The organism is Enterobacter sp. E12 (genome assembly GCF_014596715.2).
Taxonomy (GTDB): domain Bacteria; phylum Pseudomonadota; class Gammaproteobacteria; order Enterobacterales; family Enterobacteriaceae; genus Enterobacter; species Enterobacter bugandensis.
The window spans coordinates 1-53,781 of record NZ_CP115602.1; the positions used below are offsets into that span (position 1 = coordinate 1).

General features: G+C 46.9%; 71 protein-coding genes (1 of these 71 only partly in view). 33 read left to right on the forward strand and 38 right to left on the reverse strand.

Annotated features, from left to right (window positions below; all coding sequences use genetic code 11):
- Positions 1 to 168: 168 nt before the first annotated feature.
- From IB212_RS23145 to IB212_RS23210, 14 genes are all read right to left on the reverse strand, one after another.
- Complete coding sequence (locus IB212_RS23145) at positions 169 to 927, reverse strand: hypothetical protein (protein ID WP_188246034.1); 759 nt, start codon at positions 925 to 927, stop codon at positions 169 to 171.
- Between the two features lie 162 nt (positions 928 to 1,089).
- Positions 1,090 to 1,938, reverse strand: coding sequence for a DUF4942 domain-containing protein (locus tag IB212_RS23150; RefSeq protein ID WP_108376733.1), 849 nt, complete (start codon positions 1,936 to 1,938; stop codon positions 1,090 to 1,092).
- Between the two features lie 189 nt (positions 1,939 to 2,127).
- On the reverse strand, positions 2,128 to 2,808 hold the full coding sequence (locus IB212_RS23155) for a hypothetical protein (RefSeq protein ID WP_108376732.1): 681 nt from the start codon (positions 2,806 to 2,808) through the stop codon (positions 2,128 to 2,130).
- A gap of 96 nt (positions 2,809 to 2,904) precedes the next feature.
- Positions 2,905 to 3,153 carry a hypothetical protein gene (locus tag IB212_RS23160; protein WP_223239720.1) on the reverse strand — a complete coding sequence of 83 codons (249 nt, stop codon included), beginning with the start codon at positions 3,151 to 3,153 and terminating at the stop codon, positions 2,905 to 2,907.
- A gap of 509 nt (positions 3,154 to 3,662) precedes the next feature.
- Positions 3,663 to 4,157: a type II toxin-antitoxin system YhaV family toxin gene (locus IB212_RS23165; protein ID WP_108376731.1), complete on the reverse strand. Its 495-nt coding sequence runs from the start codon at positions 4,155 to 4,157 to the stop codon at positions 3,663 to 3,665.
- 20 nt (positions 4,158 to 4,177) lie between these two features.
- Positions 4,178 to 4,522, reverse strand: coding sequence for a type II toxin-antitoxin system PrlF family antitoxin (locus tag IB212_RS23170; RefSeq protein WP_108376736.1), 345 nt, complete (start codon positions 4,520 to 4,522; stop codon positions 4,178 to 4,180).
- A 331-nt stretch (positions 4,523 to 4,853) separates the two neighbouring features.
- Positions 4,854 to 5,072 (reverse strand): type II toxin-antitoxin system VapB family antitoxin, encoded by a 219-nt coding sequence (vapB, locus tag IB212_RS23175; RefSeq protein WP_188246026.1) that lies wholly within the window; start codon positions 5,070 to 5,072, stop codon positions 4,854 to 4,856.
- Between the two features lie 239 nt (positions 5,073 to 5,311).
- Complete coding sequence (locus tag IB212_RS23180) at positions 5,312 to 5,542, reverse strand: hypothetical protein (RefSeq protein WP_188246027.1); 231 nt, start codon at positions 5,540 to 5,542, stop codon at positions 5,312 to 5,314.
- A complete protein-coding gene (locus IB212_RS23185) occupies positions 5,533 to 5,796 on the reverse strand; it encodes a DUF1380 family protein (protein WP_188246028.1) in 264 nt (87 codons plus the stop codon). Before IB212_RS23185 ends, IB212_RS23180 begins: the two co-directional genes overlap by 10 nt.
- 106 nt (positions 5,797 to 5,902) lie before the next feature.
- Complete coding sequence (locus tag IB212_RS23190) at positions 5,903 to 6,265, reverse strand: hypothetical protein (protein WP_223239718.1); 363 nt, start codon at positions 6,263 to 6,265, stop codon at positions 5,903 to 5,905.
- A gap of 66 nt (positions 6,266 to 6,331) precedes the next feature.
- The gene (locus IB212_RS23195; RefSeq protein WP_188246029.1) at positions 6,332 to 6,850 is read right to left on the reverse strand and encodes a hypothetical protein; all 519 of its coding nucleotides are present in this window, start codon (positions 6,848 to 6,850) and stop codon (positions 6,332 to 6,334) included.
- Positions 6,840 to 7,214, reverse strand: coding sequence for a hypothetical protein (locus IB212_RS23200; protein ID WP_249488041.1), 375 nt, complete (start codon positions 7,212 to 7,214; stop codon positions 6,840 to 6,842). Before IB212_RS23200 ends, IB212_RS23195 begins: the two co-directional genes overlap by 11 nt.
- Before the next feature lie 11 nt (positions 7,215 to 7,225).
- Positions 7,226 to 7,573, reverse strand: a complete 348-nt coding sequence (locus IB212_RS23205; protein ID WP_223239719.1) for a hypothetical protein — start codon at positions 7,571 to 7,573, stop codon at positions 7,226 to 7,228.
- Positions 7,574 to 7,601: 28 nt separating this feature from the next.
- A complete protein-coding gene (locus IB212_RS23210; protein ID WP_188246031.1) occupies positions 7,602 to 8,033 on the reverse strand; it encodes an antirestriction protein in 432 nt (143 codons plus the stop codon).
- A gap of 313 nt (positions 8,034 to 8,346) precedes the next feature.
- Here IB212_RS23210 and IB212_RS23215 point away from each other — a divergent pair, with 313 nt between their 5' ends.
- On the forward strand, positions 8,347 to 8,586 hold the full coding sequence (locus IB212_RS23215; RefSeq protein WP_409033790.1) for a hypothetical protein: 240 nt from the start codon (positions 8,347 to 8,349) through the stop codon (positions 8,584 to 8,586).
- A gap of 262 nt (positions 8,587 to 8,848) precedes the next feature.
- On the opposite strand, the gene IB212_RS23220 is transcribed toward IB212_RS23215, so the two are convergent.
- From IB212_RS23220 to IB212_RS23255, 8 genes are all read right to left on the reverse strand, one after another.
- The gene (locus tag IB212_RS23220) at positions 8,849 to 9,286 is read right to left on the reverse strand and encodes a hypothetical protein (protein ID WP_188246038.1); all 438 of its coding nucleotides are present in this window, start codon (positions 9,284 to 9,286) and stop codon (positions 8,849 to 8,851) included.
- 65 nt (positions 9,287 to 9,351) lie between these two features.
- Positions 9,352 to 9,837, reverse strand: coding sequence for a DUF1419 domain-containing protein (locus IB212_RS23225; protein WP_223239721.1), 486 nt, complete (start codon positions 9,835 to 9,837; stop codon positions 9,352 to 9,354).
- 301 nt (positions 9,838 to 10,138) lie between these two features.
- Complete coding sequence (locus IB212_RS23230; protein WP_188246196.1) at positions 10,139 to 10,441, reverse strand: hypothetical protein; 303 nt, start codon at positions 10,439 to 10,441, stop codon at positions 10,139 to 10,141.
- Between the two features lie 928 nt (positions 10,442 to 11,369).
- Positions 11,370 to 12,062 (reverse strand): N-6 DNA methylase, encoded by a 693-nt coding sequence (locus IB212_RS23235; RefSeq protein WP_188246195.1) that lies wholly within the window; start codon positions 12,060 to 12,062, stop codon positions 11,370 to 11,372.
- 98 nt (positions 12,063 to 12,160) lie between these two features.
- Positions 12,161 to 12,604 (reverse strand): hypothetical protein, encoded by a 444-nt coding sequence (locus IB212_RS23240; protein WP_044160349.1) that lies wholly within the window; start codon positions 12,602 to 12,604, stop codon positions 12,161 to 12,163.
- Between the two features lie 48 nt (positions 12,605 to 12,652).
- Complete coding sequence (locus IB212_RS23245) at positions 12,653 to 12,925, reverse strand: hypothetical protein (protein WP_013087299.1); 273 nt, start codon at positions 12,923 to 12,925, stop codon at positions 12,653 to 12,655.
- Between the two features lie 48 nt (positions 12,926 to 12,973).
- Positions 12,974 to 13,417, reverse strand: coding sequence for a RadC family protein (locus IB212_RS23250; protein ID WP_108376702.1), 444 nt, complete (start codon positions 13,415 to 13,417; stop codon positions 12,974 to 12,976).
- A 147-nt stretch (positions 13,418 to 13,564) separates the two neighbouring features.
- The gene (locus tag IB212_RS23255) at positions 13,565 to 13,933 is read right to left on the reverse strand and encodes a hypothetical protein (protein WP_188246194.1); all 369 of its coding nucleotides are present in this window, start codon (positions 13,931 to 13,933) and stop codon (positions 13,565 to 13,567) included.
- A gap of 365 nt (positions 13,934 to 14,298) precedes the next feature.
- Between IB212_RS23255 and IB212_RS23260 the strand changes: the two genes are divergently transcribed.
- The gene (locus IB212_RS23260; protein ID WP_188246193.1) at positions 14,299 to 14,532 is read left to right on the forward strand and encodes a hypothetical protein; all 234 of its coding nucleotides are present in this window, start codon (positions 14,299 to 14,301) and stop codon (positions 14,530 to 14,532) included.
- Positions 14,533 to 14,875: 343 nt separating this feature from the next.
- On the opposite strand, the gene IB212_RS23265 is transcribed toward IB212_RS23260, so the two are convergent.
- The 4 genes from IB212_RS23265 to IB212_RS23280 form a co-directional block, all read right to left on the reverse strand.
- Positions 14,876 to 15,181, reverse strand: coding sequence for a hypothetical protein (locus tag IB212_RS23265; RefSeq protein ID WP_108376700.1), 306 nt, complete (start codon positions 15,179 to 15,181; stop codon positions 14,876 to 14,878).
- A gap of 44 nt (positions 15,182 to 15,225) precedes the next feature.
- Positions 15,226 to 16,323, reverse strand: a complete 1,098-nt coding sequence (locus IB212_RS23270) for a DNA sulfur modification protein DndB (RefSeq protein WP_188246192.1) — start codon at positions 16,321 to 16,323, stop codon at positions 15,226 to 15,228.
- A gap of 144 nt (positions 16,324 to 16,467) precedes the next feature.
- Positions 16,468 to 16,677 carry a hypothetical protein gene (locus IB212_RS23275; RefSeq protein WP_044160343.1) on the reverse strand — a complete coding sequence of 70 codons (210 nt, stop codon included), beginning with the start codon at positions 16,675 to 16,677 and terminating at the stop codon, positions 16,468 to 16,470.
- Between the two features lie 23 nt (positions 16,678 to 16,700).
- Positions 16,701 to 17,099, reverse strand: coding sequence for a hypothetical protein (locus IB212_RS23280; protein ID WP_188246191.1), 399 nt, complete (start codon positions 17,097 to 17,099; stop codon positions 16,701 to 16,703).
- Between the two features lie 131 nt (positions 17,100 to 17,230).
- On the opposite strand from IB212_RS23280, the gene IB212_RS23285 reads away from it, so the two are divergent.
- Both IB212_RS23285 and IB212_RS23290 read left to right on the forward strand, forming a co-directional pair.
- The gene (locus tag IB212_RS23285; RefSeq protein ID WP_013087308.1) at positions 17,231 to 17,530 is read left to right on the forward strand and encodes a hypothetical protein; all 300 of its coding nucleotides are present in this window, start codon (positions 17,231 to 17,233) and stop codon (positions 17,528 to 17,530) included.
- Entirely contained in the window at positions 17,523 to 17,939 is a 417-nt protein-coding gene (locus IB212_RS23290; protein WP_188246190.1) for a type II toxin-antitoxin system HigA family antitoxin, read from the forward strand. Before IB212_RS23285 ends, IB212_RS23290 begins: the two co-directional genes overlap by 8 nt.
- Positions 17,940 to 18,100: 161 nt before the next feature.
- Here the strand turns inward: IB212_RS23290 and IB212_RS23295 are convergent, their stop codons facing one another.
- The gene (locus IB212_RS23295; RefSeq protein ID WP_188246189.1) at positions 18,101 to 18,304 is read right to left on the reverse strand and encodes a hypothetical protein; all 204 of its coding nucleotides are present in this window, start codon (positions 18,302 to 18,304) and stop codon (positions 18,101 to 18,103) included.
- A gap of 4 nt (positions 18,305 to 18,308) precedes the next feature.
- Positions 18,309 to 18,587, reverse strand: a complete 279-nt coding sequence (locus IB212_RS23300; protein ID WP_188246188.1) for a hypothetical protein — start codon at positions 18,585 to 18,587, stop codon at positions 18,309 to 18,311.
- Positions 18,588 to 18,821: 234 nt separating this feature from the next.
- On the opposite strand from IB212_RS23300, the gene IB212_RS23305 reads away from it, so the two are divergent.
- A complete protein-coding gene (locus IB212_RS23305) occupies positions 18,822 to 19,262 on the forward strand; it encodes a hypothetical protein (RefSeq protein ID WP_188246187.1) in 441 nt (146 codons plus the stop codon).
- Between the two features lie 14 nt (positions 19,263 to 19,276).
- On the opposite strand, the gene IB212_RS23310 is transcribed toward IB212_RS23305, so the two are convergent.
- Positions 19,277 to 19,792: a hypothetical protein gene (locus tag IB212_RS23310; RefSeq protein ID WP_113073192.1), complete on the reverse strand. Its 516-nt coding sequence runs from the start codon at positions 19,790 to 19,792 to the stop codon at positions 19,277 to 19,279.
- Positions 19,793 to 19,839: 47 nt separating this feature from the next.
- On the opposite strand from IB212_RS23310, the gene IB212_RS23315 reads away from it, so the two are divergent.
- Complete coding sequence (locus IB212_RS23315; protein ID WP_013087315.1) at positions 19,840 to 20,124, forward strand: hypothetical protein; 285 nt, start codon at positions 19,840 to 19,842, stop codon at positions 20,122 to 20,124.
- Between the two features lie 9 nt (positions 20,125 to 20,133).
- Here the strand turns inward: IB212_RS23315 and IB212_RS23320 are convergent, their stop codons facing one another.
- The 3 genes from IB212_RS23320 to IB212_RS23330 are packed head-to-tail and all read right to left on the reverse strand — an operon-like array spanning position 20,134 to position 23,098.
- A complete protein-coding gene (locus tag IB212_RS23320; protein WP_188246186.1) occupies positions 20,134 to 20,847 on the reverse strand; it encodes a hypothetical protein in 714 nt (237 codons plus the stop codon).
- A gap of 2 nt (positions 20,848 to 20,849) precedes the next feature.
- Complete coding sequence (locus IB212_RS23325) at positions 20,850 to 22,229, reverse strand: ParB/RepB/Spo0J family partition protein (protein WP_223239765.1); 1,380 nt, start codon at positions 22,227 to 22,229, stop codon at positions 20,850 to 20,852.
- An 8-nt stretch (positions 22,230 to 22,237) separates the two neighbouring features.
- A complete protein-coding gene (locus tag IB212_RS23330; protein ID WP_188246184.1) occupies positions 22,238 to 23,098 on the reverse strand; it encodes a ParA family protein in 861 nt (286 codons plus the stop codon).
- 338 nt (positions 23,099 to 23,436) lie between these two features.
- Between IB212_RS23330 and IB212_RS23335 the strand changes: the two genes are divergently transcribed.
- Together IB212_RS23335 and IB212_RS23340 are read left to right on the forward strand one after the other, a co-directional pair.
- A complete protein-coding gene (locus tag IB212_RS23335; protein WP_188246183.1) occupies positions 23,437 to 23,778 on the forward strand; it encodes a hypothetical protein in 342 nt (113 codons plus the stop codon).
- A 141-nt stretch (positions 23,779 to 23,919) separates the two neighbouring features.
- Positions 23,920 to 24,723 carry a DUF4225 domain-containing protein gene (locus IB212_RS23340; RefSeq protein WP_013087321.1) on the forward strand — a complete coding sequence of 268 codons (804 nt, stop codon included), beginning with the start codon at positions 23,920 to 23,922 and terminating at the stop codon, positions 24,721 to 24,723.
- On the opposite strand, the gene IB212_RS23345 is transcribed toward IB212_RS23340, so the two are convergent.
- The 3 genes from IB212_RS23345 to IB212_RS23355 all read right to left on the reverse strand — a co-directional run bounded on the left by IB212_RS23345 (position 24,698) and on the right by IB212_RS23355 (position 27,352).
- Positions 24,698 to 25,021, reverse strand: coding sequence for a hypothetical protein (locus tag IB212_RS23345; RefSeq protein ID WP_108376716.1), 324 nt, complete (start codon positions 25,019 to 25,021; stop codon positions 24,698 to 24,700). The genes IB212_RS23340 and IB212_RS23345 overlap by 26 nt on opposite strands.
- A gap of 791 nt (positions 25,022 to 25,812) precedes the next feature.
- Positions 25,813 to 26,862: a hypothetical protein gene (locus tag IB212_RS23350; RefSeq protein ID WP_223239764.1), complete on the reverse strand. Its 1,050-nt coding sequence runs from the start codon at positions 26,860 to 26,862 to the stop codon at positions 25,813 to 25,815.
- A gap of 208 nt (positions 26,863 to 27,070) precedes the next feature.
- Positions 27,071 to 27,352 carry a hypothetical protein gene (locus tag IB212_RS23355; RefSeq protein ID WP_013087326.1) on the reverse strand — a complete coding sequence of 94 codons (282 nt, stop codon included), beginning with the start codon at positions 27,350 to 27,352 and terminating at the stop codon, positions 27,071 to 27,073.
- Positions 27,353 to 27,468: 116 nt separating this feature from the next.
- On the opposite strand from IB212_RS23355, the gene IB212_RS23360 reads away from it, so the two are divergent.
- From IB212_RS23360 to IB212_RS23480, 25 genes are all read left to right on the forward strand, one after another.
- Positions 27,469 to 27,909: a hypothetical protein gene (locus IB212_RS23360; RefSeq protein ID WP_079971975.1), complete on the forward strand. Its 441-nt coding sequence runs from the start codon at positions 27,469 to 27,471 to the stop codon at positions 27,907 to 27,909.
- 76 nt (positions 27,910 to 27,985) lie between these two features.
- Complete coding sequence (locus IB212_RS23365) at positions 27,986 to 28,309, forward strand: hypothetical protein (RefSeq protein ID WP_079971974.1); 324 nt, start codon at positions 27,986 to 27,988, stop codon at positions 28,307 to 28,309.
- A gap of 359 nt (positions 28,310 to 28,668) precedes the next feature.
- Complete coding sequence (locus IB212_RS23370; protein WP_079971973.1) at positions 28,669 to 29,034, forward strand: hypothetical protein; 366 nt, start codon at positions 28,669 to 28,671, stop codon at positions 29,032 to 29,034.
- Positions 29,034 to 29,900 (forward strand): DsbC family protein, encoded by an 867-nt coding sequence (locus IB212_RS23375; protein ID WP_079971972.1) that lies wholly within the window; start codon positions 29,034 to 29,036, stop codon positions 29,898 to 29,900. Before IB212_RS23370 ends, IB212_RS23375 begins: the two co-directional genes overlap by 1 nt.
- 13 nt (positions 29,901 to 29,913) lie before the next feature.
- Entirely contained in the window at positions 29,914 to 30,318 is a 405-nt protein-coding gene (locus IB212_RS23380; protein ID WP_079971971.1) for a conjugative transfer protein TraE, read from the forward strand.
- A 12-nt stretch (positions 30,319 to 30,330) separates the two neighbouring features.
- Positions 30,331 to 30,612 (forward strand): type IV conjugative transfer system protein TraL, encoded by a 282-nt coding sequence (locus tag IB212_RS23385; protein ID WP_079971970.1) that lies wholly within the window; start codon positions 30,331 to 30,333, stop codon positions 30,610 to 30,612.
- Between the two features lie 3 nt (positions 30,613 to 30,615).
- A complete protein-coding gene (locus IB212_RS23390) occupies positions 30,616 to 31,248 on the forward strand; it encodes a TraE/TraK family type IV conjugative transfer system protein (RefSeq protein WP_079971969.1) in 633 nt (210 codons plus the stop codon).
- A gap of 3 nt (positions 31,249 to 31,251) precedes the next feature.
- Positions 31,252 to 32,043, forward strand: coding sequence for a type-F conjugative transfer system secretin TraK (locus tag IB212_RS23395; RefSeq protein WP_188246182.1), 792 nt, complete (start codon positions 31,252 to 31,254; stop codon positions 32,041 to 32,043).
- Entirely contained in the window at positions 32,043 to 33,293 is a 1,251-nt protein-coding gene (locus IB212_RS23400; protein WP_188246181.1) for a TraB/VirB10 family protein, read from the forward strand. Before IB212_RS23395 ends, IB212_RS23400 begins: the two co-directional genes overlap by 1 nt.
- The gene (locus IB212_RS23405; protein WP_079971966.1) at positions 33,293 to 33,811 is read left to right on the forward strand and encodes a TraV family lipoprotein; all 519 of its coding nucleotides are present in this window, start codon (positions 33,293 to 33,295) and stop codon (positions 33,809 to 33,811) included. The genes IB212_RS23400 and IB212_RS23405 overlap by 1 nt, the downstream gene beginning before the upstream one ends.
- Positions 33,812 to 36,352, forward strand: coding sequence for a TraC family protein (locus IB212_RS23410; RefSeq protein WP_079971965.1), 2,541 nt, complete (start codon positions 33,812 to 33,814; stop codon positions 36,350 to 36,352).
- Positions 36,352 to 38,382 (forward strand): hypothetical protein, encoded by a 2,031-nt coding sequence (locus IB212_RS23415; protein ID WP_063840920.1) that lies wholly within the window; start codon positions 36,352 to 36,354, stop codon positions 38,380 to 38,382. Before IB212_RS23410 ends, IB212_RS23415 begins: the two co-directional genes overlap by 1 nt.
- A gap of 9 nt (positions 38,383 to 38,391) precedes the next feature.
- Positions 38,392 to 40,287, forward strand: a complete 1,896-nt coding sequence (gene traN, locus IB212_RS23420; RefSeq protein ID WP_188246180.1) for a conjugal transfer protein TraN — start codon at positions 38,392 to 38,394, stop codon at positions 40,285 to 40,287.
- Positions 40,288 to 40,457: 170 nt separating this feature from the next.
- On the forward strand, positions 40,458 to 42,044 hold the full coding sequence (locus tag IB212_RS23425) for a TraU family protein (RefSeq protein WP_223239763.1): 1,587 nt from the start codon (positions 40,458 to 40,460) through the stop codon (positions 42,042 to 42,044).
- 35 nt (positions 42,045 to 42,079) lie between these two features.
- Positions 42,080 to 42,475: a hypothetical protein gene (locus IB212_RS23430; RefSeq protein ID WP_188246178.1), complete on the forward strand. Its 396-nt coding sequence runs from the start codon at positions 42,080 to 42,082 to the stop codon at positions 42,473 to 42,475.
- Positions 42,475 to 43,224, forward strand: a complete 750-nt coding sequence (locus tag IB212_RS23435) for a type-F conjugative transfer system pilin assembly protein TrbC (protein ID WP_079971961.1) — start codon at positions 42,475 to 42,477, stop codon at positions 43,222 to 43,224. The genes IB212_RS23430 and IB212_RS23435 overlap by 1 nt, the downstream gene beginning before the upstream one ends.
- Positions 43,221 to 43,721, forward strand: a complete 501-nt coding sequence (locus IB212_RS23440) for a S26 family signal peptidase (RefSeq protein ID WP_188246177.1) — start codon at positions 43,221 to 43,223, stop codon at positions 43,719 to 43,721. Before IB212_RS23435 ends, IB212_RS23440 begins: the two co-directional genes overlap by 4 nt.
- 42 nt (positions 43,722 to 43,763) lie before the next feature.
- The gene (traF, locus tag IB212_RS23445; protein ID WP_063840915.1) at positions 43,764 to 44,591 is read left to right on the forward strand and encodes a conjugal transfer protein TraF; all 828 of its coding nucleotides are present in this window, start codon (positions 43,764 to 43,766) and stop codon (positions 44,589 to 44,591) included.
- A complete protein-coding gene (gene traF / locus IB212_RS23450) occupies positions 44,588 to 45,067 on the forward strand; it encodes a conjugal transfer protein TraF (RefSeq protein WP_188246176.1) in 480 nt (159 codons plus the stop codon). The genes traF (IB212_RS23445) and traF (IB212_RS23450) overlap by 4 nt, the downstream gene beginning before the upstream one ends.
- 15 nt (positions 45,068 to 45,082) lie before the next feature.
- Positions 45,083 to 46,471, forward strand: coding sequence for a conjugal transfer protein TraH (locus tag IB212_RS23455; RefSeq protein WP_188246175.1), 1,389 nt, complete (start codon positions 45,083 to 45,085; stop codon positions 46,469 to 46,471).
- Positions 46,471 to 50,421: a conjugal transfer protein TraG N-terminal domain-containing protein gene (locus tag IB212_RS23460; protein WP_188246174.1), complete on the forward strand. Its 3,951-nt coding sequence runs from the start codon at positions 46,471 to 46,473 to the stop codon at positions 50,419 to 50,421. Before IB212_RS23455 ends, IB212_RS23460 begins: the two co-directional genes overlap by 1 nt.
- 124 nt (positions 50,422 to 50,545) lie before the next feature.
- Positions 50,546 to 50,797, forward strand: coding sequence for a hypothetical protein (locus IB212_RS23465; RefSeq protein ID WP_108376678.1), 252 nt, complete (start codon positions 50,546 to 50,548; stop codon positions 50,795 to 50,797).
- 81 nt (positions 50,798 to 50,878) lie between these two features.
- A complete protein-coding gene (locus IB212_RS23470) occupies positions 50,879 to 51,214 on the forward strand; it encodes a hypothetical protein (protein ID WP_108376677.1) in 336 nt (111 codons plus the stop codon).
- Between the two features lie 3 nt (positions 51,215 to 51,217).
- Complete coding sequence (locus tag IB212_RS23475) at positions 51,218 to 51,727, forward strand: DUF2726 domain-containing protein (protein ID WP_108376676.1); 510 nt, start codon at positions 51,218 to 51,220, stop codon at positions 51,725 to 51,727.
- 44 nt (positions 51,728 to 51,771) lie between these two features.
- A complete protein-coding gene (locus IB212_RS23480; protein WP_108376675.1) occupies positions 51,772 to 52,170 on the forward strand; it encodes a hypothetical protein in 399 nt (132 codons plus the stop codon).
- A gap of 230 nt (positions 52,171 to 52,400) precedes the next feature.
- Here IB212_RS23480 and IB212_RS23485 read toward each other — a convergent pair whose 3' ends face one another.
- From IB212_RS23485 to dnaB, 3 genes are all read right to left on the reverse strand, one after another.
- Positions 52,401 to 52,664 carry a hypothetical protein gene (locus IB212_RS23485; RefSeq protein ID WP_079971955.1) on the reverse strand — a complete coding sequence of 88 codons (264 nt, stop codon included), beginning with the start codon at positions 52,662 to 52,664 and terminating at the stop codon, positions 52,401 to 52,403.
- Between the two features lie 260 nt (positions 52,665 to 52,924).
- Positions 52,925 to 53,128, reverse strand: coding sequence for an Hha/YmoA family nucleoid-associated regulatory protein (locus tag IB212_RS23490; RefSeq protein ID WP_113073212.1), 204 nt, complete (start codon positions 53,126 to 53,128; stop codon positions 52,925 to 52,927).
- Between the two features lie 12 nt (positions 53,129 to 53,140).
- Positions 53,141 to 53,781, reverse strand: the final stretch of a protein-coding gene (gene dnaB, locus IB212_RS23495; RefSeq protein WP_188246173.1) for a replicative DNA helicase. It continues 724 nt past the right edge of the window; the window shows 641 of its 1,365 coding nt (coding positions 725–1,365); its start codon lies off the right edge, out of view; its stop codon occupies positions 53,141 to 53,143.

Below are 53,781 nucleotides of genomic sequence, written 5' to 3' on the forward strand. Positions count from 1 at the left end.
CCATGAATTATCGGGGTCTGAATAGTGCTTCGCAAAATCCCTGAAGCCAGTCTTTAATTTTCTGTATTACTGGGTAGGGTTCGCCGTAGTGGTCTGCGGCTTCCATCCCGAATGAAACGCTCATCGCAGCCCGGTTTAATGCACGTTCTAGCATGTTTCCCCCATCGTTCAGCAAACCGAAGGGCGGGTAAAATAGGCGTGTGTACTGTCGTTTTTATCCTGCTCAAAGGTGGCTTTTAGCGTAAACGCATGACCGGCTTTCGCATCCTGGTCGGCCAGAACTTTTGGCATTGTTCCATAAGCCGTGGCTCCGTTCTCAAGCGTGATAATCATTTTCGGAATCAGGCGAATACTGTGACCAAAACCAGACTCGACCATTTTCACGCCTTTTATCGTTGCTTTTACAGTGACCTTTCCGGCGGGTGCTACACCCTTATATTGCTTTTCGTGCTCACGCTGTTCCGCCTGAATTGCTTCGACCGTCTTCGCAATAGCGCCGATAAGCGGTTTATGTCCTGTGACCGTAAAATAACAATATTCATGGCCGCTTTCATGCCAGCGGCGTCCGGTTTTAACGCGCAGACCAAACGACTCCATCAGTTTAACTGTTTCCTGATAGTCAGCCGTTAAGCCTTTAAAGCGGGTATTAGGATCATAGGATTTGGCCGGATAGCTTGCCGTTGAATACCAATCATCATATTCAGGCATTACGATAAACTGGCCCTTGCCATACAGCTCGCCGGTTTCAAAGTGTTCGTAACCGTCACACGGGGCATGCAGGCGACCGTTACGATCTTCGTTAGGTTCAATCCCGTTGTTAAGGTCTGAAAAAGCTTTCAGAATCCGCGCCTGCTGCTTTTGACGGATTTCAATCAGTTCAGCAATTTTCGTGTTGAGAGCATCAGTAAGGCGGGAAATCAGATTCATGAGCGTATTCCATCCCGAATAACGGCGGGTGTCCGTTTTGGCGTAATGCCCTGTTTAATAGAATTATTATAGCCTATTGCGTATTTAATTTCACCTTAAATTCACAATATGTAAATAATAATTTGAGGGTAAAACGCCGCCTGATACTGGCGGCGTCCGGGGTTATACGCGCGACGGGAGCACCGTACCATATTGACGGCTGATTATGTCATTAAGCTTATCAACCAGATCCATACGTTTGAAAATGATGTGACCGGTTCGGGCTTTGAAATATTTTACCGTGAAGTATTCATGTTCGAAGTTTTCACCGTTCCACATATTTTCGCGGGTGAAATCATAAAATTGTGCGCCTGCTGCTATGCGGTGATCGGGAACGTTACGACCATCGAGAATGCTCATCATTTTTTCCAGATCATTGAGTTTATTCCGGCCCTCATCCGTCACGTAATAACAGTTTTTGCTGTACGATGAACCAACCATACTATTAACAATGATTTTTTTGCCGATTTTGCACGGGCAGTTAGTTTTGTAATCCCAGGATAATTTTTTAAATACATCCGTCACTCCCTGCTCAAAAATCTGCCCTTTGTCCTGGTTTAATGCGCGGAAGGAAGAAAGAATATTATCAAGCGTTGCTTCCGGCATGTTTTCCGTATCGAGCTGCTTTTCCCAATCGTCAATCTGCTTATGACTCATGAGGGTTTTCATGCCGGTTTCATTCATCAGGCGTGACCAGATCCCCGCATCAAGCAGACGTTTCATGCGCTTGATTGTTGCGTCATCGCTTGAACCGCCCAGGCCATTTCGGACTACTTCAATATAGCCATACATTTTGTCATCTGTGGTGTCCTTCATTAGCTGCTGTGCTTCGCGAAGCTTTGCCAGACCATCCGAAAAGGTGGTCATCGCATAAGCCGCGCGTGTCAGAATGTTTTCGATGGAAATCGAGGGGATAACCTCGCTTGATGAGGCAAATTCGCAGACAATTTCTGGATTAATGGCGGTAGTCATACTGTTACTCCATCCCGGATTACGGCGGGTGTCCGTTTGGGCGTAATACCCTGTTTCTGCCGATAATTATACCTTAACCCACTGCCATTTCACACAGATAATTTACATAATGTGAATTATTTTAATAGTTGCTCTGCGCTTCATCATACGCCCATCGAAGCGTATGCCCGGCCAGGCCGGGCAGGTCGATTAGAATGGCAATGAGTTGCAGGTCAGGCTGGACTTTGCCAGCGCAATAGACAGACGCAGACTTATCGCCTGCTGGGTCATAGCGGAAGAATTTTCCAGTTCTTCACAAATAGCTTGCCGGTTATAACTGGAGGTCACAAAACGGGTCAGGAGTTTCTCATACTGGAGATCGAGCCTCCGGGCTGAATCATAGTTGTCTCCGCGTCTTTCTTCTGACGCTTGATCCGCGATGGCTTTCAATTCTTCGATGGCAGCTGTTTTACGTGGCTCCGAGATAATACAGGTTTCCCATTGTAAAGCGGCTTTCTTCCAGTTATGACTGGCGCTCATTACCCGTTTTCCATGACGGTCGAGTATTTCGAGATACTGGAAATTGAATGACTGAGGGCCACCGTCCTCACTGTCAAAAAACTCACATGAGTAATCAATGTTGGGGTTACGGTATTGCCAGGCATTATTTTTATAAAGATGGTCGGCAAGCAATACGGCAGACGTAATATCTGTAATACCAGTTATTTCTACAAAGCCATCGAGGTAGTAATAATCTAAACGGCTATCAATTTCCTTATATGCCATGCGGCCATAAGCAACGATTTTCAGTAGATTACGGGCGATATCTTCCCGAACAGAAACGCCGGGTTCATAAAGTGAAGGAAGAAATTTTACGGCAGAAGTGTTCATATCGGTGATCCTCCCGGATAACGGCGGGTGTCCGTTTGGGCGTAATGCCCGTGACATAATACAAATCAAGGCCGACTTAACGGCCTTTTCTATGGATTAGATACAAAGAACCTGGTTAGAGGATGAATGCACTTTTACCACTTCACCAGGCGTATAAAAACCAGCATGAAGAACATCACAGTTTTCAGGCCAGTCAAAGTCAATTTCGATGACTTCCTGGCCGCAGTATTCACCCTTTTCCACCTGGGTAACTGTGAAGAATTTACCATCCAGTAAAATCTGTAAACCCACATAAATATTGCGAGCCAGCATGTTACGGGTGTTGAGTGAATTTTGTGTGGACATAAAATACTCCTTCCCGAATAGCGGCGGGTGTCCGTGTGGGCGTAATGCCCTGTTTCTGTTAGTTATTATAGTAAATCCGGCCCGGTTCATCCAGTAATATTTACATATTGTGAATTTATTTTCTTACCACATCCCCGCGCAGCAGCTGCACCGTCCAGGAAAAAATCGGGGGTCCCTTCAGGGTTCCGATTTTTATCCTTGACGGCTCTCCCCCGATACCCTGCCGGATGGGGGAGGGTTCCCGCAGGGAGCCATCCCCCATGTAAGACCGCCGTTGACCTTCAGCAAGCCCCGCAGACATACACCGGCGCTCATGGCCGCACCACTTCCCTGGAGTTCGCCAGCGGCGAACGGTGGAAGCGCGGTGGCCGTCAGGCCACCTGAAGCGATGCCGTTGACCTGGGCGAGGGATGGAAGCCCGAAGGGGAGAGACGCGCAGCGGCTCGATGCGCAGCACGACAGCCCGGTTCTCCGGCTGCGCCGGAGAACGACCCCGCAAGGGTTATAAATTAGGGTTGCCTAGTGAGAAAACCCGGAATAGTGTTTGTGGCCGTGGCTTTTTTTGCCGCGTTGAGAAGTGTATTCCAGTCATCCGGTGGAGTACCTGCTTTCAGCATTTCCGCAAACACTTTATATGCATCCGTTTTAGAGCCGTAAGCGCGCAGCGTATCGAAATCATTAACCCAACCGATAATGATGGTTTTGTGCTCCTGACTGCAACGGTAAAACAAGCGGAACTGCTGCAAAAATTTTACCCGGAACCAGTGTTTGTACTCGTCACCTAAAGTGTCGCCCTGGCGGTACTGAGGATTGAGCGGATCTGAAGCAATCCATTCCTCAATCACTCGCTCAATCGCAAGCAGGAGCTTAGTTTCTTTTTTCTTATGGTATTCGTTGGGTTTTGCTGCTTTTAACTCAGCGACCTTCTGCGCAAGCTCCGCAATCTGGTCTAAAAAGCATTTGTGAAAGCAGATTTTCCAACCATTTAATTCTAAGTATTCCATTTGCCACCGCCCTTTAATTTTTAGTCATCGGTAAGCGGCGCGTCTAAATCAACTTCAACTCCAGCAGTCAAAGCTTTGATGCTTTCCCAGAATAGAGCCGGAACAGGGGCAATATTCTGAGGGTTTTTCTTCATGTCGTTTTCCAGAAAAGCCAGGAACTGTGGGATAACCGGATCGTCCTGTTCTTCTTCCTTCTTAGACATGATGACTTTACCGCCCGCAAGCAAGGTATAGTGAATGGACTCACCTGGCTTGAGATGCAATGCATCGCGTATTGCTGCCGGAATCGTTGTCTGGCTGCGCTCGGTGAGTCGAGACTCAGCGCGCAGGGACACGTCCGCATTATGAAAAATTTGAGTAGCCATTGATCGAACCTCTCTCATTCCCTTCTCCTCCATCACAAGGGGCGGAGCCTAACCCGCCGGGAATAGTTCATTGCATTTACCCAGGCTCGATACTTCAGAGCTATCGGGTTGCTAAGCCGCTGGGTCTTACGAGTTATGTAGTGCGTGCTCCTATGAGCAAAGCCATTATAATGCAAATGCATTGCACAATGCAAATGCATTACACAATGCACTTGCATTATCTTGCCCTGCAAATTAGCTCGTTATCAGGCTGAGGTTCGGAGTGACAGCGGGGAATGGATCGTTTTGCAGTGACCAGAAGGGGATAGAATGTGGCCGAGAATAGACGAATTTAGTCTTTGTCTTCTATCACAGGATTACGGTCAACCAGAAAATCAGGGTCTGCTTTTTCAACGTCTTTCAAACTTCCCCAGCTAGGGCGCACTGGCCTGAGAGTAATGGTATCTCCCTCTCTGGAGATTAGTAATTCGCTCACGCCTTCAAAATCCATATCACGCGGTATCCTTATCGCTCGGTTATTGCCGTTGGTAAACACAGATACTTTTCTCATAATTAACTCCAACTTTTGCAGACTAATAGTAACGCCCAATTATTTGATGATACTACAACCGGATTAACATGTCTGGTATGCACTTGCATGAGGCCGTCCGTCCGAAGGATGATTTTGCGCATGCGCAAAATCACGCAAAGCGCAGGCCGTCCCCGACAGGGGCATGCCATACAGCAGACCGGGTAAAGCCCGGTCTTCATTGCCCTGTGCAAAGAAAACCCCGCAGCGCGGGGTTATCATCAAACTTCAGTCGAGCCTATCCAGTGAGCATTCAGGTACGCTTCCGCGCCCATATTCACGCCCTGTGGCTGTACCGCCGTCAGGGTGTCGTGAGTCCATCCCTTAACAGGCGCAGCCTGCGTATGCAGAGTTTCGCCATCGAGCGAGCGGATCACAAGTGGATAGTGTTTCAGCGGCGTCAGGATATCGCGTTCGCCTGCTTTGAGATCCGTAATGTAGGTCAGGGGCATATAAAGTTTTCCGGCTCGGCGTTTTTCAGGGCGCAAATGTAGCCGTAGGCTGATAGTTCATTTTCGCCATATTCATGATTTTCATTGTGCGCCAGATCGTACAGAACGGAATCTGCTTCCTCATCCGTAAGCGTGAAACCGTGGCGTTCTGCCACGTCGCGTACTTCGCTGCGCGTCCAGACTATAACTGAAATCACGGTGTCAGGGTAAACCTGTTGCAGGTATGCCAGAACTTCTTCAGGTGTGCCAACCATTGTTGTTGCTCCTTCCCGGATGACGGCGGGTGTCCGTTTGGGTGTGATACCCGGTTATGGTGAACGGTGCTGCATAGTGCCGGGCATTAGCCCGGCAGGTGGTACATTATTTTCTGACGGCGCTTTTCAGCAGGCGGCGATTATAGGTGACGGAATACACGCTTTCCGTTTCGTTGTGGCGCAGAGGATCTACGCGGGTGACGTTATGGCACATATTGTTTGCCAGCATGATTTTTTCGACCTGTGCAAACAGGCTGACGTTTTCATCAAATGGAAAATTAAGCGTGCCTTTATGCCCTGACAGTTTTGGAATACCGGAAAAATGAAGGGCTTTGACGCCATTTCTGGAAAAAACGGATACAGCTACACAACTACGAGCTTCAACCATGACTGCTACTCCATCCCGGATTACGGCGGGTGTCCGTATGGGCGTAATGCCCTGTTTCTGGTAATAATTATAATCGGACACATAAAAAAACACCAGAATAAATTCACAATATGTAAATATATATTCTGGCGTTTATTTGCTTCTGAATCAGTCGGCGCTTTCAATCCAGGCTAACCGGCGGCGTTCTGCATCGTCCAGTTGAGCGGTATCGATGCGCCCAAGTACGTAGTCTGGAATATCATCCTGCGTCAGGTTTCCCCGTTCATCCACTTCATAGGATTGTCTGTGTTTACGATCATAAACCGTGCGCCCCTCGGAGTGCCAGAATTCCTCACCCTTCGTGGTTATGAGTCGGTTTTCCTCGCGCTGGTTCCAGATCGCGGCCATGAAAATTCCTTTGGTGATGGTCTGGCAGTGTGGGCAGGCAAAGTAGAAGTGTAGTTTCATTTCATAACGCGTTGCGTATGAGCTTTTGCAGTTCTGACATTCTGACAGAATAAGGCAACCTGCCGGATGCAATGAAGGGGTATAACCAACAGCCTGCATTGCGTAAGTAAATCCGGTGATAGTTTCATCAATCACTTGCTTATCAGCAACCGCAAGCCGTTGCCGTACTTGCTCAAGTACAGGCGCGGGAAATATCAGGGGAAAAAATTTAGTAAACATTGTCACTCTCCTTGTGGTCAGGGGCGTCAATTAGGCGCTCTCCGGTGTTGTACTGATCTACAAGCGCCTGCATCGAGTCGCGGGTGTACCCGTAAGCGCTGAGCGAGTGGTCAGTGGCGGTGATCGCCATAGCTCCGTTTTCGATCTGCACGAATGCCCTGATAGTGCCGAATATAGCTATCTTGCCTGGTGGCAGTTGTTCGACCTTGCCGGGTTCAGTGAGAGCTGAGCGCGGTTTGGAACTGGCTTTCCTAGTACGCAGCTGGCCTTTTACCGTGTGCTTGCTGGCAGGTAAAAACTGACCACCTTTGTATTGCTGCCCGTTAATCCCGATCTGACCGCCTTTCTTTGCTTTACCGTTCACAGATGGCTCCATTAACCCAGCAAATGAAACAGATTGTCCATAGGAGCCGCCGCCGCTACAGGCCAGCGTTCAGCATTAATAAACACGATGTAAAAATCTGGTACATCAGGGATAAGCACGGTTTCTTCTTCCGTCTGAGCGATCGCAAGTGAAAAACGGTTATCGTTGTTTGTCATTTTTCCATTCATGCAAACATAGGCATATAAATCTTCGACTTGCTCATCAGTCAAAGGGGTGGCCGCAGGATCTGGAAGGACAACAGACTGAGGGAAAATATTCATAATAACTACTCCGTCCCGGATAACGGCGGGTGTCCGTTTAGGCGTGATGCCCGGTTTTTGTTTCAGATTTGGGGGCATAATCACCCCCATTATTGGAGCGCAGCCGTCAATCAATTGCCCTGAAAATACTGTGAGATTCATCAGTCGTGGCGGCGTAATCTTTTAACGTATCCATCGCTTCCCGAAAATGATCGCAAAGGCCAGAGTCCTGACGTTTCCATGCGGCATCGAAACAGGTTTGAAGTACATAGAGCGTCACGATAATACCGGCAGCTTCAGCAGTAACATTTCCTGAAAAGTAGTTAGGCATTTCGAAATGATAAAATTCATGCGCATCAGGGCACATAAAACCGCTATTACTCCCCACTTTAAAATAGCTCCAGTATCCGGTTTCATATTTGTCACAGAAGCGCTTCATAAAGGACACAGCGGCTAAATTTGCGTATTCGCAATACTCCCTGAATAAGAGGGTATGAAATACCAGTCGGCCTAATTCGGTAGTCTCTTGCTTGATTAATACTACTGGTGCTTCGCTCATAACTAACTCCATCCCGGATTACGGCGGGTGTCCGTGTGGGCGTAATGCCCTGTTTCTGTTAGTTATTATAGTAAATCCGTTCCGGTTCATCCAGTAATATTTACATATTGTGAATTTATTTTTTTGCCACGTCCCCGCGCAGCAGCTGCACCGTCCAGGAAAAAATCGGGGGTCCCTTCAGGGTTCCGATTTTTATCCTTGACGGCTCTCCCCCGATACCCTGCCGGATGGGGGAGGGTTCCCGCAGGGAGCCATCCCCCATGTAAGACCGCCGTTGACCTTCAGCAAGCCCCGCAGACATACACCGGCGCTCATGGCCGCACCACTTCCCTGGAGTTCGCCAGCGGCGAACGGTGGAAGCGCGGTGGCCGTCAGGCCACCTGAAGCGATGCCGTTGACCTGGGCGAGGGATGGAAGCCCGAAGGGGAGAGACGCGCAGCGGCTCTATGCGCAGCACGACAGCCCGGTTCTCCGGCTGCGCCGGGGAACGCCCCTGCAAAAAATCATACCCGTTACATGTAACGAAAAAGAAAATTCACAGCAGCAGGAGTAATACGATTAACAGCGGGACTGCCACCACTGAAGCGAAGCGGCAAAGCGATCAGCGGTGAGTGATGACGGCGGTTGCCGCAGGCAACCGGCGCGGGTGTTGACGTTCGCATGAGGCCGTCCGTCCGAAGGATGATTTTGCGCATGCGCAAAATCACGCAAAGCGCAGGCCGTACCCGTGAGGGGCATGCCATACAGCAGACCGGGTGAAGCCCGGTCTTCATTTGCCGGGTAAAAATAAACCCGCTCTCGCGGGTTCTGTGGGGCTATTTTAGCAGCATTACAAAATACTCAGGGGGAAAAGTTTTGATAGCATAGTCTAATAAATACGCTCTTTTTTCTTTTAAAACAGCTATCTGGTTTGACGCATTTAATTTGTTTTCCTCAGACAAGGCGCTTAAATCACTTTTGATACACTGGCTGTAGCAGTGCAGCGTTAGCAGCACACCGAGAGCGTCAGGCGTAACATCAAGAAGTTGTTGATCCATCGGAGTGATCATCGAGATTCTTTCAATGTGCAGCGGTAAAAAGTATTCGTGACCATCTTCAATTTCCTTTATCGCAAATCCTTTATAGCGATATGCAAATACATATTCTTCCATATAGTTGTATACGGTCAAAGGAATGTGCGGAGCAAATATTCCGAAAAGAGAAACCGTAGCTTGTGTTAATTCTTCTGTATTATTCAGCATTTTAGTATTCATTGTTTTCCATCCTGTATTCGGCAGGTGTCCGTTAAAAGAATCGGGGCAGGTTGCCCCGTTTAAAATTAGCGATTGAGGAATAACATTACTTTTTCAACAATCTGACAATGCGTAAGCGTGTCTTCATCACGAAAAGTAAAATAACGATACTTGTCATCACCTACTTGGATTTTTGCATATATATCAGTGATATTGTTAGTAAATCGCTCACTGAGCATAAATGTTGTATTCCCACTGGAGGACACCCAGCGAAGAGGCGGCAAAACTTCCAGCATATCTGTATAGCGATTAATCGATATTTCGCTAACAGGTTTTTTGGCAGCTTCATAAATCTTTGTCGACATTTCCTCGCCGGTTAAGATAACGATATTCGGGTATTCACTCTGGAAATCGGAAAAATATTTTTTGCTGTATAAACCAAAGTAATCATCACTTGTCGGTGGGGTGTTACTGTCTGGATCGAGGCAAACAATATCCATCGGAGAATATCGTCCTGGCACGTAGAAATAAAGATTGGTAATACGTGGTGGGTTTTGGGTTGTGGTGGTCATATCAGTAACTCCATCCCGAATTACGGCGGGTGTCCGTTTGGGCTTAATCCCCTGTTTCTGTTAGCTATTATAGTAAATCCGGCCCGATTCGTCCAGCAATATTTACATATTGTGAATATATTTTTTTACCACATCCCCGCGCAGCTGCTGCACCGTCCAGGAAAAAATCGGGGGTCCCTTCAGGGTTCCGATTTTTATCCTTGACGGCTCTCCCCCCGATACCCTGCCGGATGGGGGAGGGTTCCCGCAGGGAGCCATCCCCCATGTAAGAACGGTTTTGCCTTATATTTAAATCCATAACTTAATCTTTTTTTACTAGTCCTTTTATTTCAAAGCACTTGCGTATCAGCCCCCATACAAGTAAAGCAATACCAATATAAAGATAAAAAGAGATTAATGAATTTTGGGTTTCTAACCCTAACCCTTCAAATACACCAGTCGCACCCTTTTCCTCGAATAGGGTGTTTGCAATCCCGTAAATGGAAAGAAAGGTTGCTGCCGCGATGAACAAAAGTTTACTTGTCGCTTTTTTAAACAGGCGTATTCCGTCACCCAGATTTAATAGCAAAATGATAACAACTAATCCTATAAACATAAGTTCCATAATCTTCTCCACTCGATTCTATAACGAACGATTTTATCTCCAAAACTTCGCTTGTCATTCAATTTCAGGTTTGGGCGAGGGATGGATGCCCGAAAGGGGCGAGACGCGCAGCGGCTCGATGCGCAGCACGACAGCCCGGTTCTCCGGCAACGCCGGGGAGCGCCCCAGAACTCATCTGAAATACCTCGCCTTAAAGAGACTAATAAATTTAATCAAGATGTATAATATTGAGCATACGCAAAGCGCCACTGGCAATGCGTACATAATGAACTTGAGAAGCCCTTCATTTAATATATTAAAATTACCCAGAACTTTGTCATAAGGTGAAGTGACTGTTCGACTATCTTTACTGAACTCACTAAAAAAATTTAGAGCACCTTTTGCTAACGGCAAAATAATAATCCCTGTGCATGTCGCCTTAAATGGATTTTTTATAAATTCATTGTTTAGTTTAAGAAAATAACAAATCAGATATGATAGTATTATCATGGTTATGGCTACAAATCCGGCCTTTATTCCATAAGGAGATAACTCATTAAGGCCATCGAGATAAGCATTGCCGAACGTACCCGCGCTCATAGCTAGCCCCGGCAACATTATCACGAAAAAGAATATAGCAATACTAATCAGAACTATTTCCCAAATAATTTGGCGCTTCTTATTCATTTTGACCTCGCATTACAGGTTATTACTACCTCACAACACCGACTTACTTTTAGACCAATAAGTCTCTCAGTTCTGTCTGAATTGATTTTTTCGCAACCTGCCTGGCTTTATGTTTACTTGTGCGTATTGCAGAATCATACGCGTTATTCTTTCTATAGCCACGACCTCGGCATAATGAACAAGTACAACCCTCACGGGTGTAGAACAAGCCAAATGGTTTCATATGTGATCCTTAACTCTATGGTATGTATTCTCGATATATTTAGATGCCAACACCGGCCATCGTTTCATAGATGCGCCGATATTTCAGGCGCTCATTAAATCCGTTCAGCCAGTACGCCAGCGTATAGCGAGTCTTTCGGAAATCCATATGCAGCGTGTCTCCAGTGCTCACTTCGGCGGCGATACCCAGAAGTGATAGCTGGATAAAGGCCATATCAGCCGCAAACACGTCCTTATCTGCGCAGGATACAAACAGAGCCGCTGATGGGTTAAATCCTGCATCTGACAGGCCATTCGCTATTTTGATTATCAACCCCCCTGATCCAACAGCCGGTTCCTGGACAATTATGAATCCGTGTTTCCGTATTTCGCAGGCATAGTCTTGTTTCAGTATTTCAAACTTCAGACTTGCAAGCGATCCGGGCGTGAAATACTGCCCCATCGCAGAATTGCCCAGCTCCAGGCTCATTACGCATTCTCCCAGGAAATCACGGGGATTGTCCTGTAGGATCTGCGGTAACATCCTGATTAACGTTTCCAGCATTTCTTTTTCTACTGGCGAATACTCACCCGTGAGTTTTTCAGCGTTTTCCCGGTCCTCAGTGCGCCCTGCTAAAGCCGGATCGATGCGGTCAGCAGTAATTCTGCATAAAACTGATAGCACCTCTCTTGGTGAACGGACCGCAGCCAGTTTTCTGACGATCCGTATAAATTCCGTGTCCAGCGATGTCACATTGTCTCCCTGTTCTGGTTTTAATGAGCAGGGCGGTCGGGAACCGACCGCTATCCTTTTTGCGCATGCGCAAATCTACCTGTTCCTGACTATCTAAATTAAACGCCAGAATTTACCGTCATCGTGGCCTCTATGAAATCACGGACGCGTGAAATGATTTGCTCGTGAGTCAATGAATCAACGTCTCTGAACGTGGCGAACATCGGCTTATCGTAGATGATTACTGATGCAAAACAGGTGACGATATCGGCTGCATTAAACTCGCGGCATTTGAACGTGCATCCCTGATTCGAATGGCACTCATCCATAATTTTCGAGCGGTAGAACAAATCAAATGTACTTTCGCTGATCACTTCAACGGGCATTCTTGCCGCATCACGGATCGCCGCAAAACAGTCATCCATGTGCAACAATACGATCTGTGGGTATTGATGCTTTAGCTGTTCAAGCGTTTCCCCTGAATGCGTTCCACGGCTTTGATTGCCATCCACCTGTGCAGGCTCTAACACGGAATATGAGCCTGGAATATAGAAGTAATACATGCTTGTTCCTTTCCCGCTGGCGGGTGTCCTGTTCGCAAAAATGAGCTATTAAGCCCGGTCGATACGGCCATAACCGGCGCTCTCGCAGATGTAGCGCCATGCCATGTAACTGATGTGTTCTTTACCTTCTTTCCAGCCAGCAACAATGGATTCGGTATTACCGGTGATCACAGCTAACTGGCCCCATTTAATGCCTGCCCGGTTCAGGACTTCCGAGATTTCATCGACGGTCGGCGGTGTCCAGTTAGCTGCATTGCGCAGGGTTTCCGGTCGAATCTCCACTTCCGTGGTGTTGCTGTAGCGTGGTTTCGGCTGTGACATAGTGATGACTCCTGTTATCCGGCCACCGTCAGGTGGCCGGATTCGTGGTTAAATGTGGCCGCGTTCGGCCATCGAAATGACGTCATTTCCGGCGACAATAAAGTGATCAAGGGTGCTGATTTCAAAAAGCTCCAGCGCGGTCTTTAGCCGTGCAGTCATGTTGATATCTGCGCGGCTTGGTTCCGGTGTGCCTGACGGATGGTTATGCGCGAAAATGACCGCCTGTGCATTCAGCATTAACGCTAATCTGGCGACTTCACGGGGGCTGATTACGCAGGAATTAATTGTCCCTGAATGAATGAGTTCAAAGGAAATTAACTGGTGCTGATTGTTCAGATACAGCGCCCCAAAAAACTCTCTTTCCTTATTCTGGAGGTGCAGGCGCAAATACTGCTTAACGGCATCGGGGCTGGTGAATGAGAAAGACGTGGTTTTAAGACGCGATTCCAGGATGGCCATCGCCAGGTTAATTATTGAGTCTTCATGATTCATTGCTGTTTTACCTCTCCCGGATTACGGCGGGTGTCCGTTTTGGCTGAATGCCTTTTGCGTAACGCCATTATAATATAAATTTATATCATAACAAAGTAAGATTCACATAATGTAAATAAAAAATAGCCCTGTTAAGGGCTATGTAAATTACCCGGTAACAACCGAATTTTTGGACTGTTCGGCATACCAGGCGATGCGAAATTGCATGGGCCTGTAAGCCACGGAAAGGGGAGGGGACATGCGGTGATAGTACGACAGGCAGTAGTCAATTTTATTGGCATAAGAGCTGACCTTTGCACAAAAGGCGCTTTTGGCTGTTATGTCTGTGTTGGCGATTAATTCATTGAGGATTTTGTCCAGGCTCTCGCAGGCTTTCAGCAGAACGTTACGTGCGGGGATCTCCGCTTTAACGTTGAAGTCAAAAATCGGTAAATCATGTGTCTTCACAAGCGCGGCCATTTTTTCGCGTAGCGCTATAATTTCAGGATCGGTGCAAACATAAGGCTGGATGGTCATCGAACTTTCCTTCCCGGATTACGGCGGGTGTCCGTGTGGGCGTAATGCCCTGTTTCTGTTAGTTATTATAGTAAATCCGGCCCGGTTCATCCAGCAATATTTACATATTGTGAATTTATTTTTTTGCCACGTCCCCGCGCAGCTGCTGCACCGTCCAGGAAAAAATCGGGGGTCCCTTCAGGGTTCCGATTTTTATCCTTGACGGCTCTCCCCCCGATACCCTGCCGGATGGGGGAGGGTTCCCGCAGGGAGCCATCCCCCATGTAAGACCGCCGTTGACCTTCTGCAAGACCCGCAGACATACACCGGCACTCATGGCCGCACCACTTCCCTGGAGTTCGCCAGGGGCGAACGGGGAAAGCGCAATGGCCGTCAGGCTACCTGAAGCGATGTCTTTTACTTCGGGAGAGGGATGGGCGCCCGGCAAGAGTGAGAAGCAAAGTGGCTCGATGCGAAGCACGACAGCCCGATTTTGCGACAGCGTCGGAAACGCTCGCGGCATCACCGATTTCATCCGTTGTGACCGGTATTCACTTAAAGCACTGGATATCGCCAGCATCATTGCGCAACATTATGTTTTCAGCGCTGCCATTATTTGATTTTACGAATACTGCGAAATTAGCTGGGCTGCGCGTATCCTGACAATGCCACACATCCACCCGCATGGAATCAGTTGCATTATCCGTACTATCTCCACCTAAATAGTAACCAATTGCATAAATTACTGACGTAAAAATTAATGCAAGGATTACAGTATTTCTAACCCAATCTGTCATCTACGTACCCATAATTTATTCAAAACATTGTGATACTGAGAGCACACGGGGTATCCCCCTGTATGAGAGGTAGCAATATACTGGCATCCCTGGTAAAGCCTTCTATGTCTTCAAAAGTCATTTTCATGTTATTACGTCCAATTCCTTTGGTGATGCGCAGCCATTCTCAGGCAAGCTTACCAATCCAGAACTGGTCATCCAGGAACAAACGCCCCTGACGGCTGTTAGCATACTCACCTTCGCGCAACGCAGTCAGATCAGCGTAATGCCATTTCTTTTCAGATTGCACCACTACGCGTTTATCAGGGAATACACGGCAGGCTTGCTGGATCACCTCATAGGAACCGTCATTTAGCTCCTGAACCCTAAAAATAAACTGCTTCGTATTTTTGAGCACGATATCTTCAAATAGTGTTTTCATACGCTTACATCCGTTTATGGTTTTAAGCAGGGATTTTAAAGCGATAATCATGGCGAGTCTCCTTTTTCGACCAGCATTTCTGCTGGCCGCTTTCATCAGAAATTATAGTTAACAGAACGGATGGCTTTAACCAGGTACTCAGCGGCTGCTCGCTGGCCCTTTGTTGTGGCGATAATTTTCCCTGTCTCGCGGCTAACACAACTATCAGCCCAGTTTGCGTACACGAAATAACTCTCCCGTGCGGCCAGGTTTTTCTTATCGCCCATACATTCCAGTCGTTCTGTCAGATCACTGACGGTCATTTCCTCAAGAAGCTGCTTAACAGCGAAACCAAATGCGTTCACCATCACTGAAGTAAAGGTCAGCCACTCCTGGTTATATTCCCCGTAAGTAAACCCGCAAGTATCATTAAGGCCGGTGAACTTCACCCACGCATCCCAGACGGAACTGATTTCCTGCTCAGTACGTTTACGAGGGACACCATCAGCTACGTAGGTACTGAAGCGCTCTGTTGCGTCATGCAACGATTTGAACGACACCCACTTGTTTCCATTTCGCGTAGAAACGGTATTACGCTCAAAGTCTACTTTTTCAGCCAGCACAGGGTTATTCATGATGGCACGTTTAACTATCTGGCCGATTACGTTCGTCTGGTCATACGCGATGTTAATCGCTGCGCTGGGTTTGGACGCATTACCATTGATATCTGCGAAAAATTGCTGGCGTGTTTCAACCGGAAGGTTTTCCGTCAGCATTACCGTCACGCTGTGATGGCGAATATCGGGCAGAATATCGAGAACTTCACGAATGCCAGCCTGACGGTGTTGGCCGTCAAAGAGGCGAATACGGGCATCCATAGGGATAGTTACATAACCAACAAACGACTCGTTCATAAGATTCAGCGTAAGCTCACCATCACAATTCCCGATGAGCGGAGGGATGATGTAATCGGTTCCCGACTTAACTGCACTTACAACATAGTCTGCAAACGCCGTCGCACGTCGACGGTTAAGTTCACGCTGCGACCGATCCAGCGTATGCCCTTCATTGTCGAGAGTCAGGAAGCGACTCAACGCACCGAAAGAAACCTGCACGATAATAATGCGTTGATTACCCTGAAAACCGACTACACACGGATAGTCAAAGCCAATGGTTTTAGATGTTGATGAAGGAACAGCAAGTGCTTCGCTCATTATATTTTCCTTCCCGGATTACGGCGGGTGTCCGTTTGGGCGTTGTGCCCTGTTTCTGAGTCTTATTATACGCTTGTTGGCAAAACTTACAATAAAAATTTACATAATGTGAATTTTTTATATTTTGCGCATGCGCAAATCATGTCAGTAGTTCAGCCACTGAAATACCGCAGTAGCTGGATAAGCATTTACCAGAGTCAGACCGGCTTCACGGAAAAAATGCATCCACTGCTGAGGGGTCAGGTGGCCGTGCTGTTTCAAGATCCCGATGACCTGATTTCGGGACAAAATAATAGGCCCTCCATCCGGGCCTCCGTTTTCACACTCGTCATACACATCACTGTATTCGTACATGCTAATTACCTTAAAAGCGGGATTTATCGGAAGCTATTTGCAAACATCGTATCCCCCATCCAGCTATCGAGCTTGCCGAATGCAGGCTGGCAATCAGGGTAACTGGTCAGGCAGTCGATAATAGCTTGTTCTGGACTGTCAGCTTCAGCATCACAAAGCGCGCCCAGGTGCTCAAAATAATGGGTAACACGAACTGGATAGCCAGTGGGTTTCGGATTCGGCGCAACGACAAAAATACGCCGGTCGCATGCTAGTTCGATCCCGTTCTGCTTGTGATATAAGTTGAGCAAGGGCAGTATTTGCTGAGCATTCCAGTCGTCAAGCAAAGAAAGATTGTCCCATCCAAATTTCGGGTATGACTTGATGAAGTCATCGAACGAACCGATGAGCGCATCACTAAAAAAATCACGTAAATCATCCATACAGCCCCCTCATTTGATACGTGATTGTATCATAAATACCGAAAGAGACATTAAAATATTTACATAATGTGAATATAATTGTGTATACTCACTAAAGCACTGTTGTACCTGTGAAACAGATGGAGGAAGGTATGAGGATTCTGCGAAGGCAGGTATTCAAGGCGGCCATTGAACAATATCCGGAACAAAAAGCAGACATTGCTGCTCTGCTTAGTTTTTTGGGTCGGATCAACATCATGACACCCCAGGAATTACAGGATTTATTTCCTGAAGCTTCCCTGGAGGAAAATGGACTAACTCAGATAGGTTTTGCCGGGAGCTTTGCTGGCGGTAATTTAATATTCAAAGGTAGGTTTAACTATCCGGGCCAGTTCGTACTGACCGAAGAGATCCAGCCTGCACAAGTTAATGAGAATAAGACTGATGGATAAAAATAAAATCAATGAGGCCGTGGAGGTACTGTCAACTGAGCTACCCTGGCTTGATATAATAGAAGATGACGCTTCCTATCAGGATGCACTGGCCGCGCTCTCCGAGCTGAGCGCCGACAACTCAACACCGGCATGTTTGCTTAAACTCATGTCAAGTTGCATAGCTGAGTACGAAGCATACCGATATCCAGACGTATTGACAGGTCCTGATGGAAAGATGAGTCATGGAACAGATGCGTTGATGACACTTATGCGTCACCGCAAAATCAAAGGGAAAGATATGGCAGACATACTGGAATTAAGCCCTGCGCTAATGTCATCTATCCTATCAGGGAAGCGCGCACTAACGATCGCTCACATTTGTAAGTTGGCAGATTTCTTCGGCGTGAGTCGCTCTGTATTTATCTGATAACCCGGCAGCAGTACAAAATTTATTTTGTGGTGCTGCCGGGTTGGACAAACCGAAGGTGCGTCAGTTCATTTATAGAAAATCGAAAAAAAACACTACAACAGTAGTGTTTTTTTTAACTTAGAAATCGTGTTAGCAATTTATGCCTGGCGTAAAAGGAATTATTTTTTAGTTATCCGATCCTTTACTTGCGGTTTATCTTTTCGAGCTGGTTTGATGAATACTGTTCCTGGATAGTATGCCTTGATGACTGCCTTGTTCTCAATAAAAATATCTCTCAAACCTTTACCTTCACCATCCAATAAAACATACCCTAATTTCCTTCCCTGCCCGTTATAGCAATCATATTTCGTTTTCATGCTCATAATATCACATCCATTTCGAAGATATGGTGCTCAGCAGGTGTGCTTTGCGTAACATGCGCTGCCGACTTTCAAACAGCTCCTTGCTGATCACTCCTTTATCTTTAAGGTAATCATATAACTCCGAAGGATATTTAGAGTCGATATTAGCTCGCTCACGAATTAATGAAACACGTTTATAGAATTCCGAATAGGCTAACGCATCCTTTACAGAATCAAATGTTAATGAAACTATTTCATGTGGGAATGAAATTTCGACACGCTTGTATTTAGCAACCACTTTCATGATTATCTCCGGTTATGGGCGCAATGCCCTTTACAGATATTACAATAGCACCGGAACGTAATCGCATCAAGAAAAATTTACATATTGTGAATTTTTTTCTTGCGCATGCGCAAACCACATCTCTTATGGTGGAATATGAGAGATAGTCATTTAGTCAATCTCATAATCTTTTTTCCCTAATTGCCGATAGTATTCTTCTGGTATCCTGAATTGACACTTTATAGGGAGATAAAAATGGCGTTCTACGTTAATGACACTTCTGAATGCATGACTGTTCTTGTATGCAGAACAATGCGTGAAGCTGAGATATATGCAGGTTGGGCAAATGAATACCTGGGAGTATCCTCAATCAGACCTTCTACAACTGACTATAACGATCATATAACAGGGGATCGTCTTCTAGGCTATTTTGGATTTACGATTGATTCATTAGTAGATAGGGTTTTTACTTTAATGCCTGTCAGAACACGAGTAGAAAGTAATAAATTATTAATTAAAACCATGCTAAAAAACCCAACACTATCCAAAGCCTCATGCTGCCTTCAGGTGAATAAATATCCTACACACTACAGTCGTTTGAGTAACACCCTTAGCGAACATTGCGCATGGGTAGGTTTACTTTCTGGAGGACGAAACCCTATGAAACTGTTACGAGGTATCAGGGGGGATTTATAGCCCCCCATTTTGACTCAACGTAATTCAAGGATAGTTTGATATGATGGTAAATTTGTCGATACCCTAATATGGAAATCACCCTGTTTATACGAAGTCACATAAGTTCCTGAGCCAGTCTTTACTGCTATATCGTTTAACAGCGCCTGGTCATCGGAAGTTTCGCTCATATCACCGTATGTGTGTCGAGCAAGCAACGCGGCCAACTGAAAACCGTCTTCATCCAACGCCTGTATAACATCGGTGCTGATTTCAGGACGTTTCTTCAGCTCGATCAGTGTGCTGTTATCAATGCTCCCAAGCGCTGACTCCAACTCTGATTGCGGAACTCTCTCAGATAAATCATCTATGATTCGAAATGCATCCTCTTCACTGAGATTAAAGGCATTGCTACAAGCTAATTTTAGTATATATACAAATGCTTTAGGGGAGCTGTCGAGAATAGTCAGTAACTCTTCGGTAATGAAGTTATACCTCTCGACTGTTTTTTGGGGTTTGCTATAATTAATAACGCGAGTTGTGTCATTCAACATAATCAGCCTCAGAGATAATTAGGCTGTCATCCTTGCCGGGTATACGTATGAGCAAACTGTCTTATTCTGAAAAAAAGCAACTGCAAGAAAGTTTGAAGTATATTCCTTTACCTATAATGTGCTTCACGGATGACAATCTTTGGATTGGTTCTAAACTTAAACTGCTGCCTGAACGTTATCGGCACGATATTGCAAACCTTTATACCGTAATCTTCTTCCGTAAACTACATGACAGAACAATCCCTGTTCTTAAGCGTAAAGGTGAGGCCAGGAAAGCCGCAAATGCATTCCTACTTAATATCGTTGATTCTGTTGAAAATGGCAATAAATGATATTGGTATTTAATGCCATTCTGTAATAGTGATATTACCACTTGAACGGTAATCGATTAATTTATGGTCAGCAAGCTCTTGTATTGTAAGCAATAATTCTGCATATAGTTTCTTGGCGTTATCATTTACAGTAACAACTTCCATCACATCTTCATCGTTGAAACACTCCGATGAATTCACCTTCCTCGTAACTCTCGATACGGTTTCAGCCGAGTTATCAATGTTCGCGAATACCTCGGCAATGCTCAGGCTGCGTCGTTGATTACCCCTGAATGCCAGAATTACTTTCATTGCCATCTGTGGAGAAGTAGCAAACGCTAATTTTCTTCGAATATCACCCCGCTTTTCATACTGAGCCTTATACACCTGTGCTTTTCGAATCCACTCCTGCCACTTACCGGTATAGCTAACGGTGTCACCGCCCCTTTCAACTACAGCATAAGACCAGAAGGCCCATTCCTGATCTGTGAAAGGTACTTTCCCAAACTGCTCCAGTATCGTCATAGCGCTTACTACTGACCATAACGGGGCCTCGATACTCTTACCCCATTCGGCTACAGTATTGTTAGCAGGCGCAGCTGCGCTATCTCTTATCCCCATCTTAACAGCTGCGGTTGTTAGAACGTCTACCGCCTGTGTGCGGGTAAATCCCTTTACCCGCGTCATGTAGTTCATGTATACCGCTATCGGATAGCTACGGTCTTTGATCAACAATGAATACATGCTCACTCCCGATAGGATACGCTTTTGATGACGTACTCTCCTTCCTTCACAGCACGAATTTCCGAACCAATTTGAACATACACAAAGCCGTTTGTGTGAACGTTGCTCTCATCAGCTCCGATATGGTCTTTCGGAACTTTTAAAAGCAGCAGGCCTTCTTCGCCATTCACTTCAACAAAGATAACGGCTGTTAACTGGCCTGTTTTTGCTTTTCGGGAACCGCTGTCTTTATTTTTTTCTGAATTATCGTTTTGTGGGTTTACTTTCTTCAGCGTATTTAGATACCCAACAATATCCTGATATTCTTCAACGCTAAGGGAATCCTTTTCAGCTAATACGACCTCAGCCCAATCTTTAATCTGTTTTTTACCAAAGTCGATTGCTTCATCTTCTGTAGCCCAAACAACAGAATCTTTAAAGTCAACTTCTGCATTAATACCATGTTCGAATACTGTTTCCAGCGCGGCAAGGAATCCGTTATCAACAGTCTTAATTAATATGTTGACGCGTCCCGTCTGGAAAAGGTAGTCAACAAATGGTATTGCTACCACTGAATCATCCACTTCCGACTGCGATAATATAGTAGTAGCGCTTGGCTCAGTTTTGGATTTCGGCTTTGTATCGTGCCCGGCAGTCTCCTGCTGAGTACCTGTTTCTGTTTCCTTTATCTTACCTGTTTTCTTCGCCTTACGAATCGTTGCTCTGTCCAAATCAGGCAGTTCAATGAGGCTTTTAAATAACTCAGGTTTGTCTTTCTGAATTTCGGCAAGGGTAGCTAAAGCTTCAATATCGTCGATGTTTCCTGACTGATATACCTCACTCATTTCCGGCGTCATATCCCGTAATTTGAGAAGCCGAGATACATACGATGCACCACCTTTGAACCCAAGACGTTTAGCGATTTCGGCTTGCGTTACTGGTTTACCACTTTGTTTGGCTTTATCCAGGTAATTGCCGATAAAGTTGGCGCGATCAAGTAATGTCATGTTGTCGCGTTTGATGTTATTCATAGCGCGATCAAAATAGTTTTCCAGCTCATCTTTATTGTTCAGGCTATTATCGACAATAGCTTTGAGCTTAAATGCAGGGTTTTCTTTCTCTGCTATTAATCCCGCACGCAGACGTGTTGCACCGTGTTGGACACGATACTTTCCTTCTTTATTCGAAGGATAAAGTTGAATTGGTTCTTTCTGCCCGATTTCTGGGTCAAGAAAATCAGCCACATAAGATTCAATAAGGTTTTCATCGAAATCAGTACGTGGGTTGTCTTCTTCAAAGCAATCTGAAGGTTTTACCAGAATAATGGTTCCAGAGACATTATCCTTACGTGCAGAAGCTGCCTGTGAAAGTTTGCTAAGGCCCCCGGCCAGTTTGTTAGTCATTGGAGTTTTCATTTTTTCACCGCCAGTTCTAAAATTGTTTTGATTGCAGATCTCATTTCTTTTGCAGCCAGTCTTGCGTTCCCATTATTGATTTTCCATATTGGAACCAAGTTATCCGTCGCAAATTTTATTGGAGTTCTGACATTCACCTCATTAGTCAGCAGGATTTCGTTCGTTCTCAATTCAGACAGCAATGCCTTTTCACCATCACTTCGGGAATTATATTTATTAGGGACAACAATAAATGCTGGGACTTTATAAGGGCTATCTGTTTCCCCATCAGTTAACGTTTCCACTAATTGTTCTATTACTGAAATGGCAGTTACCAGCCCGTTAATAGAGACGTTGCTTAACTCGGTAATCATTGCCGCAGTATCAGCACAAAGGAAAGCCGCCTGCTGCAAGTTCCCTTTGCCTGGTGGCGTATCAATGATTATCAGATCAAACTGTTCGCGCAGAGACTCAAGATGTGAATGAGGATAAAGCACTATTCCTGATTCAAAAGGTGTCGAGTTAACTTCATCCAAACGGCTATCGCGCGGCAGGAACCAGCACCCCGGAAGCAGCTCAAGCTCCATGATTGGCTTCGTGATCCCTTCATCTTTGAACATTTCACAAGAGAACGCATAATCTGGCAATTCAGGATGCGTTGAGCCGGTAACTGTAAGTGTTAGATGCTCATCCATATCGATGAGTAAGGGTTTCAGCCCTGCTTCTACCGCAGCAGCTGCAATGTGGAATGCCCAGGTACTTTTACCGACACCACCTTTGCCATTACCTGTGCAAAGTACAGGACATAATGACTTAATGGCCTTAATTACTGCCTGAGAAAGGAGTGGTTTCTTTAAATTTGAAGGTTTCTTTGTCATCTGACAAATCTCCGGTTATGGATTTTCTATCCCAAATCACTAACTTCATGACTCTATTAACATAACAGTTAAGCGTTACTGACTCAATGCTCCTGCGTCGTTTGCGCATGCGCAAATCAGTTTTGGCTTAAGTCTCGCCTCAACTTGATACAATATTATATCAAGCCAGTGTAACAGTAAAGCGTTACTTTGCATTATTGACGTTAATTTTCTTCTTTTTTGCCTGCAAATTTGCGCATGCGCAAATGGAGTTTTGAAGGCACATTCTGGCGCTTTTATATGGATTTTTATGATACAAATATCTATCATGTAACACATAAACGTTACAGGAGATTAAAGTGACTACACTATATGTTCGCAAGCAAGGTAGACCTAAAGGCTCAAAGCCCCCTGCCACGACAGCGTCTCGTGTGAAAAAATATCGCCAGAATCTCAGAGATACCGGTGGATGTACAGTCACCGTAAATCTGGATTCAAAGGAGATCGAACAAATTGAAATTTATAGAAAAACCTCATTGTTACCCTCTTCAGTAAGCCGCAGTGAGGTTATTAAAAGTATGGCGTGTATTCTGGGCGGCGGAGTCTACTTTATACGTGGCCATGAGATTAGAGCTTCGGTAAACATTACAGAGATCCCAGAGTACCCTGCGTGGATGAAAAATTACCTTATGATTCCCTAAGAGCATTTGTAGAGCATACCTGAATGTACTGACCAGGCGTTCCCCCACTCCTGGTCTTTAAAACATGTTGCATCGAGCTTTGTGTATCTGCCATAAACTTAAGTACAATTGCGTTTAAGGATCATACATAAGGATGTTTTGATGGATATCGCGCTTTTTCCTGGTCAGAACAGGCGACAGTGGGCTGACACGATGATAAATCTCGAAGCTCGTAAACTTGTTAATACCGCAAACACCGTTGCGGCCATGCATATCAGTGACTCACTGACGCGCCTGAAGTTTGTTGATGAGATCAGGCAAGTCATCATGCAGCAATTTGAAGCCGCCAGACGCGCCACCTCTGATGAGGACTGTATTGCCTGCCTGAAGAAACTGAGATTAGAAAACAGCTCCTTGCTCGAACAGTCACGCATGCTCAAAACCGGCTACGCCAGGATTTATGCTGAAGTTCGATATGTCACTGACCAGAATAAAATCGTTGGTTATTTCATCTCAGGTATCAAAGTCGTCCTTGCTGGCGTTCAGGCCGTTTTTGGTGGCGTAATGATCGCCTCCATGACCCCTGTAGGTATGCTTGCAGGAGCTGTTCTCGTCGGTGACGCTCTAAACACGGTTTCCAGGGAGGCGGCCCGGCAATTACTGAATGAACCTGCATCGCAAGGGATACTCGCTGATGGAGCGATGTCAATTGCAGAGTTCATGGGATTTAGTCGCGATGTTGGTCTTGGCGTATTCAACGCCACTACTCTAGCGGCAAGTGTCTATAGTGTCTTCGGGTTAACAGGTAAAGCTGAGGCCTGGCGGTTATTCCGTTATCTTCCGGGCGACTATTACCGTAAAGTACAAACGATGTCTCCAGGCAAGCTAAGCATGAAAGTTTTGGGATGGGGAGTCAGTGCAAAGGTTGTACTGGAGCTGCTCACCCACGACGATCAAAATCGTTAACGTGCGTTCTCAATAGCCTCCAGGATTTATAACCAACTTTAACAGGCATCACCAGAAGAAACACAATCAGCAGGAAAGCTACGGCTATTGCGCAGGAGATTGCCTGTGACGGGCTGCCTAAAATAACGCTCAATATGGTTATAACGGCCATGCCTATGCAAACCCAAATGAACATCCTGAAATAGCCGGAAAGATCAAACAGAACCCTGTCCAGTGAATCACCGGTTTCAAGGTGACGTTTAATTCTCGCGACTTCCTTTTTCGTAAAACCTGACGCGTGTAGATCATGTTCTTTCACTGGCGTCCACCTTCCTTCTGTTTAACCTGTGGACACAGGATACACTATTTTGCACATGATGGATGGGTGCGCGGTTTTATGCGCGTAAGCGCATGTAAGTCGGCAGCACAGAGTATCAATTGACCCGAAACCCTAATCCGACGAAGCCCGGCGAAGCCGGTTCGTGATTGATAGGTAACACCAATCCCATCCCCCCGCCCTGCTAAGCCTTAACCCACTTAATGAACGCACTATCGTTCATAGCCCCCACGGTGGTGCGCAGTTAGCGCCGAGCGCTTGCGCGAGGGTACGCCGGACCTTTAGGTCCGGGGCGTGGTACTGCGAGTGCGAAGCCGTAGGCGAGCTACGGGGGCGTTTCCACTGGCCCTGCTCAGCCTAAATATTTGCACGCCCGCAAACTCACGTTTGCCTGGCGTTTACGCCAGGTGCTACTTCTTAGTTTTCCTAATGTATGAGAGCCGATATCGAGGGAGTGGTTTTATGCCCTGAGCGTAGCGAGGGGAGGTACATTCGGCATTCCGAAGGATGCCAATGTAATCCCTTTTTTAAAAGGGCTTGTTATGTTCAGAAACTACGTTCGAAATTAGCAGTATTGTTCGAAGTTAACTGTATATAACTCACTCGATGACTCTATGGTGCGGCACTGGAGGGGGTTTTAAGCAAAAAACGGGGAGGAACGAACGAAAAACATGGAGAGCAACAGCGTAAAAATCGAACAAACTTGTCAATCAGAGAAGCACAGATACCGCCAGAGGCGGTTTTAAGCGTTTCAAATTATTGCGCATAAAGCTCTACTCAACTCCAGCCCTTTCCAGTAAGAGCCGGTAGAACTGTTCTTCATCGATGTGTCGTAACGTTGGCTGTTCTTTAGAAAGCTCGGCTTCCAGCCGGGTCGTAATGATCGGCATTGAGCGGCCACTATTCAGGTATTGAAGCCATTTAGCTTTAGCGGCTGCATGCAACTTGACGGGTTGCTTGGCATCAATTGCCTCCTGCAAGCTGGAGACGGCCTTCTCTTTCTCTTTGATTAACTCAGGGCTGGTGATCTGCCATTTAATCCGCTTCAGAAGTTTTTTGAGTGAATGGCGCTTTTCAATACTCAGGTCAAGGCGATCCAGGCGAAGCAGGTGACGCTCATTGCGCTGTTTTAATGTCTCACTCAGACCATTTTTACGCGTCCAGGCCTGAAAACGAGTAAGCATTTTCTTCAGGTGTTCAAGCGTAATGCCTTTGCTTGTGAAAAAATCTACAGTTAAAAAGATACGTAGTGCCTTGTACTGCCTGCTATCTTTGTCGAATTCTCTGACAACAATTGCATGGCCCATTTCTTCCGTAACGCGTAAAGCGTGATAAGCAACATCACAGGCAGTTCTGCCGTTCTCATATCGATGCAACACGCCCATCTGACGTGCAATTTCTTCAAACGGCACGCAGATCTCGAAAGGATATTCACTGCTGGGGTTGTAATCACAGTTGGCCGCCAGAGAAAAATGTAGGGCCGTAAGCGCTTCCCTGCTCTCAGATCTCACACCCAAGCGACGTGGCTTAGGTTTAAAGTTGGGATCAAATTGACGAGAGAACGGTGTATAGCCCTTTTGTCTGAGGGCAATAAGTGCCGGATTGCGGTTCCAATCATGGTTGCAGATGCATGCGAAAAGCTGCGCACCAATACCTTTTGGCTGCTTTTTGATTTCGAAAGTTGGAGTGTATCTGCGATGAATTTTAGATAGCCCCTTTCGTAACGTGTTGAATTCCCCACGCCTAGAAGGTCTATACCGGATCGCTTCTGGTATCAACTCATGATACAAGTTTGTATCAGGTTGATTTTCATTAACTTTCATTCAAACTGCCCACAATCCACTTGTGAATTGAAAGCAGCGCCAGGGCTTTATTTTAGCCAATAGTTTGCTATACTAACCATGAAGCCATTGAGTAGTCTCGTCGCCAAACTAGCTACTTTTATGGTGTTGAGTGGTTCATATAGCGGTTGGTGTCTGGCACTGCCGCCTTCTTTAAAGCCCCGGTTATCGCAAGATGCCGGGGTTTTTACTATACTGTTTTTGTCACCTTAACTTCATCTTTCAGCAAATTGTCGTAACCCGGAAAACGAGCATCAAGAAAACGGATCACTGAACCTTTAGTGCTGAAGTCTCGTACTTTGCGCTTTTCTTTTTGGGTATGCGTAGTGACCAGCTGCGCAGTGTCACCGCAGCGCGTCATAAAATGCAGATGGTAGGGACGCGTAGAACCGTTGTCGAATGCGATCTGAATGCCGGAAAGAAAGTTCTCTTTCGCCAGCTTCACTGCCGTATCCAGTTTCCAGTTATACATAGAGCCTCCTCTTACACTTTTACAACTCTTTTCAGCATACTATATTAACTACTAATAGGGTAGCAGCTGGATTAAAAAATGGTAAGATTTGGATCTAAATCCGGGGGTTGAAGATCATGAGCGGTAAACGAGAAGGTGTAAAAGGCTACAAGCAAATCCATCTGAAAAAGTTCAGCAAGACGATTTCGCACAACCTGCGCTTGCTGGCGCTCTCTCGCGACCTGCCTCAGTACGAGCTGCATGACAAGATCATCACTGACTTCATTGAAGACGCCGAAATGATCCAGCGGCCACCGGTGATAGATCAAAGCGCCGAAAACGTAAGCAGCACGGATACACAGGAACTTACCGCAGCATTATCTGCCAGACTCGTTATTCAGCAACCGCCGTTGGTTGATCAGTGTGGTTACAACGTTTTCATTGGACCGGAAGCCCAGGAACGTGCCGCAGCTCTGTCGGCTAAACTCAAGATACCTGAATCTGAAATTTTTTACTCAGCTTTATTCGCGTTTGCCGACCGGTATAAGTTGAGTCAGCCACTGGATAAGGTCGGTTAGAATCAGGCTTGTCCTATTGCAGTAATTGTACTGACATTCTACAAGTCACCACAACAACTATAAATGGGTTAGAAACATGTCGCATCCTAATGACTGGACTTTTAAACGCTTCAAGATTGAAGATGATCTCATGCAGACGATAGACAATCTGGCTGAGACTCGTGGGGAACAAAAAGCGGATATTATCGCTGAAACAGTTGAGTGGCTGGTTAAAAACCGTACCGAAGGGACAGTTTCTCCACGGTATTTTTCCAGCCCTGACAATGCCCCCTACAAGGGTGTATGGCTGAAGCCGGATACAATACGCACTATCGAAATGCTCTCCAATGCGGATAATCAAAACCCAAACAGGGTCATCTATACAGCGATTTGTCGCTTCATCGATAAAGACAAAAGTTAAATCCTTTACCTCCCCTTCCCCCCTTAAGTTACCGCAAACCGGCGACATGCCAGGAAATTCTTTCCTGGCATGGTGTCGGTTGGACAAGCCGAAGGCGCGTCAGTCTCAGTTTCAAATACAATCAGGCATACAGTTTGTACCCTTGTCCACTACTTTGATTTGCAAAGCCTGACTTAATCAAACCTCGATTACGACTCCCAATAATTAATTTAAGACACTGATACATAAGCAAGTATTTCGTCTGGTAAATCGATTTTTTTATGATATTAATTTTTATCATGCAATATGTTGATTGATTCCAGATAACGTTTATAATCGCCGTATGATACAAATTCATATCACAGCACGGATAACAGGCGATGAAACTTAATCGAATTACAGCGTCACTGATCACCGTGATGACCTCGCAAATGCTGGCACAGCCAGCATTTGCTGATCGGATTATTCAGCGACCTTCTGGCGCTTTTTACATCGTCAGCGATCAGGAGGCCTCACAAGTATTTGACCGTAACAACTTCGGCTTTTTTGCTTTGCCACCTTCCGTCAATTACCCAACGTATAAAAGCTCAGGTAAGGGAGCCTCAAAAAAACGAGCAACGAGAACCAAGTCTGTTAAACCGGCTGTGCAATGCCATCCGGTTGAATGTCCAGTTGTGCCAGTGAAACCTGTCACGACAGTCGAATCCGCAGAATCAATCTTCCTACGTCTGGAGAATAAGAAATAATGAATTTTAAAAAAGCTGTAGTTGCCATCGCGATCGTGCTGGGTATGACCTCTCAAATTGCGCATGCGCAAAACGCGTCAGATAAACCGGTTGCCGATTCTTCCAGCATGAAAGCTGCACAAGACCAGCTGGCAGCATCCTTTAACGGCATGAGCATTACAGGTTTTGGCGAGTCGCCTGTTAAGGGTATTTATGAAGTCAAAACCGGCAGCAATATTCTTTATTTCCATCCTGGCGAAGATGGCAAGAAAGGCGTTCTAATTTTCGGGGAAATGTATGATTCATCCGGTGTGAATCTGACCGAACAAAGCAAAATGAATGGCCTGACCGATACTCTGAAAGGCCTGCCTCTTGACTCAGCAATTACGATTGGCCCGAAAGATGCGCCTGTATATTACGAGTTCACTGACCCTGACTGCCCGTATTGCCATGCTTATGACGAGTGGATCAAAACCTACTCCAAAGATCACCCTGTTCAACGTAAGTTGATTTTCATGGTAAACCCAGGTCATCCCCTGGCGCGTGCCAAAATTGAGCACGTAATTTGTTCCGAAGATAAAGATGCGGCGGTTCGATATGTTTATTCATCCGAACTACCGCACAACCCTGACGGTGCAGATGCCATGCAAATGGCTAAGCAAAAAGCTCTGAAAACTTGTAAGGAGGCAGATGCAGTAATAGAGCAACACGCAAAAATACTTCAGGCAGTAGGTGTTAATGGAACACCATCGTTCCTGTTTAATGTCGATACCAAACCTAATTTGATTGTCGGTTTTAACCAGCAAAAAATTGCTGCGGCTATTACCGAACTCGAAAAGCCAGCCGTAACAAAGCTGGAAAAACCTTCCGCTAAACCTGCTAAATAACCGGAGTTTACCTATGCAAACTATTTGCAAAAACAACTTTTCCGCTCTTTCTATTAATTTTAATAAATCGCCATCATTCGTAGACTCTCATATGCAGAAACTGCGTAAGGCGATGGAGTCACGCCAGGCAAAATTAATTACAGCCTTCTTTATGGCGCTGGCGTTACTTGCCGTTAGCCAGGGGGTGTTTGCATTTACAACCCCTTCCACCGGTTCATTTGGTTATAACGTTTATGACATCGCAATTAACAAAATTGCGAGCGGCCCTATCGGGTTCGTGGGTGGTGCATGGCTGATTGCAATGGGTTCCACAAAAATGAATGAGGGATGGACCCGCGCCTTGCCATTCATCCTGGCGGGTTCCTGCCTGATCAAACTCGATGAGATCACCCAGTCTCTCGGTGCGACAATTTTCTAAAGGAAATTAACGATGGAATACGGATTTAATGAAGGCCGATTTTTCCGCTACCCCCATCAACCTATTCAGATATTTTGGTTTGATAGGGATGAATGGATGATACTCATCGCTTGTTATCTTGCAAGTATGCAGTTGGGTGGTTTTACCTGGGCGGTATTATTTCCCGTATCCATCGTTATTATCAAAATTAAGCGTACTAAAGGCCGGGGGTTCTTCCGTCATACACTCTATAAACTCGGTTTAGTCGAAATATATGGCTACCCAAATTCATCGGCGAAGAAGCTGGAGGAATAAAAGATGTTCAAAAAGCCGAATAAACTCCCGGCAAAAAAGGTTGTCACTGAGGCACTAAATGACCATCAAAAACAAAAGTCGGAAACGAAATTCTTTCGCGCTGCGCTTATCGCAGCAGTCGTTTTAAACGGTTTAACTTATCAGAAGGTAGATAAGTTAGAAAAAAATCAGACTACGATTATTGTACCTTACGGCGCGAAGTCCAGTGACCTGTTAATTACAGGGGAGAGCGCATCTGCCGAGTACATGCGGATGTTGTTGCGACTTGTCATCGCTGATTACGGTTCTATATCGAAAGCCACAATTGACAGTAAATTCTCTTCCTTGCTTGGCCTGGTATATCCAGACCGCAATGAAGCGGTCCGCGTGAAACTTAATGAACGCTCAAAGTATTTTAAGCAGTTTAATACGGTTTCTCAGCTCATGGAATTGCTGCCTGAACAGGCAATCACCATTACAGAGAATCCAGAGGATATCAAATACACCACTGCCGCGAAGAAAAAGTATCGTATTCAGTTCAGTGTTGAAACGCGAAAAATTATTGGCGAGGAAGCAAAACCAGCAGAAACCCAAAAAATGTATATTGACTACACGGTTTCAGAAGGTCGTTTCTGGATTCTTGACATTCAAGGTTAAAATATGAAAAAAGCATTTTTAGTTTTCCTGACAGTAATGTCAGCACAGACCATTGCTGCCGATAAGAAAACATTCCCTCAAAATACTCAGCGTGTTTTACCTGAAGTTTCTACCCAGGTTGTTCTGTCTAACCGCGATGTTAACCGTCTGGTCTGTGAATCTGGCGAGGCAACTAAGCCTGTATACAGTAAAGAAAAGCCTGTTGAAGTCGGTGTTGGTTCTGACCGCCGCTCATTTTGGGTTAAGTTTAAGTATTTATCACAAGACGGTGTAAACCATTATTACTCTGAGCCGACAGAACTCTACTTAACGTGTGGTACTTCTACCTTTGAATTAATCGCACTGCCTAAGTATGAAAACCCTCATAAGGTTTTACTTGGTTCTGATACTAAAGATCGTATTAAAGATAATCAGGCCTTATTTGGGTCCTTGCCGCTGGAAGAAGCTGCTATTGCGCTAACAACCAAAATAATTTCAGATGGCTCTGGCGGTAAAGGTTTACCTGAAAGTTTTGAAGTTGTTCCAGATCGCGGAAGCTGGATGCAGAATATATATGACAGCCGTGGCCGTCATATACCAATTGAAATTCGCAAAGAGCGGGATGTTCTTGTTGATGGCACAGGTTTACGCGGGTCGCAGTATACCATTCGCGCATTAAACAACGTCACTCTGACTGAAACAATGTTCCTTAATTCAAACTTTGGAACAAATATTTTTGCCATTACTGCTGAAAGTCTTTCCCTCAGCAGAGGCCAGCTTTCGTCACTTGTCATAGTTCACAGGGAGACAATGTAATGGTTGATAATAAATTCCCGCTTATCGAAAAAGCGCGTGCCTGGTTCCATCGCCAGCCTTCTGCTCAGCAAAAGAATATTAAAAAGTACGGCACTATTGGTACTTTCGTCATCATTGCCCTGGGTATTTATTACCTGACGGGTCAGGATAAAAAGAAACCTGTCGAACCGCCTAAACAGACCGATGTTGCTGAGGCTAAAACCAGCTCTTACGTCCAGGACGATATTGTTTCCACACTCGGTGGTCAGATCAAAGACCTCAAATCAGGCATTGATACGCAGGTTAAAGACGCGGTGGCCGATGCTATGGCAAAAGGCCAGTTTAGTCTCACCCCTCCTCCTGCTGCTGCTGTTAATACAAACACTCCAGCGGGAAGTTCACAAACTGCTCTGAGTGAAAACGCTCAATCACCGGCTTCCGGTAATGCAGCCGATGGTACTGGCATGCTGAGCTATCCCACACCTGCCGCTTACACTGATCCATCCTCACAGGGGGGTAAGCAGGATTCAGGAAATGGAGAAGAACCGTCTGTTGTATGGGTCGGCGGTATATCTGACGGTAACGGCGATATTGGTATGGCAGCTCCGCAGGAGGATAACTCTGCAAAAAAGAACGAGATCCAGTTGCCGGTTGGATTTATGAAAGCAAAGCTCCTGGTTGGCGTTAACGCCCTTACAGGTCAGTATGGCTCTGATAATCCCCAGACATTGATGTTCAGGGTTCAGGCTCCGGCACAGCTACCTAACTTCATCAAAATGAACCTTCGCGGGTGCTTCGTGATTGCCAATGCGTCAGGCAATCTCAGCTCTGAACGTATCATTGTGCTTCCTGTCTCTATGCACTGTATGACAATGGACGGCGGTTACATCGTCGAAGGTGATGTTACCGGGTTTGTTTCTGATCGCGACGGTAAACGTGATATGTCTGCGCGTGTTGTCTCTCGTGCGGGCCGTCTTCTCGCCGGTACGGTGCTGGCAAAATCTGTTGAGGCATTTGCTAACGTCATTGGCAACCAGAGCATTCAGCAGAACGTCTCCCCGCTTGGAAGTATTAACACCATCAAGCCTGATGAAGCCTCTAAAAATGCAGCTGCAACCGGCGTGGCCGGAGGTTTTACTGAGGTATCAAAATACCTGTTAAACCTCGCTCAGCAAACCTCTCCAGCTCTTGAAACCGGCCCAGGCAAAGATGTGACTCTTTTTGTTCAGAAAACCGCTTCACTCGAAATCAAACAAGTAAGGATCAAATAATGAAACTCGCCAAAATCTCTCTGTTGCTGTTGGGTTCCTCGATTCTTTCAGGCTGCTCTCTTCTGCCTTACCACAATGATTTCGCATGTAAGCTCGAAGATGGTTACGGTAAGTGCATTTCGTCAGATGATGCTTATACAGAGGCAACAACCGGCGTGGATATGGGGCATGCAATAACTGAAGATGGCGTTGCTGATGACCCAAAGGGATCTGCCGCTAAAACAGCGGCCACGAATCAGGCTGCGGCAACAAAAGCAGATCCGTCATACCAGCTATATCGTGACCGTGTTTACAAACAAATGGCTCAGCTGGTTGAAGCTCCGCAGACACCGGTTGTTCGTCAGCCTACAGTGGTTCGAACGCTCATCCTTTCCTACTCACCAGGTCTGGATGACCAGACGGCCTACATGCCGCGTTACGTCTTCACCATGCTGAATGGACCGAAATTCGTCCTGACTGATTACAAGCTTTCTACAGATGATTCAGCGCCATCATTCCTGATGGGGGGGAAAGGCTAAATGCTTAACACTCTGAAAACGCTTGCTGAGCGCCACCTGTTCCTGCGCAATGAAGTCACAAAATCCGATATTCTGAACATGGCAGTTCGCGATCAGCCTAGCGAATATTTACCCTATCTCGCATTCAAGAAACGCCTGCCCGGAGAGGATGTTGATACCAACGTCTTCCTGAATTTTGACAATACACTTGGCTGGATTTGGGAACTCAAACCACTGGCATTTATGGGAAATGACAAGCTCGATAAGCTGCATGGTATCGTGCGCTCTCAATTCCCGAAAGGTACTGTATGCCAGTGGATTTTATATCCCGACCATAATCTGAACAGCCATATTGAAGAATACTGCAATATTCGCAACGAGAACGATCCCGTTACAGCTATGAACATGGCGCAGATGGATAAATTTCTGCGTGAAGGTGCTGACGGTGTCGCTAAATTGTTCAACATCCCGCTACGTAATTTCCGCCTGTTCTTCACTATCAAACATGAGCAGCGGATCTCTGAAGAACTTCTGGTAGCAATCCATGAATCTTTCGGCATTGCGGGGATGGAACCCCGCCGCTGGGAAGCCTCTGACCTGATTAAATGGGCTGGTGAGTTCTTAAGCGGAGAACCTAATAACGGATTGTATGACCCGGAACGGCAGCTGCGTAAGCAGATGAATGCCACAAATATCGACCTCAGCGATCCAGGCTCTGTAATTTATGCCGGACACCGCTACGGTGTATGTCTGTATCCCAATGTTGTCCCACAGGGCAAAAATAACCCACTCAATACTAATGAACTGTTTGGCGGTTACATGGGTGTTGAGGACGACATGCGACAAATCAAATCGCCTTTCCTCTATACCCTGACAATCGTGTATGACGACCTGCGCAAGAATATAACCGATAAGGCAACACAAACGATGTTCCAGCGCGTTGGCGCGGGACTGGCGCACTCGTTACGTCAACGTATGGACGAATATCACATCATGCAAAGCATGATGGCCAAAGACAGCAAATTCCATTACATGATCCCGCAGCTTTGGGTGTTTGGTAAAACGGAAAAGGAAGCGTTTGAGGCCGCAGCGCAGGCTAAAAACTTATGGGAGGGCTTTGACTTCCAGATAATGTATGAGCAGTCGATTAAGAACGTCATGTTCTATACTGCCCTGCCCTTCGGCTTTTATAACATTGAAGGCAATATTGACAATATCGACCGCCATTTCTATCTCGATAATGAAAATATTGCACGATTCCTGCCAGTTCAGACGGATTTTCGTGGTGGTGGCCGTCCGGTGCAGTCCCTGATTGGCCGTAAGGGTCAGCTAATCTCACTCGACATGTATGATAAGCGAGCGAACGCTCACAACTTCGTTGTGATCGCAGAAACGGGCGGGGGTAAATCGTTCTTCCTGAACAGCATGATCGATGATTACGCCAGTATTGGTGCCAAAACGCGAATCATGGATTTGGGTAAAAGCTATGAAAAACTGACGCGCATACGCAAAGGCCGCTACATAGATTTCAACCTCGAAAATCCCATCTGCATCAACCCCCTCGATTTTGTAGCCAATGATGATGAAGACCTGGCCCAGAATATTTCAGCGGCACAGATAGTCTTTAGTTCTGCCGCATACGCGTTCACCGGCCAATATGTGAATGAACTGGAAGCCAACCTGATAGATCAGGCCTGTCGCCATGCTTACAGTTCAGGTGATGGTATCAGGGGAACGGATGCCGTCACTGATTTCCTGACATCCGGCAAATTTCTGGAGTCGGAATACAGCGATAAGCACAAAAAAAGTATTGAAGAGATTCAAGGTGTCGCATTCCAGCTCGCCTATCTACTGAAAGCTTTTAAATCTGATCGCGCCTTTGGCAAGTTCTTCTGCGGTCCAACGACCTTCAACATCAAAGATGATGATTTCGTCTGTACTGACCTGGAGAAGCTGCGCTCTGTTAAGCAGTTATTCTTCCCAATGGTCATGAACCTCATGAACGCGATTACGATGGATTTGTACCTCTCCGACCGCTCGCGTCCGAGCATTATCCTGGTCGAGGAAGTCGCCTCGATGTTGCAGAAAACCGGCATGGTATCGATGGATGGTCTGACTCAGATGATAAACGAAGGCTATCGTCGCGCTCGTAAATACCGCGGCGCGATGGGGATCGTCCTTCAGTCACCGCTGGATTATGAAGTGCTTCCAGGTCTAGGCCCGGTTGTTAAGGCTAACGCCCAATGGCGTTACTATCTGGAATCACGCATGTACGACGAAGCGGTTAAAAAAGGCCTTCTTCCTAACATCACGGAAGGCTTCCCGCTTAAGCTACTGAGCAGTGTTCGTAATGCCCGACCACGATACGGTGAAGTTTTTATCGACTGTCCGTTGGGTATGGGAGTGGCTCGTCTTTGTGTGGATCAGTGGCGCTATTGGGTTAACACGTCAGACGGTGCAGATGTTGCTGCATTCGACCGGCTTATGGCTGAGGGCAAAGAACCTGTTGAGGCTCTTAAAATACTCTCCGGGGTGAACCCGGATGTAATGAGGGCCGGTTGATGAAGAATGTGAATCTTCTGGCTTTGGGAGCATTTATGCTCCCTGTTTCATTTGCGCATGCGCAAATTCAGGCAACCCCGGATACAGCCAAAATTACTGCAAGTAAAGATATCGCAGGTTCAATTTCATCAACAGTCAAAGGGAAAACCAGTAACGCCTCGCGTTTAAATGAATCCCAGATCCGTCCGGTTTCTGGTGAAAACAATATGAAAACGTATGACGGCAAAACTGCATTTGACGGTAAAGCCGTTTGCAAAGGCTCATCAGAGTTCATGCGCATGCTTGTTCAGCCCACAACGAACGGTAATCTAAAACTGCTGAATATCATGCAGGATACCGATATGAACGGCTCCCTGGACATCACAACGTCACCAGGGTGGGATATTTCCGTGGTTTGCAGTAACGGCTTTCAGACGTGCTCCGATGCGAATAATGCTGCTACATGCACATCATGGGCCTGGGTTGCTGATCCCAAAAGCTATCAACTTGGCCGCAAAAATGTGGCTATGACGGATCTGGGTGGTTGTTACTGCATAAATAACAGCTGTGGCAGTAATCTCGCCTGGAATAACCTGGGCCAAATTCTTAACGATCTGGGTGGCGGCGCGTCACAGGCTCTGTCACGGGCAAACCCCTGGTTCACATTGAGCCAGATTAAGGTTGACGGCGTATCGGCATCTTTTGTTGGCGGTGACACAGCTTCATGTTCGATTGGTGATTCAGAAGGTTTCTTTGGTACTGCTGATGGTAAAAAAATCCTTAATTACAAGGATAATTATAACGCCATGAAAACGGATGCTGAATCCAATAAAAATACAAGCAGTGCTTATAAGTCTATAACCACTGGTTCATTAAATCCTAATGAGCAATATGATTTAAAATCCTGCTCAGTCACAAGAAATGTTCCTCTCGACGAAGTTAAGCTGAATGAAATAATTGCTTTTGATGGCGGTGAAGGAACTGTTCAACAATGCGGTACAGACTGCCTGCAACTGGTTATGGGTAAGATCGGAAATAACTATTGGGATGGCTACTGCAAATACTATGAAGTTGAAAGTAAATTCTTCGTTAAAAAACCGGACCGTATTAAAAGCGCCACATTGGTTGAAGTTCAGTACGATGACTGGATGCAAATGTGGGTCAGCGATAAAGTTGTCTGGAATGGCCCACATGGTAACTGGACTGATATGGGGCCTGTACCGGGTGCATGCCAGCAAAATACCAGCTGGAAACAAAACCCAAACCTCGATTTCAAACAGTATTTAAATAAAGAAGGACCGGTTACATTCAAGCTCCGCGTTGAGGTCTATGACGGTGGTGAAGGATACGCGCGAGTGAATCTGAAAGCTGACCTGTCCTGTAAAGAAGGTAAAGATTATATCTCAAATACATGTACTGCCTACGAACAGGACAAAGAATGTCAGCTTGTAGAGGAGGCGGTTGATGGTGTTAAGACATTCACAGGAGGCATTAATACCGGTTTGATTCCTCTGGCGCAAACACAGGTTTTACAGGGTAATTTCTGTTCTGTGCCGGTGAAGCGTGACTGGTTCAAGAAGAACCGCACCTATCGTTGCAACAAAAAAACCAGTTTTAATTTTGATAACATCATCGAACGAAAAGCCTATATTGACAAGACGGTAACACCTGGCGACTACAAAGACAAAATGTTCAATAACGGCAAGGTATCTTACGGTGCAGGTGAATTATTCTGGCCTGACATGCCGAAAGTGGGGGATTGTATAAATATGTGCAAAACCCGTAAGCCGAAACAAACTCCAGACATGGCTGTATCCGGGCAGGTTGATAAAAACAATAAATCGGGCGTGATCAAGTATGACAATTTCTATTATGAGTGTGATGCAACGAACAAATGCCCTGCGGAACCTGGCGAGGAAGTTATCAAAGCTTGCCAGTGTCTTAATGAGTTCGCAGAAGCTTCAGCGATCATGCAGGTTATTCGTCAGGCTGGTCAGGACATGATCTGTAGTTCCGGCAATCCCAAGAAGCCAGATGGTTCAAGCAAATAAGGATAAATAATGGAAATGCTGAGGAAGTTCATTAGTTCCATTCTAATCTTGTGCCAGCTCGTTATGTTGATTGGTATTTTGCCAGCAAAAGCGGCAAATCCTATTGCAACAAATTTCGTATGCGGCCAGGATTTAAATAATAATGGTTATCTGGGCGACGAAGGCGAATATCAGGCCTGTCAGACTGCCACGATAAATCATTCCACGGCGGCGAATTCGTATTGCTTGCCGGGATACACAATGCAGGCTAACGGGGCCTGCATGAAATATGAATACGCCCCCCTGGGTAGCCAGTGTCCAAATGGCTATTTCATCCAGAATGGCCGCTGCGTGAAAGAAAGTCTGTTACAGGCCCAGGGCTACTGCCCAAGCGGATATGTAATGGTGGGTAATGGTTGTCAGTCCTATTCTTACACTGCACCGACGCAAACCTGTCCCGCAGGCTCCTTCATTCAGAATGGCCGCTGCATCACACAGCAGCAGCTACAGCCGACACTCAGCTGCCCTAACGTTGGCGGCAACCAATGGGACTACGATGGGGCCGGGAAATGCGTGATGCCGGGCGCCATAATGGAAGATACGAACCAGGGCCGATGCTTTAACGTACCAGCCGGTTATCAAATTGCAGAATGCCGGATCATCATGCAGGGGCCAGCCAGATTTTGGAAAACTGTCGTATACGCGCAATACCTCTGCTCTGCCGGTTCTATGGTCAACGGCTCATGTGTCGTTAACGCAGATGCCGGGGCTGTGCAGCTGACCTGTCCATCCGGGACTGTGCTCGAAGGTGGTCAGTGCAAGCGCACCAACACCACAAACCTGAATTATCTGTGCAGCACGGGTACGCTGGTCAATGGCAACCAGTGTAAAGTCGTGTCCGATGCCGGACCTGTGCAGGCCGTTTGTCAGTCAGGCTACGTTATACAAAACGGTCAGTGTGTAAAATCCACGTCATCATCCACTCAGTATTCCTGCTCACAGGGAACGCTCAGTGGCACTAACTGTGTCTGGAACACGTCGGAGAACTACTGCCCTATCGGTGTAAATCAGTCCTGCCTGAATAATAACGGTGGCGCGTCATGCTCCCCTAATAAATGCATTGATATCGGCGTTAACAAGCCGGTGGATGAAGGTAACATAGACGGTTCAATGCTGGTCAATGACGGTAAGAAGTCTGACGATGGCGTATGTATGGATCAGCTGTTTATCTTCAGTGGCCGTGCGCAGGATTGCAAGCTCGCTGGGGTAGATACGGCCTTTAAGAACTGCTGCAAAAGCGAAGGGAAAGTATTCACTGACTCCGTAGGCGCATTGGGTAATATATCCACGGCGGCCAGTACCATATCCAAAGTGTACGGCGCTGCGCAGGAGGCCTATACCTACTATACCGTCGCGATGCAGGCGACCGGTGATGCAGCTGTCGCATCGTCTATGGCAGCCCAGGGCTTTGGTGATGCCATGCTGGTTGCCTTTGACCCGACAAGTCTGGCAATCTCCGTTGCCATTTACTTCGCTATGCAATACCTCATGAAAGCCTGCGATCAGACGTCGATGGAAACCGCTATGCAGGCCGGTTCCGGTTACTGTCATGAAGTCGGGACATACTGCAAAAAGAAAATCCCTCTGCTGGGATGTGTCCAGAAGGCAACCTCATACTGCTGTTTTAACTCCAAGCTGGCGAGAATTATTCATGAACAGGGCAGACCGCAGCTGAAGAACTTCAGTGGCTGGGGCGATTCGGGTTCACCGCAGTGCAGGGGCTTCACTCCAGACGAGTTTGCCGCCATCAACTTTGCGGAGATTGACCTCAGCGAATACGTTGAAGATATGGTGAAAAAAGCAACCGATGAAATCCAGAAGGATGTTAATCAAATCACCCAGGATTTTTACGAAAAAACAAATTAATAATAAATCAATGCTCTCACGGATGAGAGCAATAAAAATAATCTTATCAATAAGATATGAGATCCTACAGAATCAATTTAAACTAATTAAAAAATCAGCATGCCATCTAATTGATTATAGTTTATGATACAAATACGTATCATGAACGAAGATCTATTATGCAAAAAATAATGACGCTGCTGATTAGTGCCACTCTGTCCTTTGCCGCCAGTGCAGCCACTGTCGGCAATACTATAGGCCAGATCTATGACATTGCCGAACCCGATGCCCTCAGTGAAATTGAGAGTCGCGTCCGTAATGTTGACTGGTCTAAGGAAATGAATAAAAACCGCGAATCGTGGCATGCGTTTCGCGGCGTTCCTTTGCCTGTCGCCAAAGAAACAAGAACCCGCACCTACGTTCCCTTTTATACCTCGCTCATCGATGTTCCCGATAAAGAGGGCCGTATCCTGTATCCGAAAGGGTATACGTTTAATCCATTGCAGCATGTTCATCTGCCCCAGCGCATTGTTGTGATATCCCCAGGCCAGGAGGAATGGCTGAAATCGCACGTCCAGGATACCGATATGGTGTTGTATACCCACGGCGATGTCATAACCAAAGGGGAGTCGCTGGGTCGCCCGGCATTTATACTTGATCCCACGCTGCAACAGCGCCTTGATGTGAAAGTCACTCCCAGTATTGTTCAGCAGGAAGGCGCACACCTGGTAATTAACGAATTTGCCTGGAATCCCGAAAAGAAAACATCCACAGCGCTTCTGAAATCGATGTCGAATGACATGCTCAGTGCTACTTCTGATGTGCTTAGCACTGCCTTCAACGCATTAATTCCCGCAGCTCGCGCGGAGTGCAAAACTTCCTTCCTGAACCCGGTGACGGATATCGGCTGGTCCTGTATTTTTCCGATGCGTATAGCCGGTGTGCAAATCGTAGGCGGCGAAGAAAATGCCAGCCACAGCGACAGTCCTGTTTGTGTCTGCAAAGGGGGCGCAGTACCAACTATCGGCCTGAAAACCTCGTTTTGGGAGCCGAAACGTATCATTGATACAGTTTCTGATCCCTACTGCATGATGCCTCTCGGTACGACACTGACTACGCCAAAGCCAGGTACTCTGGCCGGGGGGCTAAATGAAAACAGCACCTCTAAAAGAGCATTCCAGCAAGCCCATTATTATATCTTCCCGGCGTGGAAGATCCTCAACATGTTCTACGACATTCCCTGCCTCGATGATGAAGGGTATGACGTGGCGATGATGACTGAGATCCTTCCTCAGTGGAACAATGACATTTTAAGTCTGATCATTAACCCGGAAGCCCTTCTTTTTGCCAATCCTATTTCCACGATCACCTGTTCCGCAGACGCAGCAGCGGCTTCGTTTGGGATGCCGCTTAATGCCCTTTTCTGGTGTATGGGTTCATGGGGAAATGCCTATCCTCTCTCAGGCTCCATTACCTCCACAGACTACGTAGAGGCTAACGCCGGTATCGCAGCCCGAACGATTTATATGATGGGTCGCCTCGGCCTGCTCTGGAATACATCAGACGATGGATGCTACCGGGAACTGGCCCCTATCTGGCGCAAAGATCGCTTCAAATTGCAGATGATGCGCCCTGCTCGCAGTACAACATGCCTCCCTATTGGCCGTGAGGGCTTGCTCTGGACCGGCGGGAAACATGACCCACGAAAAGACAACTTCATGTGGATGATGTTCGAGAAAAAAGACTGCTGCGTCCGTTATTCGGGTTCAGTGATGTAAGCGCATTTGCGCATGCACAAATTTAAGGAAAACAAATGCGAAGCCTAATTCTGAACAAAAACATTTCCGTATCAGCAATTTTCTTTTTTTTACTGTGTTTTAAAGGGGGAGATATGGCTGCGTGGGTAACAGATAAGACAAACCTTATTACCTGGCTGGAAGCAAATAAGCTGAACAATACCTTCAGCGGGGCGGATTTTTCAGTGCTTCCAGCCATAGCGGTCATCACCGGTATGTATGCGGTTAGTCACCTGATCATATTTGTCATTGAAATAGCATATGCAACATACGCTGCATTTTCTTCAGTCCCTGAAACGACCGAACTTGCCGGAAGCAAAATTCCCCAAACCGCAGCTCAGGCACCAGAACATAAAAAGCAGGATGACTCACCTGCGCAGTCCGAACGCCATGATAACCCGGAGAAACTCTGATGAAGAACAGCACCATTTTTCTCCTGGCCTCCCTTGCAACGTTCGGTGTGTGTGCAACCGGTAGTGAACCCCTGTCAGTAAAAATATCACCAGAAATGATGGCCGCAGCCCGGAATGCGAATGCACAGGCTGTACAGACACTCAATGACGATGAACAGGGAGTGGCGCGTCAGTTTGCGTCGTCAATTGCCGAATTTTCAAAGAGTGATGCCTTCAAGAAAAAGCAGGAGGCGGTGAAGTCGCAGGTATTTGCCTCTGCTGGTATGCAGGCTGATGAGAAGAAAGAAGACGGGCCAAAACTCGCCGGTAATCAGCTCGTCATGTTTGTTTCCAGCAGTATGCCGCTTGTCACTCTGCGTAAGTATGCGCACGACCTCTCCAAAGTAGGAGGGGTGATGGTCATGCGAGGCACAGTAGGCGGGATCAGTAAAATGGTCGATACCATTACGCTGACCCGTAATGTACTTAACGCAGATCCCTCCTGCGAAGGGGCAAAATGCAAGATGTGGGGTACGGAAATGCTCATCGACCCCATGCTGTTCCGCATTTACGGCATCAATAAAGTACCAGCTCTTATCTACCAGCCTGACATGCAGATTCAGAGTTACTGCGATGGTCTGGAAAAGGTCAATAAGGCATCAGCTGTCGTGTATGGTGATGCATCCGTTCGCGCACTGCTGGAGCGAATGAACATGATTTCGCCGGATGAAAAGGTTAAGCGCCTGATCACAACACTGGAGAAAGCATGATGATTCTGAAGCGTCTGGCAACGCGCATGCAGCTATCCGATGAATCGCGCGCATATCTCAACACCACCACAATAGCCCTCTCCCTGGTGCTCGCATACAGTCTGTTTACCCATATTCTGATCCCGGCCACGCACAGCGTATTTCCGTACGTGCTTTTTCGTACCGGTCATAAGGCCACAGAGCAGGACCAGTATGTGCGCTTCTATCTGAAAGACCGTTATTTGCCCCGTGGCGAAGCGAACCTGGTGAAGCGTTTGGGCTGTATAGCCGGTCAGTACCTTCAGCGCGAAGGCAACCAGTTTTACTGTGACGGTGTAGAAATTGCGCGAGCGATGGCCCATGACCACAAAGGGAATGCCCTTCCGGTATTCAACTTCACCGGCATTATCCCCGAAGGAAAAGCCTTTGCCGTGGGGGACACCATTAACAGCTATGACAGCCGCTATTGGGGTTTTATTGATATCGCGACGACAGAAAAACTCATTCCCGTTTTTTAAGTCATTTGCGCATGCGCAAATTGCTCTTTCATTGAGGCATATATGTTCAAAGAAATGATACTGGTCGGTGCAACATTGTTTTCATTTCCGGTATTGGCTACCAGTGATGCTGCTGCACCTGTTAAAAATCCCAGACACGGTTTATTCTGGTATGAGACTCCCAAAAAAGAGGAAGAAAAGAAAGCTGAAAATAAATATCCACGCCCTGTAATTCCTTCAGCCGATGAACTATTTAAGATGCATCCAAAGGATGTTCAGGATTTACTGGATAAAACCAGGGATTACGCACTGTTTAAATTATCTCCTGACGTTGTTCTTGATTACTACAAGGTTCAGGATGCTGCACGCAGAAAGTCAGCTGCATTTACCAGCCTGACGGGTTATGTGATGCTGGAAAACCCCCAACTGAATGCAGCTTCAGATTATCCGATCACGAATCCAGGCAACGCTGAGAAACAGCGCGAACGTCAGGAGCTTAAAAGTAAAAGTCTGATTAAAAATCGTGATGAATATGCACTGCTTTTCTTTAGCGAGCCTAATTGTGGTTTCTGCGTACAGCAATCACGTATCCTGGAAAACTTTCAGCGTGAAACCAGCTGGTATATCAAAGAAATTGATATTACTCGCCAGCCTGCGGCCAGGAAAAAATTCAACGTTGATCGTGCCCCCGTTACCATTTTGATCAAACGCAACTCCGATACGGACAAGTGGATGCCTGTCTCTGTCGGCGTCGATTCGTTAGATAACCTCAGAACCAGTATTTACAACATGACTCGCGTACTCAACGGCGAACTTGACCCGCGCCAGTTCTTTACCAATGAGAAACAGCAGGGCGGATTCTTTGATCCATTAAAAGGAGCCAATAAATGAAACCATTGCTTCAGTTTACGTTTCTTATCTTTTGCCTTATCAGTCATGCACACGCTGAAACGCCTTCACCGCAGGCTCAGGCACAAGCTGAAAATGCGATGGTGACAGATTTATTGTTCAAAAACAGGAAGAATTTTGCCCTTCTTTATTTTGTGCAACCAGGCTGTGTTTATTGCCAGCATCAGCTTCCCGTCATGGAGGAATTTCAGAAGGAAACAAACTGGTATGTGAAAACCATCGACATCATTCAGAACCCGGAGGTGCGTTCGAAATTCAATATCAATGGCACTCCGGTGATTGTCCTGATTAAGAAGAATGCTGGCGCAAATAACTGGCAAGCCGTCTCTATCGGATACTCTCCTTTAAATACCTTACGTGAAGATGTTTTTAAACTGGTTCGCCTGTTTAACGGCCAGGCCCCTCAAAGTAAATATTTCGTTCGTACCCAGCGAAACGAATCAACCCCCATTCGTTAACAGGGAAGCATTATTATGAAACTCACAAATTTATTACTTCTCGCAGTCAGCGTGTTATCTCCCCTCCATTCTTTCGCCGCCGGTAACTGGGCTGATAAATGGTTTGATAACGCTGTCTATGACTCACCCAGCAGTTTCGATAGTCAAAAACGAGGCTATTACACGATGGGGGGATTCACGGCGCGAACCACTACCAGTACCGATTACCCTATCACCATTTCCCCCCCTCGCCTGTCGGTAGGATGTGGGGGTATTGACGGATTCCTGGGGGGCTTTTCCTTCCTCGATCCTGATTTTTTGGTAGAGAAAGCACAGCGAGCTATGCAGGCCGCTCCGTATGTCGCCTTTGATATGGCCCTCAAAACCATGTGTAAGGAATGCGCAGACACGCTCGGTAAAATTGAGCAAATAACCAACTTCCTGAACGGTATTCAGCTGAACGAGTGTGCGATGGCCAAGCCTATTGCTACCGCGATGGTTGAGCGAGATCCCTCAGCGCTGAGTGGACTCTGGACTGAAATTACCGGCACGAAGAATTTAGAGGAGGCAACGGATCGTATGTGGTCTGACACCACTTCAAAGATTAAAGCCGCCGATGACAAACCAATTGCAGACCTGAAATCGATGATTTCAGGATGCCCGGCTGACTTCCGGGATCTGATGCAGCATGGGTCAATCGTAGAACGTGCAGCCAAGAAAGTGGGGATGGGCGACTATGCCGATACCATTCGCGGGTACATGGGCGATGTGTGGATCGAGTCTAAAACCAACGACAAAATCCCGGTCGCTAAGTCCATCACCAGCTGCCCTCAGAATAAGAAGTTTTCCCTGGATGATATGCTTAACGGGCGTTCCTACGTTAAAACCATCGACCAGCAATGTGTTCCTTCCGGCTCAAGACCTGTCCGTACCGTTGTGTATCAGAAGATGGAGAACATCGTTTCCCGTATCAAAAATAATCAGCCGCTGACCTCAGAAAACCAGGCGTTCATTAACCAGACTAATATTCCAGTTTACAAGATTCTCCAAATGGCTGTCGTTACAGGCCAGGATACTGTGACGCTAAACGTATTGAGCGAACTGGTAGGCCTTTACTATACGTACTTCATCTTTACCGACCTGTACCGTAATACGGAAAATACCTTTGATAAAGTCAATGAAATGGTATCCACACCACTCTCCGATCCGTCTGCCGGTTCCAAGCCCTGTCGTATGGATTTGTTTAAGCCTGCTATCGCCAAATTCGATGACCTGATCACGCAGGCGCGTGATGCCAGTACAAAAGTTGAAGCAGCCTATAACAGCCGCCTACAGTCCTATACGCTGAACCAGGGCTTCATCAAGTCGTTTGAAACACAGGAGCGCCAGTATCAAAGCGATCGTGCCGCAGGAGGCTTACGCTGATGAAAAGACACCTTTTCTTGCTCGCCGGATTGATGGCCGTAAGCCCGTTCGCGCTGGCGATGGATGCTGAATACGTGGTCATGGGTGGCTTCTCAACCATTGTGAATGCATTTACGCGCGTCAAACTCATTTTCAATGACAACCAGTACGCCTCGATGGTCACAGCGTTTGTGGTTATGGGGATGCTTTCCGCCCTGCTGCTGAAATCGGCAAAGGGTGGTTATGAATACCTTGAAACCGGTAAAGCGCAAATGGGCATGGGATGGCTTGGCCTTACCATGCTGGGGACTATCGTTTATTTCGGCCTGGTACAACCAAAAGGCACTATCCATATTTACGATCAGAGCCGCAACCAGTATCAGGCTGTAAGCGGCATACCCGATTTTCTCATTTTAACTGCTGGCGTTACCAATCAGGCATACCAGGCTTTTGTTGATATGAGTAACCGTAATACGGCCACCACGACGCGATTCACCGGGGAGGGAACCCCTATCAAGATGCTTCTAGGTATCCTTAACCGCAACGGTGCTCAGTTTGATCCCTATCTTACCGCCAACGTTAAAGCAATGTGGAACCAGTGCTCTCCTGTGGCTGAAACACGCGGCTTTGATCCCCGGTCACTCAAGTCAGGTTCTTCAGTCCTGGATGTGGTATCAGCGCTTGCCCCCCTGCGAAATCAGGCTGTCTATACCATCTGGGTAAGTCCATCAAATCCCCAGGGGGCAACAGTCACCTGCGATCAGGCCTATGTCTCTCTTAAAAGCGATTTAGGGAACCCCGCTGCCTACGGAGCGCGCATTGCTGATATCTGCACGAAGAACGGGTATACCTCTGGTAACGCCACACAGCTAGCAGAATGCAAGAGTCGCATGGAAGATGGTCTACAGACCATTTTTGGCGCAAGTGGGCTTTCGCTCAATACAGCCATGAGTAATGTCCTCGTCTCACAGGCCATCACAGACGCGATGCTTCAGAACAATCCTGACGTGGCAACCACAATGCTGACAAACCGCGCCATGATCAACGGTGGCATGGCTGACGCTATCACAAATCCAGAATGGCTAAGCTTCATCATGGCCGGTGTGATAGCAATTATCCTTTCTGTGACCCCACTTCTGTTACTGCTTGTATTCACACCTTTAATGGGGAAAGCACTGACACTGCTGTTTGGTTTATGGATCTTTATTACCAGCTGGCAGATTGCGGATGCCCTGCTCCTTCAGGCCGGAACCGATGAAATTCTTACGGCCATGAATGACCTCAAATCGATGGGGCTTGGCATCGACGCGGTACAAATGGGACCTTCTTCCACCATGAAAGCCATGTCGGTAATGGCATCTGCCCGTGAGACGGCCCTTCAAATCGCGATGCTGATAGCCGGGTTGTTCGGCGTTAGCGCATATGGACTCAGTGCATTTGGTCAGAAAGCCATGAGCAGGCTTGATCGCGTCACCGAAGAAACCAGCGATAAAGCCTTTACCCCAGAAGGCAAAGGTGCGCAGATTGATGCCATGAATCGCGGCCATGCAACCCTGCAAACCGCTGCGGATATCGGCAACATCGAGCTAATGAGTAGCGCCACGTCCTTTAACCAAAGCTCAGCTATTGAAAGTGGCCTCACGCAAATCTCTGCGCTGGGCGGTACGCCTGGCGTAGCGGCACAGCGTTCCGGTGCGGTAGAAGGTGGCCGGGCCTCCGGCACAACGCGGGGTTACGAAAATGGAAATACCGGGGGAGGTTTCCTCGCAGCTTCAGAAACTTCAATGGTTCAGGCTCAATCCAGCATTGGTGAAGCTCAGGGTATACAGCATGCGGCCAGCGCGTCGAACATGTCTGTTACAGAGCAGTCTGAACTCAGTAGCGGCGTGAGTCACACGATGCAAACCGCTGATGCACAATCCAACCTGAAAAATGGCGGAGGCCAGCTCTCCACCCTGTCTGACCAGCAAGGCAAGCTGCATTCCACCGAGCGTGAGACTCAGCTGGGTCACGCCGCCGGTACTCGTCAGGCGGCCAGTGCAACAGGCAAATCCGTCACCGACTTCACGCAGGAGAAAACAGCGACAAGTGCGATTAATGAACATGCAAGCGGCCAGGGCCAGCTACAGGCTTCTGGAGGTACTTTAGGAGGGCTTCATTCACGCTCCCAATATACTGCGGCCGCAGAAAGTGACGAACGCCAGGGTCGTGCTGACGCGCTCCATAATGCATATGATGCTGAAGGCGGGATCGCCAGTGGGGTCAGTGAATCCCAGACAGAACATCTCACCCAGAACCTTCACGATATGCGTGAACAGAAAGCCAATATTCAGGAGATCAGCAAAGCCACGGGAGCAACAGAAAGCCAGTCACGCGAAATTCTCTCTGCTGCCCGTTCTGCTGAACAGATGGGTACGCTGGAGGGGAACAACTTCAGTCCGAAACAGATGCAGGAGAATTCTGCCTGGTCAACTTCCAAAGGTGCAAATATTATCCAGGGTGAGAAAGCCGCTTTCGCAGAGCGCGACGTGGCGATGCCGGAATACGCCAGACGACACGGCGAAACCGAAATGCATCAGGCGATCTCTGGTCAGGACAAGTTCGACACGCTTAGCGATGCACTTAAAGGTGATAAACCAGCCGCCGATGCGCTGGCAGGAGCCAACACCACCCTTGCGATTAACCAGAACGATGCCAGAAATCTTGAGGATAGCGGCCTGATCAACCAGACGCAGGCAGACGCTGTTCCAGATAACGGTGTAGGGACAGTCCATATGTCTATGCGCGATACGCCTGACGGCAAGAACGCATCTACATCAACGGTTAAAACGGGTAGCAGCACAGTCAGCGATGACAGCTTTACCACTAATTCTGAACAGACCTTTGGGTCCGCACCATCTGCACAACAGAATCTCCAGCATGCACCGGCGATTGAACGCTTTGTTGCTTCAGCTGAACGCACCAATGCAGGGTCTTCCTCTCGTCTGTTAGGTGCGGAGATAGCGAAAAGTCTCTCGCCATTTATCTCGCAGTCCGGGGATGGCCGTACTCAACAGGCTATCGACGGTGGGGCGAGCGTTGGCAAATCCGGGTTCTTACGTGAGGTGGGTAAAGCCGTTGGCGTGGATCTCAGCGCCGGGGTCAATATGAGTAATATTAATGGCCGCTCTACGACAACGGATCAGATAGCCGCAGCTGCCGGACATAAGATCCAGCAGTTCCGTGACAGCGCCACAGAGCAAGCCGATGCAGCTCATCTGAGCGGGAGAGACAGAGAGGAGTTTATTAATCAGAACGTTGCCCTTCAGTCGGAAGCGTTTTACAGGCCATTACTTAAAGCCGCCCAGGAAACGGCTGAAGCTCAATCTACAGGCTCGATAGTCAGTGATATCTCAACGCCTCAAACTACACAGCCAACGCCTGAAAAGAGCGAGAGTGGCTTCACACGCGGCGGTATCAGCAGCCCGCTAGAATATGCCGCGCGTAAGCAGGCGGAGACTGAATCAGCGCAGCCACAACACGCGGGGTATGTGCCACAGCATCAGGAGCAGCAGCAACCGGCGGCATCAGAACGGGCTAATCCGTCCGGTAAAACCCTGGTCGAACAATCTCCCGTTACTGAGGCGCAGCAATCCGGGACTCTCCCCTCAGCTCGCCAGGACGCTGTAATTTCCGAAACTACAGCGCCAGCACTACCCACGCCAGGCGCAGAGCCATCACCCGCAGCGCAGCAGGTAATGGTTAATGAAAGTGCGCAATACCAGGGGCCGCAGCCATCACCGCTTCCTTCTCAGCCAGCACTGTCAGGCAGCAGTCGAAATGGACCAGTCCAGGCAGCAGAGCCGAATGAAGCAGCAGACGAAAGCACACATTCAAGCAGTGCTCATCCTCCGGTGGCCTCCGGCAACAGTGATTCCGGTATCCCACTTCAGACCAGGACAGGGGGAAATAATAAAAATATTCCGCGTTAACTGACCATAACTGCCAGGGACGGCATTGACTATGTAACAGTTAAGTGATATACGAAGTGTAGGGATATTTTATGATCGGTGAATTAAAATCTGAAAGACAAAACATTGTGTACGGGAGGTCGCAATGAAAAACTGGACCAAAAACTTTATTGATGACATGAAGCATATCTGGCGGGAATTCAGGCGGGATATTGCTGAAACTAATGCTAAAAAAAGCCACAGTGATGATGATGTGGCTGGCGTTAGCCATTCCGTTGACTGGAATAATGTACCTGATTTAGATCCGCGAAAACCGGTTAACAATCTCGATAACTTTTACTCACGACAGTTAAGGGGTACGGATAATCCAGGTACGCGATATCAGCACAGGAACTAAAAGTTTTGCGCATGCGCAAAATGCAGCTGAGTCTGCATTTTTTTTGACTAAATATGATACATTTTTATATCATGGTGAGATATGTTAACACGCAGATTAATTCCGTTCTTATTACTGCTGCCGCTGACCTCTCAGGCTATTTCAATGCCTGCAAGCGACATGCAAGAATCTGAAAAAATAAAGTATATGCAGAAAATGAGCGGTACAGACCATTCACGGCTTGCCGCCTTCGTGCAGGCAGACCAGTCATTTACGCAGTGGTGCGGTCGTTCAGCCACCGTATCAGATTTAAAGCGTATTTCGCGTCAAGACGGATTCACCATGCTCTATGAGCGTCTTAGCAGCGGCCAGGCCCAGGGAATGACGCAAACCAAAACTCTTTTAGTAAAAGATAATCCTAAATTCTGTAAGGGGTAAAAAATGACTGACGAACAAATCAACTATGTAGGCTTTGCTATTCTGGCCGTACTTTTCTGGTACGTACAAATTTATCGACCACGAAAAAAAATGCGTAACCCCGGCGAGCTGAGCGTAAAAGCTGTGATGAACCCGGAAGAACAGCAAATGTATAATGCGATCAATTTTGTATTCCCCTCCCCCTACATCCTTAAAAGCAATATCAGCCTAGATGACCTGCTGTTTTCTCCTGATATGGACAAGAAAGCGCATTTCCATAAAGCGATGCGTCAACATCAGGTTGCCTGGCTTGTACTCGACGAAAAGCGCACACCTCTGCTGGCCGTTGATTTTCTGGCTGCGGGTGAAGATTTGAAGATGAACTACCTCTCCCAGGCTGGCGTGGGATGCTGCATCTTTACGCCGGGAACTTCAGCTGAACAAATGATCCAACATCTTCAGGAAGCAGCTGATTCTCTCAACGAAATGCAAAACGGCCAGTACGCGGAAAGTGAACAGCCAGCAACCGCGTAACCTTCATGACGGCTCCTTTAAGGGGCCGCTTTCAGGATGCAGCCATGTTGAAAAATGAAGTACCGCTTGCACTCACCCCAACATGCTTTATCCATCACGTATTTATCGATGCCTGGCATCATTCTCTTTCAACCATGATTCGAAAGGCCTCCAGACAGTTCGGAGAACAGATAATTTCTCATTATCGCTCAGACGATATCAGCGGAGAATACCGGGTATTTTCTGGATTTGGGGATGGTTACTGGATGATAGGCGTCGGTATAGAAATACCCGTTGATTTGTGCAAACAGTTCCCATCATTAATTGTCAGCAACCGATTAATAGAAAGGAGGCACTGCCCGGATAACATTACGATGATCATAGAATATGAATTGGGGAAAATGCCCGTTGGTCGAATCAACGGGCATTTAACAAGAAAATTAACCGTTACATGTAACGTTTAATTTTTCTTCTTACCACTCAGAATATAATAACCCGTACTTACCACCAGTGCTGCAATGAGCAGCACTGATTGCCAGAACATGATTGGGTCTGTATGCATAAATCCTCCTTTGGTCGGTGATAGTCACCAACATCACTATACGTTAAGCGCATGAGAAATGCGTACTCTCGAATCTTAAACAGAAAAGCCCGGCATTGGCCGGGCTATATGATTCTGTAGGTTATCAGCGAATCAGGATTTGCATGTATAATCGGAGAAGGTTTCTTTCGGCTGCCAGCGGCCGTAAAATATTGCATACCCCGGACGGTTCTGTACGCGCACAAACTCCCGCCCGAAGCGATCAGAGCGCATCGCATTTACGTGTACCGGCTCCACTTGCTTCCCGCCCCACGTATGAATTTTGACTTTAGCCTCGCAGTCCACGGTCTTCATATTCCCGCCAAAACCTGCACAGCCTGAAACCAGAAAAACACCCAGAAGCAATAATTTTTTCATATTTTTATTCCTTGCGTAAATCCGTCTAAAAGATAAGTTTCGGCAGGAATGTGAAAATCTTTAATCCCACCCTTTGATACAAATATATATCAAAGACATGTAACAGTAAAGTGTTACATGCGTTTTTCTTTTATTTCTGTGACCAGGCCGGGAATCAATCCCCCAGGGGTCTAACCAAAGGACGTTATCAGCTTCATGGGGAGGCTATCTGAGTAAGGACCGCAAGAAAACATTTTAAATGCATTAATACCTTTACGAAACTATCTCACATATCGCCACATATGCGATGGCACTTTATCAAAGTATTTACCTGCAATGATCTCAGCAAGCCTGTGATCTGAAGCTGAATAAAATACAATCAAATCCTCCTGGCTGAGCGTATCCTCTTTACGTTGTATAATTTTCTCCAGTGTTGTAATTTCAGAAACCTTCCTGAGCTTTAATAACCAATCCTGTTTTTGCATTTGAATTCCTGATTAATCGTCTGAGACTGCCCCGGCATAATTATCAAAGCGGGACCATTTTCCGTTAAAAGTAAGGCGGACCGTTCCAATTGGTCCATTTCTCTGCTTGCCAATAATGATTTCAGCCGTACCTTTATCTTCGCTGCGCTCATTATAAACCTCATCACGATAAATGAAGATAATCAAATCGGCATCCTGTTCAATCGAGCCGGACTCACGTAAATCTGAATTCAGCGGCCGCTTATCAGCGCGTGATTCCAGAGAACGGTTAAGCTGCGATAGCGCAATGACAGGGATTTGCAGTTCTTTAGCCAGGCTTTTGAGCGAACGGCTTATTTCAGCTATCTCCAGGGTCCGGTTTCCGTCCAGTTCAGGTACGCGCATCAGCTGCAAATAATCGACCATGATCAGGCTAAGGCCGCCACACTCTCTGTGCAGTCGTCTGGCACGGCTGCGAAGTTCTGTAGGGGTTAGGCTACTGGTGTCATCGATAAAAATGTTGTTACGTTCCAGCAATACTGAAGACGTTCCAGATATACGATGCCAGTCATCATCATCGAGCATGCCAGTACGAATACGCGTCTGATCCACGCGCCCTAAAGAAGCCAGAACACGCATCATTAACTGATCTTTTGGCATTTCAAGGCTAAAGA

What these genes read in the sequence shown, in the direction of transcription:
- IB212_RS23145 (WP_188246034.1), bottom strand. Translation starts at nt 927, where the DNA reads ATGAATCTGATTTCCCGCCTTACTGATGCTCTCAACACGAAAATTGCT.
- IB212_RS23150 (WP_108376733.1), bottom strand. Translation starts at nt 1,938, where the DNA reads ATGACTACCGCCATTAATCCAGAAATTGTCTGCGAATTTGCCTCATCA.
- IB212_RS23155 (WP_108376732.1), bottom strand. Translation starts at nt 2,808, where the DNA reads ATGAACACTTCTGCCGTAAAATTTCTTCCTTCACTTTATGAACCCGGC.
- IB212_RS23160 (WP_223239720.1), bottom strand. Translation starts at nt 3,153, where the DNA reads ATGTCCACACAAAATTCACTCAACACCCGTAACATGCTGGCTCGCAAT.
- IB212_RS23165 (WP_108376731.1), bottom strand. Translation starts at nt 4,157, where the DNA reads ATGGAATACTTAGAATTAAATGGTTGGAAAATCTGCTTTCACAAATGC.
- IB212_RS23170 (WP_108376736.1), bottom strand. Translation starts at nt 4,522, where the DNA reads ATGGCTACTCAAATTTTTCATAATGCGGACGTGTCCCTGCGCGCTGAG.
- vapB (WP_188246026.1), bottom strand. Translation starts at nt 5,072, where the DNA reads ATGAGAAAAGTATCTGTGTTTACCAACGGCAATAACCGAGCGATAAGG.
- IB212_RS23180 (WP_188246027.1), bottom strand. Translation starts at nt 5,542, where the DNA reads ATGCCCCTGACCTACATTACGGATCTCAAAGCAGGCGAACGCGATATC.
- IB212_RS23185 (WP_188246028.1), bottom strand. Translation starts at nt 5,796, where the DNA reads ATGGTTGGCACACCTGAAGAAGTTCTGGCATACCTGCAACAGGTTTAC.
- IB212_RS23195 (WP_188246029.1), bottom strand. Translation starts at nt 6,850, where the DNA reads ATGTTTACTAAATTTTTTCCCCTGATATTTCCCGCGCCTGTACTTGAG.
- IB212_RS23205 (WP_223239719.1), bottom strand. Translation starts at nt 7,573, where the DNA reads ATGCCCCCAAATCTGAAACAAAAACCGGGCATCACGCCTAAACGGACA.
- IB212_RS23210 (WP_188246031.1), bottom strand. Translation starts at nt 8,033, where the DNA reads ATGAGCGAAGCACCAGTAGTATTAATCAAGCAAGAGACTACCGAATTA.
- IB212_RS23215 (WP_409033790.1), top strand. Translation starts at nt 8,347, where the DNA reads ATGGCCGCACCACTTCCCTGGAGTTCGCCAGCGGCGAACGGTGGAAGC.
- IB212_RS23220 (WP_188246038.1), bottom strand. Translation starts at nt 9,286, where the DNA reads ATGAATACTAAAATGCTGAATAATACAGAAGAATTAACACAAGCTACG.
- IB212_RS23225 (WP_223239721.1), bottom strand. Translation starts at nt 9,837, where the DNA reads ATGACCACCACAACCCAAAACCCACCACGTATTACCAATCTTTATTTC.
- IB212_RS23230 (WP_188246196.1), bottom strand. Translation starts at nt 10,441, where the DNA reads ATGGAACTTATGTTTATAGGATTAGTTGTTATCATTTTGCTATTAAAT.
- IB212_RS23240 (WP_044160349.1), bottom strand. Translation starts at nt 12,604, where the DNA reads ATGTATTACTTCTATATTCCAGGCTCATATTCCGTGTTAGAGCCTGCA.
- IB212_RS23245 (WP_013087299.1), bottom strand. Translation starts at nt 12,925, where the DNA reads ATGTCACAGCCGAAACCACGCTACAGCAACACCACGGAAGTGGAGATT.
- IB212_RS23250 (WP_108376702.1), bottom strand. Translation starts at nt 13,417, where the DNA reads ATGAATCATGAAGACTCAATAATTAACCTGGCGATGGCCATCCTGGAA.
- IB212_RS23255 (WP_188246194.1), bottom strand. Translation starts at nt 13,933, where the DNA reads ATGACCATCCAGCCTTATGTTTGCACCGATCCTGAAATTATAGCGCTA.
- IB212_RS23260 (WP_188246193.1), top strand. Translation starts at nt 14,299, where the DNA reads ATGGCCGTCAGGCTACCTGAAGCGATGTCTTTTACTTCGGGAGAGGGA.
- IB212_RS23265 (WP_108376700.1), bottom strand. Translation starts at nt 15,181, where the DNA reads ATGATTATCGCTTTAAAATCCCTGCTTAAAACCATAAACGGATGTAAG.
- IB212_RS23270 (WP_188246192.1), bottom strand. Translation starts at nt 16,323, where the DNA reads ATGAGCGAAGCACTTGCTGTTCCTTCATCAACATCTAAAACCATTGGC.
- IB212_RS23275 (WP_044160343.1), bottom strand. Translation starts at nt 16,677, where the DNA reads ATGTACGAATACAGTGATGTGTATGACGAGTGTGAAAACGGAGGCCCG.
- IB212_RS23280 (WP_188246191.1), bottom strand. Translation starts at nt 17,099, where the DNA reads ATGGATGATTTACGTGATTTTTTTAGTGATGCGCTCATCGGTTCGTTC.
- IB212_RS23285 (WP_013087308.1), top strand. Translation starts at nt 17,231, where the DNA reads ATGAGGATTCTGCGAAGGCAGGTATTCAAGGCGGCCATTGAACAATAT.
- IB212_RS23290 (WP_188246190.1), top strand. Translation starts at nt 17,523, where the DNA reads ATGGATAAAAATAAAATCAATGAGGCCGTGGAGGTACTGTCAACTGAG.
- IB212_RS23295 (WP_188246189.1), bottom strand. Translation starts at nt 18,304, where the DNA reads ATGAGCATGAAAACGAAATATGATTGCTATAACGGGCAGGGAAGGAAA.
- IB212_RS23300 (WP_188246188.1), bottom strand. Translation starts at nt 18,587, where the DNA reads ATGAAAGTGGTTGCTAAATACAAGCGTGTCGAAATTTCATTCCCACAT.
- IB212_RS23305 (WP_188246187.1), top strand. Translation starts at nt 18,822, where the DNA reads ATGGCGTTCTACGTTAATGACACTTCTGAATGCATGACTGTTCTTGTA.
- IB212_RS23310 (WP_113073192.1), bottom strand. Translation starts at nt 19,792, where the DNA reads ATGTTGAATGACACAACTCGCGTTATTAATTATAGCAAACCCCAAAAA.
- IB212_RS23315 (WP_013087315.1), top strand. Translation starts at nt 19,840, where the DNA reads ATGAGCAAACTGTCTTATTCTGAAAAAAAGCAACTGCAAGAAAGTTTG.
- IB212_RS23320 (WP_188246186.1), bottom strand. Translation starts at nt 20,847, where the DNA reads ATGTATTCATTGTTGATCAAAGACCGTAGCTATCCGATAGCGGTATAC.
- IB212_RS23325 (WP_223239765.1), bottom strand. Translation starts at nt 22,229, where the DNA reads ATGACTAACAAACTGGCCGGGGGCCTTAGCAAACTTTCACAGGCAGCT.
- IB212_RS23330 (WP_188246184.1), bottom strand. Translation starts at nt 23,098, where the DNA reads ATGACAAAGAAACCTTCAAATTTAAAGAAACCACTCCTTTCTCAGGCA.
- IB212_RS23340 (WP_013087321.1), top strand. Translation starts at nt 23,920, where the DNA reads ATGGATATCGCGCTTTTTCCTGGTCAGAACAGGCGACAGTGGGCTGAC.
- IB212_RS23350 (WP_223239764.1), bottom strand. Translation starts at nt 26,862, where the DNA reads ATGAAAGTTAATGAAAATCAACCTGATACAAACTTGTATCATGAGTTG.
- IB212_RS23355 (WP_013087326.1), bottom strand. Translation starts at nt 27,352, where the DNA reads ATGTATAACTGGAAACTGGATACGGCAGTGAAGCTGGCGAAAGAGAAC.
- IB212_RS23360 (WP_079971975.1), top strand. Translation starts at nt 27,469, where the DNA reads ATGAGCGGTAAACGAGAAGGTGTAAAAGGCTACAAGCAAATCCATCTG.
- IB212_RS23365 (WP_079971974.1), top strand. Translation starts at nt 27,986, where the DNA reads ATGTCGCATCCTAATGACTGGACTTTTAAACGCTTCAAGATTGAAGAT.
- IB212_RS23370 (WP_079971973.1), top strand. Translation starts at nt 28,669, where the DNA reads ATGAAACTTAATCGAATTACAGCGTCACTGATCACCGTGATGACCTCG.
- IB212_RS23375 (WP_079971972.1), top strand. Translation starts at nt 29,034, where the DNA reads ATGAATTTTAAAAAAGCTGTAGTTGCCATCGCGATCGTGCTGGGTATG.
- IB212_RS23380 (WP_079971971.1), top strand. Translation starts at nt 29,914, where the DNA reads ATGCAAACTATTTGCAAAAACAACTTTTCCGCTCTTTCTATTAATTTT.
- IB212_RS23385 (WP_079971970.1), top strand. Translation starts at nt 30,331, where the DNA reads ATGGAATACGGATTTAATGAAGGCCGATTTTTCCGCTACCCCCATCAA.
- IB212_RS23390 (WP_079971969.1), top strand. Translation starts at nt 30,616, where the DNA reads ATGTTCAAAAAGCCGAATAAACTCCCGGCAAAAAAGGTTGTCACTGAG.
- IB212_RS23395 (WP_188246182.1), top strand. Translation starts at nt 31,252, where the DNA reads ATGAAAAAAGCATTTTTAGTTTTCCTGACAGTAATGTCAGCACAGACC.
- IB212_RS23400 (WP_188246181.1), top strand. Translation starts at nt 32,043, where the DNA reads ATGGTTGATAATAAATTCCCGCTTATCGAAAAAGCGCGTGCCTGGTTC.
- IB212_RS23405 (WP_079971966.1), top strand. Translation starts at nt 33,293, where the DNA reads ATGAAACTCGCCAAAATCTCTCTGTTGCTGTTGGGTTCCTCGATTCTT.
- IB212_RS23410 (WP_079971965.1), top strand. Translation starts at nt 33,812, where the DNA reads ATGCTTAACACTCTGAAAACGCTTGCTGAGCGCCACCTGTTCCTGCGC.
- IB212_RS23415 (WP_063840920.1), top strand. Translation starts at nt 36,352, where the DNA reads ATGAAGAATGTGAATCTTCTGGCTTTGGGAGCATTTATGCTCCCTGTT.
- traN (WP_188246180.1), top strand. Translation starts at nt 38,392, where the DNA reads ATGGAAATGCTGAGGAAGTTCATTAGTTCCATTCTAATCTTGTGCCAG.
- IB212_RS23425 (WP_223239763.1), top strand. Translation starts at nt 40,458, where the DNA reads ATGACGCTGCTGATTAGTGCCACTCTGTCCTTTGCCGCCAGTGCAGCC.
- IB212_RS23430 (WP_188246178.1), top strand. Translation starts at nt 42,080, where the DNA reads ATGCGAAGCCTAATTCTGAACAAAAACATTTCCGTATCAGCAATTTTC.
- IB212_RS23435 (WP_079971961.1), top strand. Translation starts at nt 42,475, where the DNA reads ATGAAGAACAGCACCATTTTTCTCCTGGCCTCCCTTGCAACGTTCGGT.
- IB212_RS23440 (WP_188246177.1), top strand. Translation starts at nt 43,221, where the DNA reads ATGATGATTCTGAAGCGTCTGGCAACGCGCATGCAGCTATCCGATGAA.
- traF (WP_063840915.1), top strand. Translation starts at nt 43,764, where the DNA reads ATGTTCAAAGAAATGATACTGGTCGGTGCAACATTGTTTTCATTTCCG.
- traF (WP_188246176.1), top strand. Translation starts at nt 44,588, where the DNA reads ATGAAACCATTGCTTCAGTTTACGTTTCTTATCTTTTGCCTTATCAGT.
- IB212_RS23455 (WP_188246175.1), top strand. Translation starts at nt 45,083, where the DNA reads ATGAAACTCACAAATTTATTACTTCTCGCAGTCAGCGTGTTATCTCCC.
- IB212_RS23460 (WP_188246174.1), top strand. Translation starts at nt 46,471, where the DNA reads ATGAAAAGACACCTTTTCTTGCTCGCCGGATTGATGGCCGTAAGCCCG.
- IB212_RS23465 (WP_108376678.1), top strand. Translation starts at nt 50,546, where the DNA reads ATGAAAAACTGGACCAAAAACTTTATTGATGACATGAAGCATATCTGG.
- IB212_RS23470 (WP_108376677.1), top strand. Translation starts at nt 50,879, where the DNA reads ATGTTAACACGCAGATTAATTCCGTTCTTATTACTGCTGCCGCTGACC.
- IB212_RS23475 (WP_108376676.1), top strand. Translation starts at nt 51,218, where the DNA reads ATGACTGACGAACAAATCAACTATGTAGGCTTTGCTATTCTGGCCGTA.
- IB212_RS23480 (WP_108376675.1), top strand. Translation starts at nt 51,772, where the DNA reads ATGTTGAAAAATGAAGTACCGCTTGCACTCACCCCAACATGCTTTATC.
- IB212_RS23485 (WP_079971955.1), bottom strand. Translation starts at nt 52,664, where the DNA reads ATGAAAAAATTATTGCTTCTGGGTGTTTTTCTGGTTTCAGGCTGTGCA.
- IB212_RS23490 (WP_113073212.1), bottom strand. Translation starts at nt 53,128, where the DNA reads ATGCAAAAACAGGATTGGTTATTAAAGCTCAGGAAGGTTTCTGAAATT.